Raw genomic sequence first — 55690 nt, forward strand, 5'->3', positions numbered from 1 at the left:
GGCAGTACTTCCAGGGCAAGCGCCAGATGGAAGCCTTGTTCGAGCGCGAGAAAGCGCAGCAGGCGTCGGCCAAATGAAACCCCTGAGTCTTCGCTGCGTGCCTTCACCTAAGCCTGGGGACAGCGGATGCAGGGCGTTCCCGGCCCGGCAGGTGAGGGCGGGAATGCATCCGTTTGATGGGCCGCTGGCCTGGAGAAATCAATGACAGGCGATATGAACGATCAACATGCGCTGGTGACGGGCGCGGGCCAGGGCATTGGCGAGGCGATTGCACGCCGGCTGCTGGCCCAGGGCGCCCGCGTCACGGTGCTTGGGCGTCGCGCCGAGCCGCTGCAAAAGCTGGTGGAGCAGCACCCTGGTCAATGCCAGATGGTGCTGGCCGATGTGGCCGATGAAAAACAGGTGGCGGCTGCGTTTGCGCAGGCGGCAGCCTTTCATGGTGACATCAGCATTCTGGTCAACAACGCCGGCCAGGCCAGCAGCGTGCCCTTCATGAAGATGGATGCCGCGCACTGGCAGCAGATGCTGGCGGTCAACCTGACCGGTACCATGCACTGCATTCAGCAGGTGCTGCCAGCCATGTCCGCTTCGGGCTGGGGGCGCATTGTCAATGTGGCCAGCACGGCTGGCCTGGTGGGCTATGCCTATGTCGCTGGCTATGTGGCTGCCAAGCATGGCGTGGTGGGCCTGACACGCGCCCTGGCGCTGGAGTACGCCAGAACCGGGATCACCGTCAACGCCGTCTGCCCTGGCTATACCGAAACCGAGATTGTCAAAACCAGCATAGACCGCGTGGTGGCCAAGACCGGCCGCACACCGCAGCAGGCCATGGCCGAGTTCGTCAAATCCAACCCCCAAGGCCGTCTGGTGCAGCCGCAGGAGGTGGCGGACGCCGTCCAGTGGCTGTGTGGGCGAGGCGCATCAAGCATTACCGGGCAAGCCATCGCCGTCGCCGGTGGCGAAGTCATGTGACCCAGAGTTTTTGGAGGCAGACATGAGCGAATACGCAATCGACCCAGCGCTGCAAGCTGGCAACCACAAGCCGCTGGCCGGCTATCAGGCCACGCATTTCCTGTGGCAGGTGGCAGATGGTGTGGCCACCATCACCCTCAATCGCCCCGAGCGCAAGAATCCGCTGACGTTTGATTCCTATGCGGAGCTGCGCGACCTGTTTCACCAGCTCAAGTGGGCGCAGGATGTGAAGGCGGTGGTGCTGGTCGGCGCCGGCGGCAATTTCTGCTCGGGTGGCGATGTGCATGAAATCATCGGTCCGCTGGTCGCACTCAAGGCCCCCGAGCTTTTGATGTTCACCCGCATGACGGGCGAGCTGGTCAAGGCCATGCGTGCCTGCCCCCAGCCCATCATTGCTGCAATCGATGGCGTATGTGCGGGGGCTGGGGCCATCATGGCCATGGCCTCGGACATGCGCCTGGGCACCGCGCGCAGCAAGACTGCCTTCCTGTTCAACCGCGTGGGGCTGGCGGGCTGCGACATGGGGGCCTGCGCCATGCTGCCGCGCATCATTGGCCAGGGGCGTGCCAGCGAGCTGCTCTATACGGGGCGCAGCCTGGGTGGCGAGGAGGGCGAGCGCTGGGGCTTCCTCAACCGTCTGTGCGAACCCGAGAGCGTGCTGGCCGAGGCGCAGAAGCTGGCTGCCGACCTGGCTGCCGGCCCCAGCTTTGCCAACGGCATTACCAAGACCATGCTGCACCAGGAATGGGCCATGACCCTAGAGCAGGCCATCGAAGCCGAAGCCCAGGCCCAGGCCCTGTGCATGCTGACCGAGGACTTCTCGCGTGCCTATCACGCGTTCGTGGCCAAGCAAAAGCCCGTTTTTCAAGGAAACTGATATGGCAGACACCAGCTATCTGAAGTGGCCTTTTTTTGCAGCCCATCACGCTCGTCTGGCCCAGTCGCTGGATGCCTGGGCCAGGCAGAACATTGCGCATTCCCATGGCCCCGATGTGGATGCCGAATGCCGGCAACTGGTCAAGGCCCTGGGCGAAGCCGGCTGGCTGCGGCATGCGGTGGCGGGCGAGGCCCATGGCGGTGCCGGCGAGCAGATCGACACCAGAGCCATCTGCCTGATCCGGGAGACGCTGGCGCGCCACAGCGGTCTGGCCGACTTTGCGTTCGCCATGCAGGGCCTGGGCTCGGGGGCGATCTCTCTGGCGGGGAGCGAAGAGCAGAAAAAGCGCTACCTGAGCCGGGTGGCCAGGGGCGAGGCGATCTCGGCCTTTGCACTGTCCGAGCCCGATGCCGGCTCGGACGTGGCTGCCATGGCCTGTGAGGCCAGACTCGAAGGTGATCACTATGTGATCAACGGCGAGAAGACCTGGATCTCCAACGGCGGCATCGCCGACTTCTATGTCGTTTTTGTGCGCACCGGCGAGGCACCGGGCTCGCGTGGCCTGTCGGCGCTGATCGTGGATGCCGACACACCGGGCTTCGAAGTGGCCGAGCGCATCGAGGTCATCGCACCGCACCCGCTGGCGCGTTTGAAGTTCTCCAGCTGCCGCGTGCCTGCAGCGCAGCGTGTGGGCGAGGCCGGTGAGGGCTTCAAGGTGGCCATGCGCACGCTCGATGTGTTCCGCACCTCGGTGGCTGCCGCATCGCTGGGCTTTGCGCGGCGCGCCATGGATGAGGCCTTGCAGCGTGCCACCAGTCGCAAGATGTTCGGCGGGGTGCTGGCCGACTTCCAGCTCACCCAGGCCAAGCTGGCGCAGATGGCCACGCAGATCGACAGCGCAGCGCTGCTGACCTACCGTGCGGCCTGGCTGCGCGATCAGGGCGAGAGCGTGACACGCGAAGCTGCCATGGCCAAGATGACGGCGACGGAAAACGCCCAGCAGGTGATCGATGCGGCCGTGCAGATCTGGGGCGGTCTGGGCGTGGTCAGTGAGCAGCCCGTGGAGCGGCTTTACCGGGAGATTCGGGCCCTGCGCATCTACGAAGGCGCGACCGAGGTGCAGCAGCTCATCATCGGGCGTGACCTCATCAAGAACCATGGCTGAAAGCGCTCGCGAATAAAGAACATCCGCCTGTTTTGGCCAAAAGGAGTGTGAGTCATGTCGTACACCGCGCATATCGATACCTTTGCCGCAGACAATCTGCCGCCCGCCGAGCTGCAGCCCGAGTTCCGTTTCGAGCTGCCCGAGCTGCAGTTCCCGGAGCGCCTGAACTGCGCCGTGGAGCTGCTCGACAGACATGTAGCGCAAGGTCGGGGCGATCGCCTGTGCATTCAGGCCGAGGGAGTGCGCTGGACCTATGCCGAGCTGCAGGAGCAAGCCAACCGCGTTGCCAACGTGCTGACCGGGCCGCTTGGCCTGGTGACCGGCAACCGCGTGCTGCTGTGCGCGCCCAACAATCCGATGATGGTGGCCTGCTGGTTTGGCGTCATCAAGGCTGGCGGGATAGCGGTGGCTGCCATGCCGCTGCTGCGAGCCAAGGAGCTGTCCGCGATTGTCGACATCGCGCAGATCGGCCATGCGCTGTGCGACGAGGCCTTGCGCAGCGAGATGCAGGGCGCCCAAGGAAAATCCGCCCGGCTGCAGAAGGTTCTGTTCTTCAACGGCCAAGGCGCTGCCGCAGACGCGCTTGAGCCGCTGATGCAGGCTGCGTCTGCGAGCTTCACGGCCGTGGATACTGCCGCCACAGACACCTGCCTGCTGGGTTTCACCTCGGGCACCACGGGCGTGCCCAAGGCCACCATGCATTTCCATCGCGACGTGATGGCGGTCTGCGCCTGCTGGCCTGCGCATGTGCTGCGCGCCAATGCCGACGATGTGTTCATAGGCAGCCCGCCGCTGGCCTTCACTTTCGGTCTGGGCGGACAGGTTCTGTTCCCCATGTCCATAGCGGCCAGCATGGCCTTGCTGGAGAAGGCCGGCCCCGCGCAACTGGTGGACGGCATTGAGAAATTTGGCGCCACCGTGGTGTTCACGGCCCCTACCTCCTATCGCGTGATGGCCCAGCAGGGCGAACGCATTCGGCGCACCCGGCTGCGCAAATGCGTGTCGGCGGGCGAGGCATTGACTGCCTCCACGCGGGCGCTGTGGAAGGATGCGACCGGCATTGAAATCATCGATGGCATCGGCTCCACCGAGATGCTGCACATCTTCATCTCGCACCGCGAAGAGGATGCGCGCCCTGGCGCCACCGGCAAGGCCGTTCCCGGCTACCGTGCCAAGGTGGTGGACGAGGAGGGGCGTGAGGTCTCTCCGGGCACCGTGGGCAAGCTGGCCGTGCAAGGCCCGACGGGTTGCCGCTATCTCAACGACAGCCGTCAGACCAAGTATGTGAGTCAGGGCTGGAATCTGACGGGCGATGCCTATCTGATGGATGGCGACGGCTATTTTGTCTATCAGGCGCGTACCGACGACATGATCATCTCGTCCGGCTACAACATTGCCTCTCCCGAAGTCGAGGAGGCCTTGCTGCTGCACGCGGCCGTGGCCGAATGTGCGGTGATCGGCGTGGCCGACAGCGAGCGCGGCCAGATCGTCAAGGCCTTTGTGGTGCTGCGTGCCGGCCATATGGCCAGCGATGCCCTGGTCATGGAGCTGCAGGACTTTGTGAAGAGTCAGGTCGCGCCCTACAAATACCCACGGGCCGTGCAGTTCGTCGACCAGTTGCCGCGCACGGCCACGGGCAAGTTGCAGCGCTTTCGCCTGCATGAAACCTGATGGCCATGTTTTTCAAGCGACCTGCGCCTGATGGGCAGGTGTTGCACGTAATTTTTGTTGAAAGAACAGTCTGGCTATGAGTGAGGTAGCAATGGCTTCAGAACGCTTTGTGACGCAGATGCCGATTCGCTTTGCGCATTGCGACCCGGCGGGCATCATCTTCTTTCCGCAGTATCTGGTGCTGTTCAACGGACTGGTGGAAGACTGGTTCAACAACGCGCTGGGCCTGAGCTATGCGGACATGGTGCAAAAGGACAGGGTGGGTCTTCCCATCGTGCACCTGGAGTGCGATTTTCGCGCCATCACCCGCATGGGGGAAACCGTGGCGCTGGGCCTGTCGGTCGCCAAGCTGGGCAATCGTTCGCTGACACTCGATGTGGACTGCACGGGCCCGGAGGGACAGCTGCGCGTGACGGCGCAGAAAGTGCTGGTCTTCACCAGTCTTCAAACCCATCAGGCGATCAGTGCGCCACCCGCAATTCGCCGCGCCATCGAACGCTGGCTGAGTTCATCCAATCCAACAGAAAACAGGAGTTGAACATGCAAGTACTGCTGCCGCCGGGCTGGCCCCGGCCCAAGGGATATGCGAATGGAGTTTCCGTGAGTGGCCGCCAGATCTATGTAGCCGGCATGATTGGCTGGGACGCCGAGGGCCGGTTTCATACCGACGATCTCGCGGCGCAGGCCAGACAGGCTCTGCACAATATCGTCGAGGTGCTGCAGGCCGGTGGAGCCAGGCCTGAACACATCGTGCGCATGACCTGGTACATCACCGACAAGAAGGAATATCTGGCGCAGCAGGCCGAGATCGGCAGGGCCTATCGCGAGCTGATTGGTTCATTCAGCGTGGCCATGACAGCTGTGCAGGTGGCGGCCCTGATCGAGGACCGAGCCAAGGTGGAGATCGAAGTGACGGCCGTGGTGCCGGAGTGACTCTGATTTGATAGCTGTTAGCGCTTGTCTCTATTGAATTTCAAGGCCTTTTAATCTTGAAATTAATGGTGAAAGGGTGCTATATGCTATGAAATATGAGTGCGACGAAGCTGGCGGGCGCAATCTGTAGAAGCGGTACTTCCCGAGCCTCAAGCCCTCAGCCGGAGGCAGCGAGCCTGGGCTGCCCGTTGCATCTCGCCCCTGGGGGTGGGCGCGGGGCCGCCCGGGCGCAGCGCCTCGGTCGGCGCTTAGAAGTCCAGCAGGCTCAGACCCACGCTGAGCACCGTGCGCTTGTTGTTGTAGTCGATCAGGCTGTCGCCATAGCCGCTGAACAGCTGTACATGCAGGCGCAGATTGCTCTTGCCACCGTTCCAGCCTTCGCCCAGGGTGCGCAGCCATTCGATGCGTCCGGAACCTTTGCCCTGGCCCAGTGAGCCGCGAGCGGTCAGGCCCAGGTAGTTCTGGTCGTTGACGTTCCAGCCCAGCTTGACTTCACCGCGGCCGATGTAGTCCTGGATGTGGGGGTTGTCGTCCTCGAGCGCGCTCTCCTTCATGCGCTGCCAGGCTTTCAGATGCAGCTGCCAGCGGTTGCCCAGCTCGGCGCCGGTCATCAGATACCAGCGGTTCCAGCTGCGCGACAGCGGATTGCTCTGACCGTTCGACTGGTGCGCGATGCCAATGCCCGAGTAGCGCCAGCGCCAGCCCAGCGGCAGCTGGGCGTCCGTCGGGTAGACGTAGAAGACCTCGGGCTCGTGGTCGGTGGTGCGGAAGGGCCTCGAGATATCGCCGTTGAACAGCTGCCAGTAGGACTGCTGGGTATAGCCGAACCACAGCGAATCCTTGCCCTTCGAGGTGGGGCCGGTCAGCAGGCCGGAGGCAATCTTGGTACGGGCCGAGAGCTGCAGGCGCATCTCGTGCTTCTGGTAGGGCTGCTCGGTCGCCAGGCCGCGGCTGGGCGAATAGGGCTGCTGGTTGACCTCGTCGCCCATGACCACGGAGACCGACATGGGGCGGTAGCCACGGAAGTTGAAGGTGCCGCAGTCCGTGCCGGGCTCCAGCTCGAAGTAGCGCGAAACCTCGGTGTAGCGCGGATCGCGGCAGCCGCCGTTGGTGGGCGAGAGACCCAGGCCGCTGTCGGCGCTGGCGACAGTCGCCCCAGCCGTGCTGGCGGGCGCTGCGTCGTTCGCCGAGGCGGTAGCGGCAGTGAGAGCAGGCGCAGCTTGTGCGCTAGCCGCAGGCACACTCCAACCGGCGGCCTGGGTTGCAACCGCCGGGCCTTGCTTGTGTGCCCATGCATCGAAGCAGGCCAGGCGGTCGGTGTTGCTGGTGGTGGCTGCGCATTGCTGCCAGCTTTCGGGTGGCGGCAGTTCCGCGCTGCTGGCGGTGGCCGGGTTCAGGCCGCCGACCAGTGTCAAGCCTATGCTCAGGGTCAGGGGGGGCGGGGTGAAGAAGCGAATACTCATGGGATCAATCAATGCACAGGCAGGACAAGGCCCGACCCTGCTCAGGGTTGGGCCTTGCGCATGATGAACGCGCGGGGTGGATCATTTTCTCCCTCCTGGTAACTGCCGTGAATTTCTGTACCGCAGCTGCCGTCGACCACTTCTCCCAGCCAGGTGCCGGTGATGCGTGAGCCGTCAGCGCTTTCTTCGAGCGTGACCGTGCCATCGTTCACATCGCCGACCATGGGGTGGCTGCCGCCCGGGCGGCTGACGCTGCCCTTGACGTTGCCTGCCCATTCGGGATGCGGGCCCAGCACCATGCGGGCGGTTTCTTCGCTGCCGGTGACGGAGGCTGTCCATTCACCTTGCAACTGCTTGTCGCCCATCTGCCAGTCTTGCGGGCAAGTGTTGGCTGATTTGGAGTCAAACTGGGCGCAGGCGCTTAGGGAGAAAGCGCTGGCAGCTATGAAAATCAGAGTTCTCAAAGTCATCTCGGGTCTTCAGTTGGCGGCGCCTGGCGCCGCCTGGTTCTTGCGTGCGGCAAATTCCTCGCGCAGCTTGCGCAGCTTCTCGCGCGGGTCTTCCTTGGCCGTGGCCGCATCGAGGCCCATTTCCTTGATGAAACGGCTGGGCTGGCAGGCCACCATCTCGCGGCCTTTTTTGCGGCGCTTGGTCCAGCTCACGGCCAGCGTGCGCTGGGCGCGGGTGATGCCCACATACATCAGGCGGCGTTCTTCCTGCAGCCGCGCTGCCGTTTCATCGCTGAGCTTCTGCTGCTTGCCGTCGTCGTCGTCGAGCTTGAACGGCAGCATGCCCTCGGTTACGCCGACCTGCATGACATGGGGCCATTCCAGGCCCTTGGAGGCATGGAGGGTGGAGAGCACGACCATGTCCTGCTCCTTCTCGCGCTCGCTGATGGTGGACAGCAGGGCAATGTTCTGCGAGACCTCCAGCAGGCTCTTGACCTCGGTCTGGGTGCCGGCGCCTGCGGCATCCTCGATCTGGCCGCCGGCGCGCTGGGCCATCCAGTCGCAGAACTCCAGCACATTGCTCCAGCGCGCGGCAGCGACAGACTCGCTGTCTTCGCTGTCATACAGATACTGTTCGTAGCCAATTTCCTTGAGCCAGTCGATCAGAAAGCTGCGCGAGGCTTCAAAGCCCAGGGTGTGGCGGGCGCGGTATTCCAGGTCGTTGATATAGCGGCCGAATTCCAGCAGGCTTTCGAAGGCCTTGCGCGGCAGCGCCTCCTCCAGCATGGCATTGAACAGCGAGCCGAACATGCTGAGCTTGTGCGCAGCGGAGAATTCCCCGAGCTTGCCCAGCGTGGTGTGACCGATGCCGCGCTTGGGCGTGCCGATGGAGCGCAGAAAGGCCGGGTCGTCGTCGTTGTTGATCCAGAGGCGGAACCAGGCGCACAGGTCCTTGATCTCGGCGCGGTCGAAAAAGCTGGTGCCGCCCGAGACCTTGTAGGGGATGTTGGCCTTGCGCAGCGCCTTCTCGAAGGGCTTGGCCTGGTGGTTGGCGCGATAGAGGATGGCGAAGTCCTTCCACGCGGGCTGCGGGTTCATATTGGCACGCAGGCTCTGGATGCGGGCCACGGCACGCTCGGCCTCGTGCTCTTCGGTGTCGCAGTCGACGATGCGCACGGGTTCGCCCTCGCCGAGTTCCGAAAACAGGGTCTTGGGAAACAGCTTGGGGTTGGGGCCGATCACATTGTTGGCGGCGCGCAAGATGGCGCTGGTGGAGCGGTAGTTCTGCTCCAGCTTGATGACCTTGAGCTGCGGAAAGTCCACGGGCAGCTTCCTGAGATTGTCCAGCGTGGCGCCGCGCCAGCCGTAGATCGACTGATCGTCGTCTCCCACGGCCGTGAAGTGGGCGCGCTCGCCCACCAGGAATTTCAGCAGCTCGTACTGCGTGGCATTGGTGTCCTGGTACTCGTCCACCAGCACATGGCCCAGCAGGCGCTGCCATTTCTCGCGCACCTCGGGGTGGCCGCGCAGCAGTCGCATGGGCATGCCGATCAGGTCGTCGAAGTCCACGCTCTGGTAGGCGGTCAGGCGCTCTTCATAGCGCTGCATGATGAGAGCGGTGCTGCGCTCGTTGTCGTCCTGCGCCATGGCCAGGGCCTTGCGGCTGTCCCAGCCCTGGTTCTTCCAGCCGCTGATGGTCCACTGCCACTGGCGTGCCGTCGCCACATCGGTGGTGCCGCCCGAGCAGTCCTTGAGGATGCCGGTGACGTCGTCGGTGTCCAGAATGCTGAACTGGGGCTTGAGGCCGAGAATGTGGCCGTCCTCGCGCACCATGCGCACGCCCAGCGAGTGGAAGGTGCAGATCAGCACCTCCTTGGCCTGGCGGCCGATCAGGCCTGCGGCGCGCTCGCGCATTTCGGCGGCGGCCTTGTTGGTAAAGGTGATGGCGGCAATGCGGCGTGGCGCCAGACCGGTTTCGATCAGGCGGCCTATCTTGTGTGTAATCACCCGGGTCTTGCCTGACCCGGCGCCTGCCAGAACAAGGCATGGACCGTCGGTGTAATGCACGGCCTGGAGCTGAGCGAGGTTGAGACCAGCAGACATGAAGCAGAGTGACCCATCATCAAAAACAAGGACTGGGAGCATACCGCTTCACCGGGAAGAGCCCTGATGACAGCGCCCACAACTGACAAAAATCAGGGACTCAGCGAGCATTTCACCTACACGTGCGCTCTGCCGTTACTTGAATAATTGTTGTAATAAGGTGTTAGTTGTGTAGCGTGAAGATTGCATCGTGTCCGGCCTTGATCCCGACAGCGCCAGCGAATTGGCGATGGTTGAGGGATTCATCGTCTTTTCCTCAACAGTCAGGGTGCTGTGCATGGCGAGAACCATCGGTGAAGTGAGCTTGGCCGCAGAACTTTGGACGCCTGCCGTGCAGCAGCGCTTTGAAGCGCTGTTCGCCGTGGCCGCGCGCAAGTCGCTTTCTGCCTGGCGTCAGGTTCCGCGCCAGGCGGCCGAAGTGCTGGTGATCGAAGGGCTGGACAGCCTGCTGGCCAGGGCAGAGGCGAGAGCCCCTTGCGTGGTCTATCTTGGTGGCGAGCCGGCCATGCAGCCGCTGGGGCGCTCCTCCCAGGGCTGGGCCGCACATCTGGATGCGGACTTTACGCTGTCCGACCTGATCGACATGCTTGATCGCGCAGCGGTTTTCCTCATGGACTGGAGAGCCCGGCACAGGACCGACGCACCCCTGTCGCTGCAGCGTGCCCTGCAGGAGCTTCAGCAGCAGGGTGCCGACTGTCCGCACCGCTTTCAGATCAAGTCCTGGGTCGCCCTGCCTGGCAGCGCCAACAGTGCGCTGCACATGCGCGTGCTGGCGCTGCTCGCGCGCGGGCCCATCGATGCCCGATCGCTGGCCGAGCACGCCGGCATCGAAATGCCGCAGCTATCGACCCTGCTGTCCCTGCCTCAGCTTCAGGCCGTCCTGCACTGCAGTCTGCGCGGCCCCGAGCAGCCTGCGGATGCACGCAAATCAAGCACCCCAAGGCAGGCCGCCACTTCGGTGACGCTCCAATGGGTCAGCAAACTGACGGGCTGGATTAGCCGTGGAGGACGCACATGACATCTTTCATGCCCATGCAGCCCGGCCAGGGCCTGCTGCGGGTGAGTCTGCTTGGGCCCATGGGCATAGGCAAGACCACGGCGCTGCGCAGCCTGTGCGGGGAATTCATGGCAGGCAGCGATGTGCGCAACCTGGACAGGGCGGCACACAGCAAGGAGTTCACCACGGTAGGGGCGGAGTTTGGCGAGATCGATCTGGGCTCGGGCGAGCGACTGCAGCTGGTGGGAAGTCCCGGCCAGGACCGTTTCGATTTCGTGCGTCGCTGGGTGCTCTCGGCATCGGTGGGGGCGCTGCTGATGCTGGACGTCAACGATGCGGGCGCGGTGGATTACGCCAGCGAGATGCTGACGGGGATCGCAGAGCTGGAGCAGGCTCCCCTGATGCTCATTCTCAGCTGCCGCAGCGCCAGCGGAGCAAGGCTGGAGGCGTTCAGCTCGGCCCTGGTGGCCAGAGGCCATGAGATCACCCCGCTGATTGAAGCCGACCCGCGTGATCGCCAGCAGATGCTGGATGCGCTGAGCGTGCTGGCATCGCTGCTGTCCCTGCAAAGTCAGACCCTATGAATACCCATACCTCTCTCGTGATTCCGGCCGATGCGGTGCAGGCCGGCCAGGAAATCCTGGCGCGCGTGGTCGCCCCGGTTGCAGGCGTCCATATCGCCTTGCTCTGCACCCCTGACGGCTTCGAGATTGCTGCGCTGCGCATTCGCAGCGAGTTGCCGACCGAGCGGCTGTCGGCCATGGCGGGCTCGCTGATGGCCATGGCCAGGGCCGTGGCCAATGAAATCGGTCACAAGGATTGCAAGCGCCTGACCTTCGAGACGGAGTCGGGCACCGTGGTCTTCCAGGCGGTGAACGGCTCTTTCCCGGCCGTTCTCTGTCTGGTGGTCGATCAGAACGCCTTGCTGGGGCGCGCGCTTTGGGCGGCCGGCGAGGTTGCCACAGGGTACCTGCCTTCCTGATCACAGGTTCACTGGAGTTCTGAGTCCGAGTGGGTGCGCATACTGCGCACGGGTTCCTTGTCTTGCTTTTTCAAAAAGGTGGATTTATGGCCTCTATCCAGGATTCTCTGAACGCTTTGATGACCACAGACGGCGCCGTCTGTGGCGCTCTCGTGGACAGCGCCAGCGGCATGCTGATGGGCAGCGTCGGCGGCGGCGTGGACATGGAGCTGGCTGCGGCCGGCAACACCGAGGTGGTGCGCGCCAAGCTCAAGACCATGCGCATGCTCAATCTCAACGATCAGATCGACGACATCCTGATCACTCTGGGCAAGCAATATCACATCATCCGTCCCGTGGCCGCCAATGACGGTGTGTTCTTCTATCTGGTGCTGGACAAGGCTCGCGCCAATCTGGCGCTGGCGCGCCGCAAGACTGCCGACGTGGAAAAGGAGCTCAAGCTCTGACGCGCAGTCCTTGCATCCGTCACAGCGGCCTGCCTTGCGCAGGCTTTGTTTTGTGAACCGGGGCGGCACTGAAAAATTTTCATCGAAGGCTCCGAGAGGTCTGCCGCAGCGCGCTGTCACAATTTGCCGGTGCTGTCCGTTCTACTCATCACCTTTCCCTTCTTTGCGCTGGTGGCTTGCGGCTTTGCCGCCACATGGCGCTGCATCCTGCCCCAGGCAGCGATCCCCGGCCTCAATGCCTTTGTGCTGTACTTCGCGCTGCCCTGCATGCTGTACCGCTTTGGCGCGCAGACACCGATTCATCAGCTGCTCGACATCAACGTCACCCTGGTCTATCTGCTCTGTGCGGTGCTGATGGTGGGCGCGACCGTGCTGCTGACACGCAGACGCCTGGGCTGGAACGATGCCGCATTCGGTGCTCTGGTGGCAGCGTTTCCCAACACCGGCTTCATGGGCGTTCCCATGCTGGCGGCGCTGCTGGGCGCGCAGAGCGCGGGGCCGGTGATCGTGACCATGGCCATCGACATGGTCGTCACCACCTCGGCCTGCATTGCGCTGTCGCGGCTCGATCTGGCGGGAGGGCAAGGAATCTGGCTGGCGGTGCGCAATTCGCTCAAGGGCATGGCGTCCAATCCCATGCCCTGGTCGATTCTGCTGGGCGGTCTGGCGTCGGCCATGGGCTGGGTATTGCCCGGCCCGGTGGACAAGACCGTGGCCATGCTGGCCGCAGCGGCTTCGCCGGTGGCCTTGTTCACCATAGGCGCCGTGCTGGCGCGCTCGCAGATGAACAGCCACGAACGCGTGGCAGCGCGGGACTATGTGCCGGTTGCGCTGGCCAAGCTGGTCGTCCATCCGTTGCTGGTCTGGGCCGTCGGACTGGCCGCGATCTCCATGGGCCTGGGGCTCCAGCACGAAACCCTGGTGGTGCTGGTGCTGCTGGCGGCTCTTCCCTCGGCCAGCAATGTGTCGCTGCTGACCGAGCGCTACGGCGCCCACAGCGGCCGAGTGGCGCGCATCATCCTGGTGTCGACCAGCCTGGCCTTCCTCAGCTTCTCCGCTGCCGTGGCGCTGATGACCTGATCAAAAACAAGAGCGGCTTGCGCAAGACCAGCCTGTGCAAACCGCTTTTCATGCTTTTAACCCCCTTGCTTATGCAGATCCCTTTCGAAAGAGACAGCGAGCAAGGGTCTAGGCGGCCCCGCCGCCCCGCAGCGAGGCTGTCGTCCCCCTCCCGCATTGCGTAGCAAGGCGAGAGAGGGGGAAGGCGCGTCAGCGCCTCAGGGGGAGTGCTCAATACTCCCAGAACATCCGCTGCAGTTCCTTGGTGTTGGCGCCCTTGGTCAGCGCCAGCATGGTCAGCAGGCGTGCCTTTTCGGGGCGCATATCGTGGGCGACCACCCAGTCGTACTTGTCGTCGGGCTGCTCGGCATTGCGCAGCACAAAGCCGTAAGGCACGCGTGACGAGCGCACGACGAGCACGCCCTTGCCGCGGGCATCCTGCAGCGGCTTGACCATGCGGTCGGCCACCGAGCCATTGCCGGTGCCGGCATGGACGATGGCCTTGGCGCCGGCATCGACCAGGGCATTCACGGCCGTGGGCTGGACGCTGCCATAGGCATAGACGATGTCCACCTGGGGCAGCTTGTCGATGTTGTCGATATTGAACTCGGAGTTCATGGTGTGGCGCTTGACGGGTGCGCGGAACCAGTAGTTCTTGCCCTCGACCACCATGCCCAGCGGGCCCCACTGGCTCTTGAAGGCACCGGTCTGGATGTTGATGTCCTTGTTCACATCGCGGGCGATGTTGATCTCGTCATTCATGGTGACGAAGACGCCCTTGCCCTTGGCGTCCTTGGAGCCGGCCACGCTGACGGCATTGACCAGGTTCAGCGCACCATCGGCGGACAGGGCCGTGCCCGGGCGCATGCTGCCGACCACGGCAATGGGCTTGTCGGTGTGCACGGTCAGGCTCAGGAAGTAGGCCGTCTCGGCCAGCGTGTCCGTGCCGTGGGTGATGACGATGCCGTCCACATCAGGCTGCTTGGCCAGCTGCGAGACGCGCTTGGCCAGTGTCAGCAGATTGTCGTTGGTGAAGCTCTCGGAAGCGATCTGGAACACCTGCTCGCCGCGCACATTGGCGATCTGGGCCAGCTCGGGCAGGCCGGCCAGCAGCTTGTCCACAGGGACCTTGGCGGCCGTGTAGGTGGCGCTGTTGACGGTCGAGGCACCGGCACCCGCAATCGTGCCGCCCGTGGCCAGTACCACTACATTGGGCTTGGCTGCCTGCGCCTTGGCCGCCTGCGCGGCCGCAGGCGATGCATCCTGCGCCAGGGCTGCGCTGGGGGCGGACAGAACGCCCAGAACGGCAATGGTGGCAGCCAGCAAGGACTGGCGGAAGACTTGTTTTTGCATGAAGTAGTGCTCCGTGATTGAATGAAACGGCCTCTTGTGGAGCCGAGCCTCACACCATGCAATAGCCATGCCGGCTTGCCCATTCGCGCAAATCCCGATGGATTTGCCAGGCGCCTGTGGTTTATATAAATTGATAGCTGTCAGCGCTTATGGGTAAAGGGTTGAAGACTTAAAACCCTTAAATTTTCAGCGGCTTTAGATGCTGAGCGGATCCACATCCACCAGCCAGCGCACCAGCGGCCTGTGCTCGGGCAGAGTGCGCAGCCAGTGCAGATACTGCTGCCAGGCATTCAGAAAGCGCAGCAGGGCGCTGCGGTTTGCGGCTTCCAGCAGCATCTGGGCACGCTCCACATTGGCCACGCGCTGCACCGCCATGGGGATGGGCGGGTAGATGAACACCTCGTCCAGATAGGGCAGCTTGGCCTCTCTGGCGACCTGGGTGGCGGAATTCAGGAAAGCCTGGGCAGCTTCCTGGGTGCGCGCATCGGCTCGGACTATGGCCTGAAAGGCATAGGGCGGCATGCCGGCATCCAGCCTTTCCTTGAGTTGCTGCCTGGCAAACGCCGGGTAGTCATGCTTGCGCAGTGCGGTGTAGACGGCGTTCTGAGGGTCGTGGCTTTGAATCCACATCTCCGGATGGCTGCCCTGGTCCTTCACATATTGCGCATCGCGCCCGGCGCGCCCGGCGGCCTGCATCAGCAGGCAGAACAGCCGCTCCGGGGCGCGATAGTCGCTGGAGTAGAGCGCGCTGTCGGGTTGCACGGCAGCCACCAGCGTGATGCGCCGGAAGTCATGGCCCTTGGCCACCATCTGGGTGCCGACCAGCACGTCCACATCGCCAGCATGCACCTGGGCGAGCTGCTCCTGCAGACTGCCCTTGGCCTTGGTGGTGTCGGCGTCGATGCGCGCCACACGGGCCGGATTGCCGTCGGGACGCTGCACATTGCGCAGCAGCCGCTCCAGCTCTTCCTGCAACTGCTCCGTGCCCTTGCCCAGCGGCAGGATGTCGGGGTTGCCGCAACTGGGGCAGGCAAACGGCACACGCTGGGTAAAGCCGCAGTGGTGGCAGCGCAGCGTGCGGTCGCCCTTGTGAAAGACCTGGTGAGCGCTGCAATGGGGGCAGTCGCTCTTCCAGTTGCAGTCGGCGCAGAACAGCACGGGGGCAAAGCCGCGGCGGTTGAGCAGAATCAGGCTTTGCTCGCCGCGCTTGACGCGCTCGGTAATGGCCTCGATCAGCGGTGGCGAGAACACGGCGCGCCTGGGTTGCTGGCCCATGTCCACCATTCTCACCCTGGGCAGACCGGCCACGCCTGAGCCGGCCGCGCCTGAGCCGGCCGCGCCTAAGCCGGCCGCGCCGATACGGCTGGGCATATGCAGGCGCAGGTAGCGGCCGACTGCGGGGTCCGAGGCATGCCAGCTCTCCAGGGATGGCGTGGCGCTGCCTAGAATGACCTTGGCCCCGGTATCACGACCGCGCCAGATGGCCAGATCGCGCGCCGAGTAGCGCGCGCCTTCCTGCTGCTTGTAGCTGGCATCGTGCTCTTCATCGACCACGATCAGCGCCAGCTGCGGCACGCTGGCAAAAATGGCCATGCGCGTTCCGAGCACGATGCGGGCGCGGCCCGTGTGCGCGGCCAGCCAGCTTTTGAGGCGCTGCGGGTTGGTCATGCCGCTGTGCATGCTGACCACGGCCTCCCTGCCATACCGGGGCACGAAGCGGGCGATGAAGCGCTCTTCCAGCTGCGGCGTGAGATTGATCTCGGGCACCATCACCAGAGCCTGTGCCTCGGGGCTGGCATCCAGCATGGCTTGGACGGCGCGCAGATAAACCTCTGTCTTGCCGCTGCCGGTGCTGCCATAGAGCAGAAAGGGGCCGGGGTTTTGCGCAATCTGCTCGAAAACCGAGGACTGCTCGGCGCTGAGCGCGATCAAAGGCATTGCGCTGCTGGCGTCAGGCGTATGAGCCACCGTCTCGGCGCTCGCCAGTGCTGTTTCGGCGGCCTGTGCCTTCCTGCGCTTGCCGGCTGGCGTCTTGGCTGTCTTGGGCGAAGCCAGCCGCCGGGCCAGTTGCTCGGGCGACATCTCGCGCAATTGTGGTGGCAGGGCGGCGACGGCGATTTCGCCGAGGCTGCGCTGGTAATAGTAGGCGGCAAAGGCCACCAGCCGTCGCCAGGCCTGGTCCAGTGGCGCTATGCCCTGCAGCTGGGCGGCAATGCTGCGCAGCTCCACCCCATCGGGAATCGCTTCCGGGGCGGCCGGCGTATCCCAGACCACGCCCAGCAACTCCCTTTTTCCCAGGGGAACGCGTACCAGCGTGCCGGGCTCCAGCGGCGCGTCGCTACCGTAGCTCAACAGATCACCTACGGCGCTATGGGCAGGGGTCTGGACGGCAACGTGAACAGTATGGGACATGGGCTGGGATAAGGGGAAAGTGCTGCCAGGGCCGCAGCTTCTCAGAGCTATAGCAGATTTTGAGGCCTGCCAAGGCTTTGCGCTCTGTGGATAACTTTGTGAGAAAAAATACGCGCCAAAGCTCCAGTCAAGTCTGGTTCGCATCTGGAAGCCAGCGGGAGAACTGGGTGCATCAGTAATTAATAGATTAAAAACAAATACTTATATGTATTTCTGGTGATTTTCCGAGATGGGGCAGACGGGGCGCATGCAGGGACTCTGCCTTGCCAGATCTGTGCATAAATCAGGTGGTGAGGCACTGTCAACCGAGAACCTCCCTAAACTTAACTGCGCGCAAACCATGGTGCAAAGTCCTTAACTTCCCAAAAAAATAGCAGGAATGCAAGCAGCCGCGAGACCTGATGCCTCCTCGGAACATCCACATGTGGATAACTTCCTTCAATCGAGGCGGGAAGAAGTGAAAAAATAAAAAAGCGCCAAACACTGCTGGCGCCGAATTTCGAGAGTTCTGAGATTTAGTGGTTTGAAATCAATAACTTACCGCTTTTGTTCTGCGTCGCAGGCCAGGGATTGTCGTCCAATAACCACTTGATCTGCTTGGGTGATACGACCTTGTGATGCTGCAACAATCGCCCGGCAAGGCCTTTGTTGCAGCGGGAATCAGCCCTGAGCGCGCTGCAGGCGCGAGTGCTTGTGCACAGCTTCGACCAGCGCGGCCACATGTTCGGGCGGGGTGAACTGGCTGATGCCATGACCCAGATTGAAGATGTGGGTGGGGCCGGTGGTGCGTTTGTCGGTATGGGGCTTGCCAAAGCTGTCCAGCACGGCGCGCGCCTGGGCGGCGACCTGCTCGGGCGCGGCAAACAGCACATTGGGGTCGATATTGCCCTGCAGCGCCTTGCCGGGGCCGCCGATCTCGCCGCCCACGATGGCGCGAGCCTTGCCCAGATTGGCGGTCCAGTCCAGACCCAGCACTTCGCAGTCGATGTCCTTCATGTCGGGCAGCCAGATGCCTCCGCCCTTGGTGAAGACGATACGGGGCACATCGCTGCCGTCCACGCCGATGCGCTTGAGCCCGGCCAGCACGCGCTTGGTATAGGTCAGGCTGAATTCCTGGAAAGCGCCGTCGGCCAGCACGCCGCCCCAGCTGTCAAAAATCATCACGGCCTGGGCGCCGGCATCGATCTGGGCGTTCAGGTAGGCGGCCACGCTGTCGGCGTTGACTTCCAGGATGCGGTGCATCAGGTCGGGGCGCGAGTACATCAGCGACTTGACGGTGCGGTAGTCATCGCTGCCCTTGCCCTCGGTCATGTAGCAGGCCAGAGTCCAGGGGCTGCCCGAGAAGCCGATCAGGGGCACACGGCCATTGAGCGCCTTGCGGATATTGGTGACGGCGTCAAACACATAGCGCAGCTTGTCCATGTCGGGCACGGCCAGCTCGGCCACGGCGGCCTCGTCGCGCACGACCTTGGCAAAGCGCGGACCTTCGCCTTCGGCGAACGACAGGCCCAGGCCCATGGCGTCGGGTACGGTCAGGATGTCGCTGAACAGAATGGCCGCGTCCAGAGGGAAGCGTTCCAGCGGCTGCAGGGTCACCTCGGTGGCGTAGTCCACATTGGTGGCCAGGCCCATGAAGCTGCCGGCCTTGGCGCGGGTGGCCTTGTATTCGGGCAGGTAGCGTCCCGCCTGGCGCATCAGCCACAGGGGCGTGTAGTCAGTAGCCTGGCGACGGCATGCGCGCAGGAAGGTGTCATTGGTCAGGGGGGCGAAACTCATATGTCGATTGTCGCCCACTCCGGCTTTCCCATTCACCACAATCCCGAGCAGCAATTCAGCTCTCTGTGCAGGGATGGCGGCTGCCATGGTTTGTCATGCAACCGTCATCCAAGTGTCGCGCGGGCTTCATCTGCGTTTTCCACAATGACGCCACGCAGACACACCGTGTGGCACAGGCAGGCCGCCAACTGCGTCCAACACCGGAGGAAAGCAGACATGAGGCATCCCGAGATTCTTGATGCGCTGAATGGCCAGAGCATCGCGACGACACCGTCATCGGCTCCCTCGCTTTCCCATCGCCCCGCCAGTCCCGCACACGCTGCAGCGCCCGCTTTGCGCCTGCAAGTGCGCTGGGCCCGTCATCTGGACGAGGTCCGGCAGGCCCAGCGCCTGCGCTATCAGATCTTTGCCGAAGAAATGGGTGCCGTGCTGCAGACACCCGTGGCAGGTCACGACATCGATGTCTTCGACGATTTCTGCGAGCATCTGATGGTCTGTGATGAAGAGCAGAACAAGGTGATCGGCACCTACCGTCTCCTGACCCCCGCTCAGGCCCAGCGCGCCGGCGGTCTGTACAGCGATCAGGAGTTCGACCTCTCGCCCATCCACGCCTGGCGTGCGCAGATGGTGGAGCTGGGACGCAGCTGCGTGCATGCGGAGCATCGCCAGGGCGGCGTGATTCTGGCGCTCTGGGGCGCGCTGGCCGAGTTCATGCAGCGCAACCAGCTGGAGGCCATGGTGGGCTGCGCCAGCATTCCCATGCAGTACCCCGGTCTGGCCCATGGCGAAGGCCCGGCACGCATCTGGCAGCAGCTGCGCCAGAGCCATCTGGCCGAGCCCGAGTTGCAGGTGCGCCCGCGGGTGGCGCTGCCCGAGGAGCTGGCATGTGTCAGCAATGTCTCGGTGGATGCGCTGAAGGTCGAGCCGCCAGCGCTGATCCAGGGTTATCTGCGCGCCGGTGCCAAGGTGCTGGGGGCACCGGCCTGGGATAGCGACTTCAATACCGCCGATCTGCCCATCATGATGCGCATGCAGGATCTGCCTTCTCGCTATCGCCGACTGTTCGGACGCATGAAGTCTTGAGGTGGGAGCAGAAATCAAAAAGCCTGCGGCCGATGTCGCAGGCTTTTTGCATGGCAGGGCGTGCTATGCGGCGTGGCTGGGCTCATCTTCCAGGCCTTCGGCAAACAGGCCCAGCGCGGTAACCATCAGGCCCAGCATGAGGAAGGCATAGGCCGCAATGGACAGCACCAGGCTCATGCTGTAGCCCCACTGGAGAACCGAGCAGGCCCATTCCCAGGAAGCATAGAGCGCGGTGCACTGATTGCTGGCCGGCATGTGCACATACCAGGTGACGGCGACCCACATCAGGACCAGCATCACCACCGTGGTGCGCAGCTTGTGCGAGGGGGTCTGGTCCATGTTCTTGAGCAAGACCAGTGGTATGGCTCCGCCCCAGACAAACATCATCAGCCAGCTGAAGGCCGGCGCCTGTGCCAGTATCTGCTGCAGCCAATGCATCTTGGGCATGCTGTTGATGCTGGCCAGGATGTCCCAGGCAAAGGGCAGGGCCAGTCCGGCAATGGCCAGGCTGGCTAGCGCCAGTGCACGCAACAGGCAAAGACGTTTGTGAGACGGCTGATGGATAAGGTTGGCATGCATGGCTTACCTCCTGTGCAGTTCAGGCGGTCCGCAGCAGTCAACGCGTGCAAGGCTGGCAAAGGCCGAAAACTGCGGTTGCACCTGGCTTGTGGGCAATTCCAGTCTAGAGCTTTTGTCCGGTTTGTGCCATAGGTGCTGCCCTCCTGCGTAGAGTCGCGTTCCAGCGCGAATCGAAGCCAGACCGGAACCCGCCGGTTTGACAGGAGCGAGGCTGGTGTGCCGAGTCGTAAAGTTGATTGCGCCAGGTTCATGAACCCCGCCGACTCTGGCTTCTGCCGGCCCACGGGACTAAGCTTTGTCTGCTCGACTCGGGGCGCCGGGCAAAGGAGTTCTTATGCTGAGCCAATCTGCTGTGACGACGATGCTGCCGGTAATGGATCTGGCGCGGGCCCGTGCTTTCTACGAGGAATGCCTGGGTCTGCAGCCCGGGGAGCTGCGACCCGACGGGAAATTTGTCTATCGGGTGGGCGGCAGCGCCCTGGCCCTGTTTCCCAGACCTGGCGGCACCAAGGCCGAGCACACGGCCATCAGCTTCCAGGTGTCCGATATCGCCGCGAGCATTCGGGAGCTGAAAGGCCGGGGCGTGGTGTTTGAAGACTATGACTTTCCCGATTTCAAGACCGTCGACCATGTCTGCGTGCTGGCGGCCGAGAAAGCCGCCTGGTTCAAGGACACGGAAGGCAATTACCTCTGCCTGCACGAGGAGCTGGAGCAGGCATGAGGGGGCGCAGCGCCCGGCACGCAGGGGCGACCTAGATCTGCTGGAGCGCGTCCAGCACTTCGCTATTGGAGAGCAGCTCGCTCATCACCACCGGCGGCTTGCCGGGCAGGTACAGCACATAGACGGGGACGCCGCTGCGTCCCAGTGATTGCAGTGCCTGGGTGATGGCCGGGTCCTGGCGCGTCCAGTCGGCGCGTAGCAGCTGCACCTTGTGCTGCTCGAAAGCTGCCAGCACCTCGGCATTGCTCAGCGTGGTGCGCTTGTTGACCTGGCAGGTCACGCACCAGGCGGCCGTGAAGTCCACAAACACCGGCCGGCCCGAGGTCTGGGCAGACTGAACCTTGTCTGCCGACCAGGGTTGCCAGAGTTCACCGGCCTGTGCCCTGACCTGATCCGCAGGCTCGGCCTTGATCAGCGGCAGTGCGTAGTAGGCCACACCAATGGCCAGCAGCAAGGCGACAGCGCCGAGGCTCATGCGGCTCTTGCCGCGCAGGCCCAGGGCCCAGATCAGCGCGGCCAGCACCAGCAGCAGGGCCAGCAGGGCCGCGGCGGCATCCATGCCGCCCTGGTGGCCCAGCACCCAGACCAGCCAGACCACGGTGGCAAACATGGGGAAGGCCATGGCGTGGCGGAAGGTCTGCATCCAGGGACCGGGGCGGGGCAGCCAGCTCACGACGGCGGGCACGAAGCTGGCCAGCAGATAGGGCAGGGCCATGCCCATGCCCAGTGCGGCAAACACCGTCAGCGCCTGCGCCGCAGGCATATCGATGGCAAAGCCCAGAGAGGCACCCATGAAGGGTGCCGTGCAGGGCGAGGCAATGGCCACGGCCAGCACGCCGGACAGAAAGGAGTCCAGTATCGGGTTGCGTGCCTGGGCGCTGGCAATGCTGCTGGGCAGCAGACTGCCGAACTCGAACCAGCCGGCCAGATTCAGTCCCAGCACGGTGAACAGCGCTGCCAGCAGCGAGACCACCACGGGCGACTGCAGCTGGAAGCCCCAGCCCAGTTGTTGACCGGCCGCGCGCAGGCCCAGCAGCAGTGCGCCGAGTGCCACAAAGGACAGCACCACGCCGGCAGCATAGGCCAGGCCGCCCAGTTTCTGGGCCTGGCGGTTCTGGCCATGCACCGCAAACCCCAGTACCTTGATGGCCAGCACGGGAAACACGCAGGGCATGAGGTTGAGGATCAGACCGCCGATCAGGCCGCCCAGCAGGGCCGCCCAGAGGCTGCCTGCACTGGCCGTATTGCCCGCCGGTACGGCCTGAGAAGCGGTCTTGTTGGCCTCCAGAGCTGCGGCCAGGGCCGGAGAAACGCCTGCGAGCGCGGGGGCGCTCCAGCGGCCCTGCACGGCCAGCTCGCTGCGCCAGCCAGCGCTTTCGCCCCGCTCCAGCGCGGCAGCGCGCTCAGCGGGCGGCAGGGCCAGCACCACGGCCAGTTGCGCCGCGGTTTCGCCGCGCATATCGGACAGGGGCATGTTCTCGCCCACCCAGACGTTACCGTCCCAGTGCTGCTTCCAGTCCTTGCCCGACTCTGCGGCATGCTTGAAGGTGTCGGCGTTCTCGGGATAGAACTCCAGTGTCTTGCCCTTCAGGCTGGGGGGCAGTCCGGGTATGCGCAGTGTCACGCGGTCGTCGGGCAGTTTCGTGCCTTCGGCCTTGCCGGACTCGACAAGGGCCTGGCCGCCCTGGCTCAGCGCCTGCGGCTGGTCGGCCTGGGCCTGCACAAAGGCCTGGCTTTGCGGAGCGCTGCTGCCCTGAACGGGGATCTGCAGTTGGAAGTTGCCGGACTCGGGAATGCATTCCACGCGGCAGACCAGCCATTCGGCGGCCAGGCCCAGGTCCACCATGCCGGAGGCCGGTGCCTTGAAATCGGCCGCGACCTTGATGGGTACGGGCAGCAGCACCGTGTCCTCATAGCCATAGTTGACCAGGGGCCCTACGCGTAGCGCATGAGGCAGCGGCCATGCGATGGGGCCAGCCTCCAGGCCCGGGGGCAGCTGCCACTGCAGCACCGTGGGTAGGCCCGAATCGCCGGCATTCTTCCAATAGGTATGCCATTCGGGCTGATGGGTGATCTTCAGCCCCAGCCAGAAGACCTGGCCGGCGGTGATGCCCTCGGGGGCCTGGGCCACCAGCTCGGCCTGCACGCGCGGCGTCTGCACGGTGGCTCCACCCGAAGCCGAATTCTTCAGCAGGATCTGCGCGCCGGCACCGGTGGAGAAGGCACAGACCCAGACGGCCAGCGCCAGCATCAGCCAGAGTGAAAGGCGCTGCGAGAGGCTGCGGGGTCCGGTGGTCAGGGAAAGGGCTTGAGAAGACATGGCGGACGGTGGGAGTCTGTGGCGGTGTTTTTGGTTCCCTGCACGGGGCGGCCGATTGGCAAAACCAATGCTTGCATAGGCGCATGGTATTGGACAGAGGGCGCGGGCGGACTCCATCATGGCCCGGCCAACAAGGCTCAAACAGCCCGCAGCCGGAGCCGGTCGCAGGAGTCCGTTGCCGGGCAATTACAGGAGACAAGCATTATGGTGAATACCTCACGCCGCCGCTTTCTTGCCACCTCGGCAGCCTGTGCTGCCACCGCGCTGCCCTGGCCGGCGGCCGCTGCGTCAGCCTATCCGGACAGGTCGGTACGGGTCATCGTGCCGTTTCCGGCCGGAGGCACCACGGACGTGGTGGCGAGGCTGGCCATGCAAAAGCTCGGCGAAATCACGGGCCAGTCCTTTGTGGTCGACAACAAGGGCGGCGCCAACGGCGTCATCGGCTCCGAACTGGCAGCCCGCGCCGCACCCGATGGTTACACGCTGCTGATGAACACGGCAGGAGCGCAGACCCTGAGTCCCGTGCTCTACAAGACCGGCTACGAGGCGCTGGCCAGCTTCGAGCCCATCAGTCATCTATGCGATGTCGGTTTTGTGGTGATTGCGCGCAAGGACCTGCCCGTCAACAGCATGCAGGAGCTGATCGCCATGGCGAAGCAGGGTCGGCCGCTGAGCGCCTCCTCGGGCAGCAGCATGATCTCGCTGATCACCGAGCAGTTCAAGAAGGTGGTCGAGGGGCCCGGCATCGTCAATGCCCAGTACAAGGGCACGGGCGCGCAGATGCAGGCCGTGGTGGCGGGCGAGGTGGACTTCTCGTTCGATTCCTTCACCTCGGTGGAAATGATTCGCGCGGGCAAGGTCAAGGCCCTGGCCGTGCTGCTGCCCCAGCGTGCACCGGCCTTTGCCCAGGTGCCAACGTTGCGCGAGCTGGGCGTCAGTGGCATGGATTTCAGTTCCTGGTCGGGCCTGCTGGCGCCCAAGGGCACACCGCAGGAGATCGTGGGCTATCTGGCCCAGCAGATGGACAGGATCATGCAGATGCACGATGTGATGGCCAGGCTCGCCGGCTACAACTACCTGCCGCGGCGCAGCACGCCCCAGGAGTTCGGACGGCTCATCGCCGCCGACCACGAGCGCTGGAAGCGCGTCGTCAAGGAAACGGGCATCACCCTGGGTTAGCGTCGCGCGGTGGCCCCCCCGCATCCGCGGCCAGGGTGGCCACGGTGCTGGGCGGCTGGCCACCCACCTCGGCAGGGATGGCGATGCGCTCGCAGGGGGCGGCCCGGGCTATCAGTGCATCGCTGTCCACGGGGGCTTCTGCTTGCTCTGCGGCCGGCGTCTGTTCCCGGGCCGGCTCTGCAGCCGGGATGGCGGCCTGGGCCGGCAGCATGTGCGCCTTGCGCCAGTTGCCCCAGCGGTAATAGGCCAGCATCATCAGCATGGAGCAGACGGAGCTGATGGGAAAGCTCCACCAGATGGCATCCACGCCCATCACGGGTTGCAGCCAGCGTGCCACGGGAACGCGTATGCCCCACATGGCGATCGCCAGAATCAGCACCGGCGCCATGACGGCTCCCGTGGAGCGCACCACGCCGGCCAGCACAAAGGTCACGCCGAAGAAGAGGAAGGAGCCAATGGCAATGTGGTTGAGGTGGCGGGCCACCTCCAGCGAGGGGCTGCCGCCGGGCAGAAACCAGCCCAGCACATGACGGTCCAGCAGCACGATGAGGACGATCAGGCTGCCGGTCAGCAGAAGATTGCCCAGCATGCCGGCATTGGCCGTGGCGCTGACACGCTTCCAGAGGCCCGCGCCCACGTTCTGCGCCGCCATGGACGAACAGGCGGCGCCTATGGCCATGGCTGGCATCTGCACATAGGTCCATAGCTGCAGCGCGGCGCTATAGGCGGATGCCGTCTGCACGCCATGCTCGTTGACCATGGAGATCATGGCGATCATGGCCAGCGAGATCATCACGATCTGCACGCCCATGGGCAGGCCCTTGACCACCAGAGTGCGTACGATCGTCAGATCGGGCTTGAACAGCCCCAGCTGCCGGCGACCTATCCACAAGGGGTGGCGGCGCAGACGCAACCAGCCCAGCAGAGCCGCAAAGCTCGCGGCATTGGCAATCAGCGTGGCGACTGCCGAGCCCTGGATGCCCATGCGCGGCACGGGGCCCCAGCCAAAGATCAGCAGAGGGTTGAGGGCCATGTCCAGCGCCACGACGACGAGCAGAAACCAGAACGGCGTTCGGGTGTCTCCCGCGCCGCGCAGGGCGGCCGTCACAAAGCTGAACATGAACAGCAGCGGAATGGCCAGAAAGATGATCTGGAGATAGGCCTCGGCCAGCGGCAAAGCCGCCTCGGGCGTGCTCATCCATTGCATGAGATGGCGCGACAGCGGCCAGCCCAGCACGGCAATCAGCAGTGAGACAACACCAAAAAACGTCGCACTGGTGCCAAGCACACGTTTGGCCTGCGCGATGTTTTTCGACCCCATGCTCTGGGCGATCAGGATATTGGTTGCCATGCTGATGCCGAACACCGCGCCGATCAGTGCAAACATCACGTTGTTGGCATTGGCGGTGGCCGTCAGTGCGGCCTCGCCCAGGTGACCGCCGACCCAGATGGCATTGACCGAGCCGTTGAGCGACTGCAGCACATTGCCGGCCAGGATCGGCAGGGCAAAGACCAGCAAGGTGCTGGCGATCGGGCCCTGGGTCAGGTCGCGGGTCTGGGGCTTGGAGTTGGCGGTGCGCGCACTCTGGCGCGAGGCGCTGGCGGAGGCTTCAGGCATCGGCCCATTGTGGGGCATGTCGACTGGTTGCGGTTGACGGGCGGTGGGCCCGGAATCCGGGGCATGTGGTGGTTTCGGGGCGCTGGCGCAGCTACGATGATGGCCATGAGCAATACCCCGACCACTCCCGCAAGCGCGCTTCCCCGCTGGCCCTCGCGCTTCTGGGCCCAGGCCTCGGCCCATGACTTTGCCCTGGCCCAGAGCAATGGCCTGGCCGCAGACACCGTGGCTGTGCTGCCCGTGGCGGCGGTGGAGCAGCATGGTCCGCACCTGCCGCTGTCGGTGGATGCCCGCCTGATAGAGGGCGTCATCGATGCCGCTCTGGCGCAGCTGCCAGCCGAGCTGCCGGTGCTGTTTCTGCCGCCGCAGAACATCGGTTTTTCGGTCGAGCATACGCACTATGCGGGCACCTTGAGCCTGCAGCCGGCCACGCTGATTGCGCTGTGGACGGAGCTGGGCGCCTGCGTGGCGCGCGCCGGCATCAGGAAGCTGCTGCTGCTCAACGGTCATGGCGGCCAGGTCAGCGTGATGGACATCGTTGCGCGCGAGCTGCGCATCCGGCATGGCCTGCTGGTCTACAGCGCCAGCTGGTTCGGGCTGGTGGACGATGCGGCCAACCAGCAGTTCTGCGCGCATGAGCATCGCTTCGGCATTCACGGCGGCGAAGTGGAGACCTCGATGCTGCTGCACCTGGCGCCCGAGACCGTGCATATGGAACGTGCGCAGAACTTCGCTTCGAGCTCTGAGCAGCGGGCCGGCAAATACCACTTCATCGGCAATGGCCGCAGCGCCAAGCTGGGCTGGGCCATCGAGGACTACAACCCGGCCGGAGCCGTGGGCAACTCCGCCGCCGCGACGGCCGAGCGCGGCGCGGCCATGGTGCGTTCATCGGCGCAGGGCCTGGTGAGGTTGCTCGGCGAAATTCATGACCTGCCCCTGAGCACGGTCGGAAACCAGCCGCAGCCGCTTTGAATTCAGGAGCTTATTGCACAATAACAGTATGTATTTCCGATACATTTTGTATTGAAAATAAATGCTATCAGTCGATAAAAGCTACTTAAAAGATAGCAAAAAAACAGAAAGGCCCTGAAAGGCCACTGCAGCAATCTGTTTCATCGCGGGCCTCGTTCAACGCAAGCCGCCAAAAACTGGCGCGGTCCCGCAAAGAAACACCGAGCAAGGGCCGCCCCGCAGCGAAGGTGTTGTCCCCCTCCCATAGCGCGAAGCGCGTAGAGAGAGGGGGAAGGCGCGCCAGCGCCACAGGGGGAGCTTACTGTTTCGCAATCTTGGCCGTGGTGATGACATCGCCCCAGCGCTTGATTTCCGACTGCAGCAGCTTGGCGGTCTGCTCGGGGGTGCTGGCCTGGGCCTGCACATTGAGCTCGCGCAGCTTCTTGGCGACCTCGGGGTTGTTGACGGCGGTGTTGATTTCCTTGTTCAGGCGCGCGATCACGGGGGCGGGCGTCTTGGAGGGGGCGGCCAGCGCATTCCAGGACGAGGCCACAAAGCCCTTGACGCCGGATTCCTGGGCTGTGGGCACATTGGGCAGCAGCGGCGAGCGCTTCTCGCCCGTCACCGCGAGCAGGTTCACGGCCTTGGAATTGATCTGTCCCATGATGGGCGTGAGAATTTCCACGGCCGCATCGATCTGCTTGCCGCGCAGCGCGGTCACCACGGCGGGCGTGCCGTTGAAGGGCACGATCTGCGCGTCGATGCCGGCCGTGGTCTTGAACAGCTCTGCCGCCAGGTGCTGGGTGCTGCCCACGTTGATGCTGCCCAGGTTCAGCTTGCCGGGATTGGCCTTGGCATAGCTCACGAGTTCGCCCAAATTCTTGAAGGGCGATTTGGCATCGGTGATGACGCCGATGTCAAAGTAGCCCAGCGTGGAGATGGGCGTCAGATCCTTGACCATGTCGAAGGGCAGATTGTTGAACAGATTCACCGTGACGGCGCTGCCGTTGGACATGAGAAACAGCGTATGGCCATCGGGCGCCGCCTTGGCCACGGTGTCGGCCGCGACGATACCGCCCGCGCTGGGCTTGTTGTCGATGACCACGGGCTGGCCGAGCTGGGTGGACAGTTGCTGGGCCACCACACGGGCCGTCACATCGGCCACGCCGCCGGCCCCGAAGGGAACGACGATGCGGATGGGTCGGTTGGACAGGCCTTCGGCCTGGGCGGTAGCGGCAAATCCGCTCAGCAGGGCAGCCCCCGCTGCGGCACTGATCAGGGATTGGGTAAAACTGCGGCGTTTCATGCTTGTCCTTCTGTCTGAAACTTTTATCCCGAGAGTGTGCCGCCGAAAGATGCCCGCAGGCAGCCGCAAAGCGTTCTGTCTGCTATGCCGCACAGGTATGGCTAGTTACCGCTTGCTTGCAGGGTATCCATTTCCCAGTGATGCATGACCTCGCGCACTATCAGCAGGGCGGCTGCATGCTCGGGGGTCTGCGGCAGCTGCGGATCGGCATGGCCAGGCTGCTGGGCCTGGCGCGCCAGCAGCTCGAACAGGTTCTCGATGGCCTCGCGTGACGCCTGGGGGGCTTGTGGATCGGCCGTGGCGCCATGGATCAGTTGCCGCAGCAGCGGGTCTGTCGTCTGCAGCAGACTGGCGCCTGCAGGCAGCCAGCGCCCGGCCGGCATGACGGCATCCTCGACATCGGCAATCGCGTTTTCCAGCATCAGCGCATTGGGCATGCGCTGGGCAAAGGCCTTGACCAGGGTGGCGATGCCGATGGGCAGCCGGTGCTGCTGCGCGCCTATGTCAAGCGTCAGCGTCGTATCGCCAAGACTGAGAAAGATGGAGTCCATTGCGGCTTTGTAGCACTTTGCGTTGGCCGGCTCCGGGCCTGAGGGGAGTCAGGCGCTGGTGATCCAGCTTCTGTATTCGGCGCTATCGAGATGGTTGAGCGTGTTGAAGCTTTGCAGCATCAAGCGCTTGGGACTGATGCTGAACTCCGTCACGGCAATATTGCGCAGTCGCATATTGAGGGCGATGGTCACCTCGGGCGCGGTGCCAAGCACCTGGCCCACGGCAGTGGAGATGGGGCCGCCGCTGCTGACCAGCAGCACGTTGCGGCCGCTGTGCTGGTGGCGTATCTCCTCGAGCACCTGGTGCACGCCGTCCGCAAAGCCGTTCCAGTCGGGCATGCCCTGCGGGCTGATGGTGCCTCCCATCCATTGCGCCAGTGCGTCGCACAGCAGGCGGAAATGATGGCGGTACAGCTCGGGCGTATCGGGCCTGGGCAGGGGGGCCGGGTGGATGGCGCGCAGCAGGGCTTCGCTGTCGTACTCGTTGAGTCCGGGGCGGTTTTGTGCCTCGGGGCTGGACGCGCTGTCCAGGCCCTGGACGATGCCGGCCAGCGTCTGCTGATGGCGCTTGAGCGTACCCGCATAGACGGCGTCGAACTTCAGACCTCGCTCACGCCAGTATTCGCCCAGACGCACGGCCTGTTCCTGGCCGCGTGGGCTGAGCTGGTCGTAATCATCCGCGCCAAACGAGGCCTGGCCATGGCGCACAAGGTAGAGGTTTCCCATGGCGCGGATGTTGGGCCTTGCCCGCTTGCGGCGCTGTCATGCCTGCGACCTGCTGGCGCTTGGGCGACAGCGCCGGGATGCCTATTTCCGCAACCGACGTCCGGATTGGAGTGCGAGCAGGGCATGCCTCTCGGTTAAGATAGTTGAGAGCTATTCTCAAAAACATAAAAACACGCTCCGCTTTCGATACTGGTTCACGGATCTCCTGCACTTGGCTGGCAGGAGACTTGCCGGTTTCGAGGCGGGGCGTGTTTTTTTATGCCTGTCCACCTCCTGGAGCCCTTCATGTTTCGACGACCCCTGTTTGCACTGGCCGCCGTTGCCAGCCTGTGCGCCCCTGCGCTGTCCGCCCACGCCGAGGACATCACGCTCTACACCACCCGTGAACCGGCACTGATCCAGCCCTTGCTGGCGGCCTTCACGGCGCAGACCAAGATCGGTGTGAAGACGGTCTTCGTCAAGGACGGCCTGCTGGAGCGCGTCAAGGCCGAAGGCCCGCGCTCGCCTGCCGATGTGCTGATGACGGTGGACATCGGCAATCTGGTGGATCTGGTGGACGGCGGCGTGACCCAGCCCGTCAAGTCCAGCGTGCTGGAGGCGGCCATTCCGGCCCAGTTGCGCGCCGCAGACGACCAGTGGTTTGCGCTGTCCATGCGGGCCCGCGTGCTGTATGCCGAAAAGGACATGAAGATCGGCGCCTTCCGCTATGAAGACCTGGCCAAGCCCCAGTTCAAGGGCAAGGTCTGCAGCCGTGCCGGCCAGCACCCCTACAACACGGCACTGATCGCCGCCATGATTGCCCATGACGGCGAAGCCAAGACCGAGCAGTGGCTCAAGGGCGTCAAGGCCAATCTGGCGCGCAAGGCCACGGGCGGCGACCGCGACGTGGCGCGTGACATTCTGGGCGGCATCTGCGATGTGGGCCTGGCCAACACCTATTACGTGGGCCATATGAAGGCGGCCAAGGAAGGTACGGACGCACGCAAGTGGGGCGATGCCATCAAGGTCGTCAAGCCTACTTTCAACGATCCCAAGAGCGGCACGCATATCAATATCAGCGGCGCCTCGGTGGCCAAGCACGCACCCAACCGCGATCAGGCCGTGAAACTGCTGGAGTTCCTGGTTTCCGAGCCGGCCCAGAATATGTACGCCCAGGCCAACTACGAGCACCCTGTGCGCAAGGGCGTGGCGCTGGACCCCGTGGTGGCCCAGAGCATTGGCGAGATCAAGATCGATCCGCTGCCGCTGACCGAGATCGCCAAGCACCGCAAGGCTGCCAGCGTGCTGGTCGACAAGGTGGGATTCGACAAGTAAACACCCCTGAGCGGCCCCGCCGCTTCCCCTCTCTCTACGCACTGCGCGCCAGGGGAGGGGACGACAGCATCGCAGCGGGGTGGCGGGGCCGCCGAGGCCCTTGCTCGCTGTCCCTTGCTTAGGAGCATGCTTGTTTTAGCATTGCGCTCCTGTTTGAGCCCCTTTGCTGGGGCATGTCTGTTTCTGGGCGTTGGTCTTGTCGTGATCGTTTTGTCTTGATGTTTTCTTTTCTTCGTTCAGGGCTCAGGCCCGTCGGGCCGGTGTGGCAGGGCGCAAGCTGGTTGATTGCGCTGGGGGTGTTTGCGCCCATTGCCTCGCTGGCCTGGCTGGCGCTGGGCTCGGACTGGGCGCACTGGCAGGATCTACTGCGCTATGTGCTGCCCGATGCCGCCGCCAATACGGCCTGGCTGCTGGGCGGGGTGGGCCTGGTGGTGCTGGTGGTGGGCACGGGCTGCGCCTGGCTGGTGACGGCCTGTGATTTCCCGGGACGGCGCTGGCTGCACTGGGCGCTGCTGCTGCCGCTGGCCATGCCGGCCTATATCGTGGCCTTTGCCTATCTGGATCTGCTGCACCCCATAGGCCCGGTGCAGGGCGCGCTGCGCTGGTTGCTGGGTTACGACAGCCCGCGTCAGTGGCGCCTGCCCGATCTGCGCTCCATGGGCGGTGCGATCTTCGTGCTGGGGTTCACGCTCTACCCCTATGTGTATATGACGGCACGGGCCATGTTCATGACCCAGCCGGCGCATCTGATGGAGGCCGCCCGCTCGCTGGGTGAGACCCGCTGGGGTGCTTTTTGGCGCGTGGCCCTGCCCATGGCGCGACCGGCGCTGGTCGTGGGCCTGAGCCTGGCGTTGCTGGAGACGCTGGGCGATATCGGTGCGTCCGAGTTTCTGGGCGTGCACACGCTCACGGTATCGATTTACACCACCTGGGTCACGCGCTCCGATCTGGCCGGTGCCGCGCAGATTGCCTGCTCCATGCTGCTGGCCGTGGTGGCCCTGGTCTGGCTGGAGCGTCAGGGCCGCAGTCGCCAGCGCTTTGGCTCGGCCCAGCGCATGAGGGCCATAGCGCCGCACCGTCTGCCTGCAGGCAGGGCCTGGCTGGCCACGCTGGCCTGCAGCCTGCCGGTGCTGATCGGCTTTGCCGCACCGGCGGCCTATCTGGCCTGGGAAAGCGGCAAGCGTCTGCTGCAGGGCTCGGGCGTCTCCGAGGGCCTGGTCTCCAGCCTGCTCAACACACTGGGGCTGGCGCTGGGCGTGACCCTGATCGCGGTGGCTGCGGGTCTTGTCGTGGCCTGGGCCACGCGCACCGGCATCAGCACGCGAGCGCCATCGCGCTGGCCTGCACAGCTGGCGGCGCTGGGCTACGCCGTGCCGGGCACGGTGCTGGCCATCGGCCTGTTGACGCCGGCGCTGGCATTCGACGCAGGGCTGGCCCAGCTGTTCGGCATGGACGGCCTGCCGCTGATGGGGCAGGGGATTGTGCTGGTGGCCGCCTGCGTGATTCGCTTCCTTGTCATGCCCGTGGGCGGGATCGAGGCCGGTCTGGCGCGTATCCCGCCGACGCTGGAGCAGGCCTCGCGCCTGCTGGGCGAAAGCCGCCTGGGCACGCTGCGTCGCGTACACCTGCCGCTGCTGCGGCCTGCCATGGCCACCAGTGCCATGCTGGTGTTTGTCGATGCCATGAAGGAACTGCCCGCCACCTTGCTGCTGCGCCCGGCCGATTTCGATACCCTGGCCACCTGGCTCTATGCCGAAGCCGCGCGCGGCACCTATGAGGAGGGCGCGATCGCCGCGCTGTGCATTGTGGTCGCGGGGCTGGTTCCCGTCATGCTGCTGGCGCGTGCCCAGCTGTCGGGTACTCAGCGATGAATATGCACGAAAATCGGCTCAAGCGCTTATGGATATTGCGCAAGCAGCTATTGAATATGAATAGGATGAGCAGGACTTGTGCAAACAAGAATGCAGCAACAGCCGGCCTCCCGAGGCAGTCGCTCTGCCAGAACCTGTTTGCCCAAGTCTTGATGAAGTGACTGCATGACCGCCTCTCTACAAATTGCGCAGCTGCAACTGGGCTATGAAACGCCTACGGGTCTGCACACCGTGCTACAGGGCTTTGATCTGCAGGTGCCTGCAGGCCATATCGCCAGCCTGCTGGGTCCCTCGGGTTGCGGCAAGACCTCCGTGCTGCGTGCGATCGCGGGCTTCGAGCCGGTGCATGCGGGCAGCATTCATCTGGGCAAGGTGCTGCTCTCCGGACCCGGCACGCATCTGCCTCCCGAGCAGCGCCATGTGGGCATGATGTTCCAGGAGTACGGGCTGTTCCCGCACCTTTCGGCCACACAGAACGTGGGTTTCGGCCTGCGCCGCATGGGCAAGCCAGAGCGCGACAAACGTGTGCAGGAGCTGCTTGCCGTGGTGGGGCTGGCGAATTCAGGTAGCAAGTTCCCGCACGAGCTGTCCGGCGGCCAGCAGCAGCGTGTGGCGCTGGCCCGCGCCCTGGCGCCGTCCCCGGCCTTGCTGCTGCTCGATGAGCCATTTTCGAACCTCGACGCTGCCACGCGAGAGCGCCTGACGCTGGAGGTGCGCGACATTCTGCGGTCTGCCGGGCAGACGGCGATTCTGGTCACGCACAACGCGCAGGAAGCCGAAACCATGGCCGACCAGATCTGCAGGATGACGCCGGCTCAGCTCTGAGTCGGCCCTGAGGTTTAAAGCAGGACGCGGCCTGAGGTCACGGTCACGGTGTGGCCGCCCACCCAGAGCTTGCCGTTGGCGGCGGTCTGCACATGAACCTGGCCGTCACGACCTACGCAAACGCCTTGCGCGGCGCTATAGGGCGTCTGCAGCAGACCTTCGCCCGTCAGCCATTGGGCCAGCGCTGCATTCAGGCTGCCGGTGACTGGGTCTTCGCTCGCTGTCTCACCCACCAGGGCGCGCACTTCCAGACGCGGCGGAGCTGAAGTCACTTTTTCTTGAGCGGCTTCTTCAGCCTGCTTGGCAAAAGCGCGGGCCTCGCGGCTGGAACGGCCAATCAGCGGGGCATCCTCTTCCACCTCATAAATGGCCGCCAGACCGGCTTTGGCTCCCAGCTTCTTGAGCGCTCCAAAGTCTGGCTCCACACTCAGCACCGTATCGGGGTGTTCGAGCAGCAGGCCCAGCCAGGGCGAGCCGTTATGGAGGCTGCGCGCCATCAGCAGTTGCTCACGCTGCAGGCCCAGCGCCTGCAGCACGGGGGCCAGCTCCTCTTCGGGAATTTCCTGGGAGTCGAGTGAAGGGGCTTCGAAAAACAGAGCGCCTTGCGCATCGCAGCCAATGGCTACCAGGCCTTTTCTGCACTCCTGCAGTACCTGTTCGGGGTTGCGCGGCTGGCCGCCCTGGGCCAGCCAGGCATGGCAGCTGCCCAGCGTGGGGTGGCCGGCAAAAGCCAGCTCGCCCGCGGGCGTGAAGATACGCAGCTGGTAGTCGGCGCCCGCAGCCAGCCCCTCGGGCGTGGGCTGCAGCACAAAAGTGGTTTCCGACAGATTGGTCCAGCGCGCGAAGGCCTGCATCTGGGCCTCGCTCAAGCCATCGGCACCCAGCACCACCGCCACGGGGTTGCCGAGCAGCGCGGTGCGCGTGAACACGTCCACGGTCATATAGGGGCGAGAGAGAGGGCTGGTATGTGCGGAGGCAGACATGGGCAGCGATTGTCGGCAAAAAGAAAAACCGGCGCTGCACGGAGGTTCGTGGCAGGCCGGTTGATGGGGCATTGCACATGCCATGGGGTATCAGAGACAGCGAGGAAGCGCCGCCGCGCACCGAGGCTGTCGTCCCCCTCCGGCGCAAAGCGCCAGAGAGGGGGAGGCGGCAAAGCCGCTCAGGGGGCCTTCAGATCACAGGCTGGCCTTGATGGCCTCGGCCAGAGACTTGATGCCGACGTTGATCTGCTCGGCAGACACCGTCACATACGACAGACGCAGCGTGTTGTTCTGTGCATCGCCGGCGTAGAAGGGCGCGCCGGGCACAAAAGCCATATTGCGCTCCACGGCCTTGGCCAGCAGGGCCTGGGCGTCCATGCCCGCAGGCAGCTTGACCCAGAGGAACATGCCGCCCACAGGACGTGTCCATTGCACGTCGAGGCCGGCCATCTCGCGCTCCAGGGCCATCAGCATCACATCGCGCTGCACCTTGTACATGGCGCGGATGGTGGGCACATGGCGGTCCAGGAAGCCGTCCTTGATGACTTCGGCTACCACGCGCTGGTTGAAGCTGGGGGTGTGCAGGTCGGCCGCCTGCTTGGCCTGGGTCAGCTTGCCGTACACGGACTTGGGCGCGACGATGAAGCCGATGCGCAGGCCCGGGGCCAGCACCTTGGAGAACGAGCCCATATAGATCACGCCCTCGGGGTTGCGTGCAGCCAGGGGCAGGGGAGGTTCCTGCTCGTACCAGAGGTCGCCGTAGGGGTTGTCCTCGATGAGGGGAATGTCCAGTTCCCTGGCCTTGTCGACCAAAGCCTGGCGGCGCGCATCGCTCATGGTGCGGCCAGTGGGGTTCTGGAAGTTGGGCAGCACATAGGCCAGGCGGGCCTTGCCGGCACCGCTGCCGATCTGCTTGGCAAAGTCGTCGATCAGCATGCCTTCGTCATCGCTGTCCACGCCCACGGCCACGGGCTCCATGGGAGTGAAGGCCTGCAGGGCGCCCAGGTAGGTGGGCTTTTCGACCAGCAGACGGCTGCCCTTGTCCAGGAACACCTTGCCGATCAGATCCAGCGCCTGCTGGCTGCCGGTGGTGATCAGGATCTGCTCGGGATCGACGTTCCAGGGCAGGAAGTCGGCGATCGCCTGACGCAGCGGGGCAAAGCCTTCGGTGGTCGAGTACTGCAGGGCCGCGGCACCGTCACGCTGCATCACGGTCTGGCAGGCTTCGGTGAACGCGTCCAGGGGGAAGGCCTTGGGGGAAGGCAGGCCGCCAGCCATGCTGATGATGCCGGGGCGGTCGGTCAGCTTGAGGATCTCGCGGATGGCGGAGGAATTCATCTTGGCAGCACGTTCTGCCAGCGTCCAGGTTGTCATAAACAGTACTCGATCTCTACGTTGCCAGCCCGGTCAGGGCTGGCCGGTGTGCATTCTCACGCCATTGTCGGGCATGTGCCGGCCCGAGCTTGGGGCTCGGGATGCAATCGCTGCGGCGCACAAGGCGCTGCAACTATGCACCAGCAGGTGGGGCTTATTGTGTCGCGGCCGGTTTGCCTGTGTGGGCTGGCGGGCAATTGCGACGGTGTGGTCTGCAGTCGGTGAGGCCGCAGACCGTGACCATAGCCCTGTGTGGAGGGCGGCCAAGAGAGGTTGATGGACTCAATATACGCCTGAGACCATTACAGTACCTATACAGACAGTCTCACAATTATGGCTTCTGTATTGGTACTCGCTTCAATACAGTTCGCGGCACATCACCATGTCCATCTCCCTGTCCCGCCAGGCGGCCCTGACCCTGACCCAGCAACTGGCCGAGCGTCTGGCCGAACGCATACGCACCAGGCTGCTGCCCGCAGGCGCGCGCCTGCCTTCGGTGCGTGAATGTGCGCGCCAGCAGGGCGTGAGTCCGTACACGGTGGTGGCCGCCTACGACCTGCTGCAGGCCCAGGGGCTGGTCGAGGCCAGGCCGCAACGCGGCTTCTTTGTGCGAGATATTGTGCAAAATCCGCTTCAAACGCAGGAGGGTAAAGCGCAGATAGCTATCAATGAGGGGGCGGTCAATACCCCGGTAGGCATCCCGCCGGGCACGCGCATCAACGCCACCATGCTGATCCGCGGCATGTTTGTGGAGAGCGTGGCCGGCAAACCCCAGCCCGGTGCCGGTGTGCTGCCCGCCGAGTGGCTCGATGCCGGCTTTCTGGTGGCGGCCATGCGCAAGGTCACCAGCGGGCAGGCGCTGCGCGAATCGCTGGTGCGCTACGGCGAACCCATGGGCGACAGCCGGCTGCGCGAGGCGCTGGCACGTCGCATGCAGCGCATAGGCATCGCGGCGGGGCCGGGCCAGATCATCACCACCCTGGGCGCGACCCAGGCGCTGGACATCGTGAGCCGGGCCCTGTTGCAGCCCGGCGATCCGGTGATGGTGGAAGAGCCGGGCTGGGCCGTGGAATATGCGCGCCTGGCCGCCATGGGCATGCGCGTGCTGCCGGTGCCGCGCGGGCCCGAGGGGCCGGACATGGCGGTGATGCAGCGCTATTGCGAGACCATGGCCCCCAAGCTCTATGTGAGTGTCAGCGTGCTGCACAACCCCACGGGTTACAGCCTGAGTGCAGCCAGCGCCCATGAGGTGCTGCAGATGGCGCAGCGTCATGGCTTTTATGTGGTGGAGGACGATAGCTACTGCCATATCGCACCCGATCATGCGCCGCGCGTGTCGGTGCTGGACCGGCTGCAGCGCAGCATCTACATCAGCGGCTTTGCCAAGGTGCTGGTGCCCAACTGGCGCCTGGGCTATCTGGCAGCGCCGCCCGAGCTGGTCGAGAGACTGCTGGACACCAAGCTGCTGTCCACCCTGTCCACGCCGACCCCCATGGAGCAGGCGCTGGCCCTGTGCATGGAGCAAGGCCAGCTGCGCCGCCATGCCGAGCGGCTGCGCCAGCATCTGGCCCAGGCGCGCACGCGCAGCGTGGCGCTGGCTCAGGCTGCCGGTTGCCGTTTTGTGGCCGAGCCTGCGGGCATGTTCGGCTGGGTGGATACCGGTGTGGATACCGAGGTGCTGACCCAGCTGCTGCTGGATCAGGGCTACATGATTGCCCCTGGTGCCATGTTCCATGCCAGCCGGGGCTCCAGCACCTGCATGCGCATCAATTTCGCGACCACGCAGGACGCCGCCTTCTGGCGGGTCTTCGAGCGGGCGGTGGCCCAGATGCGGGCCCAGGCACAGAAGTTGTAGAACGTGTTGACGATCTCCTCGCGCCGCGACAGAGTAGAGATCGTCAACACGTTCTTAGCCCAGCTGGATGGGGCCCTGATGGATATGGCAGCCGGTGCGCTGCAGCAGCTCGCCAAAGGCGTCGGACATGAGATAGTCGAACTCCACGGGGCGCTGCCTGCCTATGGCATCGCCCTCCACCACGCCGCTGGCCGGGTGGCACATCAGCAGGCCGCCAGCCGCCATATGCGGCAGCCAGCCGGCCATCTGCCTGCCATAGCTGGCGGTGTCGGGGGCATCAAAGCCATAGACGCCGCCAAAGCCATGGTTCATGGGGATGTCTGCATGGCGTAGCCGTCTGGTGGTGGCCCAGCCACCCAGCAAGGCAATGATGGCGGCCTTGGGGCTGCGCCACAGACCTGCGGCCGGTGCCGTGGAGCGCACCCAGGGCATCTCGTGCGCGGCGTAGCGGGCCTGGAGTTCCTGCTGCATGGCCGCTCGCAGACCCGGCAACTGATGCACATGCTGGTGGCCGTCTATGAAGTCCGGGGCCGTGCCCATGACCTGCTCGAAAGCATCGAGCTGTTCGCGCCAGGCCTGGCGCATCAGACCCTGCGGCATCTGCCGTGCATAGGCCAGGCGCAGTACCGTGCCCAGCGCCTGGGCTCCATGCTGTCCGCCATGGTCTTCGGTCAGATTGAAATGCAGACCCACCGAGAGCCGGGGACGCAACGCCCTTAATGCCGGCGCGGCTTGCAGCCAGAGTGGCGAGGTGGTCATGCAGCTGGTGGCCGACAGACGACCGGCAAGCGTCAACTGCTGCACGGCGTCGTCCACCAGCGGATGCAGGGCGTAATCGTCGGCACACAGCAGGATGGCGCGGGGGGCTTTCATGTGATTCATGCGGTGCTGCTTGCCTTGAAGGCCCAGAACTTGCTCATGACAAAAGTGCCTGTGGCCACCAGCACCAGCACGGCGGCCAGACTCCAGAAGTAATGCCAGTGCAGCCAGTTCAGGGCGATGTAGTACAGCGCCTCGTTGGCGATAAAGGAAAGACAGGCCACGGCAAAGAATTTCGCCACCACCGGCCAGCCCCTGGCCTGCGCTGCTGAAAAAGTGAGCAGGGTATGACCGTTGTAGCTGACCACAAAGGCCACGAGAAACGCCAGCACATTGGCACCGAGCGGTGGCAGGCCCAGCAGTGACACCAGCAGGCCGACCACCGCCAGATGCGTGGCTGCTGCCGAGCCGCCCACCAGCACGAACTGCAGCAGCTGCGGCAGGCGGCGCAGTCTTTGCAGCGCGCCCACGATCACGATGGCTCGCGCAGCGGGCTGCGGTCTTCATCATGGGCCACCAGGTAGATGGGGCGGCGCTTGACCTCTTCGTAGATGCGACCGATGTACTCGCCCAGAATGCCGATGGACAGCAACTGCACGCCTGAGAACAGCATGATGCTGGCGGCCAGTGTGGGCCAGCCGCGCAAAGGGTTGCCAAAGAACAGGGCTTCGGCCGCAATCCACAGGCCATAGGCCAGAGCCAGCAGGGAAATGCCGGCTCCCACCATGCTCCAGACGCGCAGGGGCAGGGTGGTGAAGGAGGTCAGTCCCAGGAGGGCCAGAGACCCCAGGCGGCGCAGATTGAAGCTGGAGCTGCCCGCCGCACGGTCCCGGGGAACAAAGGGCAGGGCGACGGTCTTGAAGCCGACCCAGGCGTACAGACCCTTCATGAAGCGATTGTTCTCCGGCAAAGCCTTGAGGGCATCGACGACCTTGCGGTCCATCCAGCGGAAGTCGCCTGCGTTCGGCGGCATCTTGACCGAGCTGCCCGAGTTCATCACGCGGTAGAACAACTGGGTGCCCATGCGCTTGGCGCCGCTTTCTGCGCCGCGGTCGGCGATCACGCCATAGATCATCTCGTAGCCCGATTGCCACAGCTCATGCATTTCGGCCAGCATCTCCAGCGGATGCTGGAAGTCGGCGTCGATCAGCAGCACGGCATTGCCCCGGGCGTGGTCTATGCCGGCAGACAGCGCGGCTTCCTTGCCAAAGTTGCGCGACAAGGCGAGATAGCGCAGCGGCAGCTCCTGCGCCAGACGCAGGCTCAGCTCATGCGTGGCGTCACGGCTGCCGTCGTTGACCACCACGATCTCGAAATCGGGCGTCAAGGCCCGAACCGTCTCGGCCAGCGCACGCAGAAACCCCTCGATATTGGCTTGTTCGTTATAGGCCGGCACCACGCAGCTCAGCCTCAGCGGCTGGCGCGGCAACTGGGCTGGCGGGGCTGCGGGAGCATATTCGGCGTGAAAATCGGTCATGGGGCAGGATTTTCGCGCAAGTCTGTAACTGCTTGCTGGGCCGGCCATGGTTTGCACTGCTTCAAAAAGGCCGTCGTTATACTCACGCCCCTACTGCTCCTGCTTCTTTCCTGATCGTCTGATGACCGCTGCTCAACGCGAATCTCTTGTTCTTGGCGGCCGTGCCGTTGCCGCCTTGCTCGCCGTATACGGCGTGATCTGGCTGGCCATTCACTGGGTGACGGCCCTGGCCGCGCCCGGGGACAACGTGGAGCAGCTGATCTGGATTCACTCCCTGGAGCTGGGCTATTTCAAGCATCCGCCGATGCCGACCTGGATCATGGCCGCCTCCGCGGCTGTCTTTGGTCCGTCCATAGGGCTGACCTATGTGCTGGGCGGCGTGCTCACACTGGGCTCATTGGCGATTTTCTGGAAGCTGCTGTGCGATATGCGGGGCCGGGCCTATGCGAGCGTGGGTCTGCTGGCGGCGCTGAGCATCACCTTCTATTGCGGGCGGCTCTACTACTACAACCACAACGTCGTGATGATGCTGTGGATTTCGCTGGCCGTGGCGCTGACCTGGCATGTCACGCAGAAGCCATCCCTGGCGGGTTGGGCCTGGCTGGGCCTGGTTTCGGGCCTGGGCATGCTCAGCAAATATCAGTATGTGCTTGCGCTGGGCGTGATCGGCCTGTGGTGGCTGCGCATTGGCGCCTGGAAGAACCCGGTCCATGTCAAAGGAGCAGCACTGGCTGCTGCGGTCGGCCTGCTGGTGCTGTCTCCTCATCTGTACTGGCTGAAAACCCATGACTGGATGCCCATGCATTACGCAGAGCGCACGTCCCTGGGTCTGCACCTGGATACGGCCGCGCGCATCAAGATGTCCTGGACGTTTGCGGTGGACTGGATCTTCAACCGCTGCATGCCTGCCTGGATCGTGCTGGGTGTGGCTCTCTGGTGGGGACGCCGCAGGGCGGGCAAGACTGGAGCGCAGACTGCGCCTGCCAAGGAGGTGCCAGTCGACGCTGACAGGTTGCTGCGCGAGTTCTGGCTGCTCTGGGGCCTGGTGCCGCTGCTGGCCATGCTGGTGCTGTGCCTGTTTACGGGCTCCTATCTACACCTGCAATGGGGCACGGCCTTCATGTTCCTGTGCGTGCCGGCCGTCATGGAGTGGGCGCGCTCGCCACGGAGCTGGGGTGCAGCCGGGGACATGCGTGCCGCCTGGCTGACGTTTGGGGTTCTGCAGGCGCTGCTGTTGCTGCAGTTCTGGCTGGCTTCGCCCATGGGGCTGTCGGGCTACAAGAGCACCCATCAGAACCATATCCCCGTGGACAAGATCGTGGAAGGTCTGGCGCCGGCGGCGCATCAGGCACTGGGCGGCCCTGTGGACATCATCATCGGTCCGCAGGCGCTGGCCGGGCGTATTGCGATGGAGCTGCCCGAGCGTCCGCGCGTCTATGTGGAGCGCAATCTGCAATACAGCCCCTGGATTCGTGAGGAGGAGCTGCCGAGCGCCCGCATCATCGAGGTGGTAGTGGCCCCGGACCCATTGCCTGAAGGCTTCACCCGCGCCTATGGTGTCTGGGCCTGGCGGCCGGTGAAGATCGCCAAGGGCGAGCACTGAGACCTGCCACAACAAGAATAGGCGAGCCTCTGGCTCGCCTTTTTGCGGGAGTTGCCGATTCGAGCCTAGCTGGCTGCGTGATAGATGCGTGCGCGGCCGGTCTGCGATGCGCCGCGCAGGCTGCTTTCGTAGGTGCTGTCTTCGGCCGCAGGCACCAGTGCCTTGGTACGGCGCTGGTTGAGCACGGAAAGCCGTGCCAGCTGGTCACGGACCAGGGAGATTTCGCGGTCCAGATTCTGCGCTCGCTCGCGCAGTGCAGGCGTCCAGTCGTCGGCCGAAAAGCGCCTGGCGAGCTGGGAGAAGGCCACCATGGCGTCCCGCAGGCGGGTGCTGGACTGTTCCAGCGCGGATGCGTCCGGTGACTGCAGCGATGCCGAAACGGTCTGAATCACCGCATCCAGCGAATCGAGCATTTCCTGCAAGGTCATCGGGTCAGCCTCTGTTCGGGAGTTCAGCCGCGGGCGCTTCAGCCGCGGGCGTGAACCAGGAATTCTTCGGTATTGGCCAGCAGCTTGTCTGCCACGGCCTCGGCGTTGACGCGGAAGCTGCCATTGGCAATGGCTTCGCGCATGGCCTTGACGCGATCGGCATCAAAGTCGGTGTTGGTACGGCTTTGGCTGTCCAGGGCGCGGGCCGAGGACGAAAAGGACACGGGCACACCGGCGGTGCGCTCGGACAAGCCTTTGGTCGATTCTTCGGTGGCAACCGTGGTTGCGGATTTCGGGGCCTGCTTGGCGGCTGCAGCGGTCTGCTGCAGGTCCGGCTTATTGCCTATCTTCATGCTGGTTCTCCAATCGCCCTGTATCGGCGTAGGGCGCTGTAGCCTTGCTTTCGACAAGGGCGCGTAAAACTTGAGGAATATTTGGCACGGTCTTTAAAGTGAGTATGCACTCTCTTGTTATTGAACCAGAACCACGCCACTGGCATTGACCGTTCCTGTGACAAGGCGGCCATTATCCATGCGAACCCGTACCTGTTGCCCTTCTCCGGCTGCTGCCATCGCCTTGCCCGAGCCGGCAACGCTGAAACCGCCACCGTTGACCATCACCTGCACGGGCGATCCCGCCGTGAACAGGGCCGGCGGGCGCACCATGTTCTGGCGCAGAGCCTGCCCCGATGTCAGCGGACGCGCCGCGACCATGCCGATGAAATCCTCTGCATTGGCGAATACGGCAGCGCTGTCCTCGGCCCAGTCCACTTCTGCGGGGACGGCGTCCTCGGCGCTCAGCGTCTTGCCGGCGGGAATATTGCCCTGCGCTACCCAGGCCGGGCCATAGGCTCGCACGATGATGGGAAGGAACACGTTCCAGGGCACGCTGCCCTGCACGCAGCGCAGGCCCAGCCGGGTGCGACCCCAGAGGCGACTGCCCGCAGGCAGATAGGGCTCGACCTTGGCGCAGGCTGCCAGTCGCAGACGCGAGTCCAGCTGGCCCATCTGGACCTCCATGCGCAAAGCCATGCCGTTGCCGGCCTGCATGGTCTCAGCCGACGGCTGGTGCAAAGCCGCATCGACAAAGCGCTGTCCGATCTGGCTGAGCTGCGCCGCGCCATCCTGGGCCTGTGCGCCAGCCGTCAGCAGCAGCGCGCCCAGACCCCATGCCGCAGCCAGGCCTTGAGAGGGGCGCAGAGACAGGGAAAAGCGGCCAGACATGCATCAATCCTTTGAAGTATCCGCAGACACAGGGCTGCAGACGATGCTTGCAAATATAGGCGCGACCCGGCTTGCGCAATGGCTTGAAGTGCCAGCGCAATACCGCTTTCTTCGCGCTTTAGTTTGCGCTGCCGATTTTCATAATCCTCGCATGCCGCAGTCCGTGGGCTCCGGCATCCCCGAATTCTGAAAGCGAGGCCGCAATGCTGAACAAAATGACCGAACGACTGGACTTCCAAAGCGAGGCGTTGCTGCTGCGCGCCGAGCGCCAGCGTGCGATTGCCAGCAATATCGCCAATGCCGACACCCCTGGTTATGTGGCGCGCGACTTCAATTTCCGCGAAGCCCTGATGGCCGCGACCAGCGGGCCCAAGCCCCTGACCCAGGCCAGCGTCACGACGGCAGGTCATATCCCGCTGCAGGCGCAGATGTCGGACGAGGCACTCAAGGCCAAGCTCGGCTATGCGGTCAATTCCCAGCCCAGCCTGGACAACAACACCGTGGACCTGGATCGCGAGCGCGCCAACTTTGTCGACAACTCCGTGCGCTACGAAGCCACGCTGCGCTTCATCAACGGCCAGGCCAAGACCATGCTCAGCGCCATTCAAGGCCAGTAAGCCCAGGAGCTCAACCATGTCCATGTTTTCCATCTTCAATATCTCGGGCAGCGCGGTCAGCGCCCAGTCCCAGCGTCTGAACGTGGTGGCCTCCAATCTGGCCAACGTCGATGCCGTGGCCGGCCCCGATGGCAGCGTCTACAAGGCGCGCCAGGTCGTGTTCCAGACCGTGCCCATGGGCAATGACGGCAGCGCGGGCGTCAAGGTCAATGCCATCAGCGAGGACAACACGCCCGGCCGCCGCATCCACGACCCCAGCAATCCGCTGGCCGATGGCGAGGGCTATGTCACCCACTCCAACGTGAGCGCCGTGGACGAGATGGTCAACATGATCTCGGCGTCACGCTCCTATCAGAACAACGTGGAAGTCATGAACACGGCCAAGACGCTGCTGCTCAAGACTCTGCAAATGGGCCAGTAAGCCCGGGAACACACACATGATCTACGGCGCAAGCAGCGTGGACGGCACCACGACCAACACCACCAGCAATACCAAGAACTCGGTAACCGACCCCAACGAGGCGCAGGACCGCTTCCTCAAGCTGCTGGTGGCCCAGCTCAATAACCAGGACCCCATGAATCCCATGGACAACGCGGAAATGACCTCGCAGATGGCGCAGATCAACACCGTGACTGGCATTCAGCAGCTGAACCAGACCATGGCTTCCATGTCCAGCCAGTTCTCGGCCATGCAGGTGCTGCAAGGCACTTCCATGATCGGCCGCACGGTGCTGACGGAGGGCAACACCCTGGGCGTGGCGGCCGACGGCACGCATACCGCAGCCTTCGATCTGGAAAACCAGGCGGCCAGCGTCAAGATCCAGATCACCACGGCCAGCGGCGAGCTGGTGGACACCATCGATCTGGGGGGCGGCACGGCCGGTCGCAACTACTTCACCTGGGAAGGCAAGGACAAATACAGCGGCGACTCCTCGCAGCTGCGCTACAGCGTGGTTGCCACCAATGGCACGACCGCCGTGGCATCCACACCGCTGGCGCCCCATGCCGTGATCGCCGCCAGCTCGGCCAACGGCGCGCTGTCGCTGGAACTCGATAACGGCAGCAGCGTGGCTTATTCCGGCATCAAGGCCGTTTACTGATTGAGGAGCACATCATGGGTTTTCAACAAGGTCTCTCGGGCTTGAACGCCGCCAGCAAGAATCTGGACGTCATTGGCCACAACATCGCCAACTCCAGCACCACGGGCTTCAAGGCATCGCGCGCCGACTTTGCCGAAATGATCGCCAGCGCCATTGGCTCGGCCAGCGGTCAGAGCAGCGGCATCGGCGTCAACGTGGCCGCCGTGTCCCAGCAGTTCCGGCAGGGCTCCATCACCTCGACGGGCAACAACCTGGACCTTGCCATCAACGGCAACGGCTTTTTCGTCGTCAAGCAAAGCGACGGTAGCATCGCCTATACGCGCGCCGGCAACTTCGGTCTGGACAAGGAGGGCAACCTCAAGACCGTGGACAACGACAACGTCATGGGCTATGTGGTCGATCCCACGACCGGCAAGATCCAGTCGGGCGCCACTCCCGTGCCGATGAGCTTTCCCACAGGGCAGCCGATTCCCGCCAAGCAGACTTCCACGGTGAATGTGGAGCTGAATCTGGATGCGCGCGCCACGGCTGCCGCCGGCGACGCGACGGCCACGCCTCCCGTGGCTGCCACGCCGCGTGCCACCTATGGCACCTCGCTCAATGTGTATGACACCCAGGGCACGGCCATTCCCGTCAATCTGTATTTCGAGAAAGATGCCACAGGCAACACCTGGAACATCTTCAACTCGCTCGATGCCTCGGCCACTCCCATCGGCACGGCCGTGTTCGATGCCAGCGGCAAGCTCACCAGCGTTACCCCCAATGCACCGACCACAGGATCGGGCTCCACGCTGAATCTGAGCATCAGCGGCGGCACGGCCAATCCCAACGGCCTGCCCGCATTCGACGTGGCCTTCGATTTCGGCGGCCTGACCCAGTTCGGCACCAAGTTCGCCGTCAGCAGTCTCAAGCAGGACGGCTATACCTCGGGCGCGCTGACCGGCATCAATGTGGGCCGCGACGGCTCCATCGTGGCTTCCTACTCCAACGGCGTCACGCGTACCGAAGGCCAGATCGCCCTGGCGGCTTTCACCAATACCCAGGGTCTGGGCTCCATCGGCAACAACAAATGGGTGGCCACCTCCGATTCCGGCCCTGCGCTCAATGGTTCGGCCCAGACCGGCACCTTCGGCTCGCTGCAGTCGGGCGCGCTGGAAGAGTCCAACGTGGATCTGACGGCCGAGCTGGTCAACATGATGACGGCGCAGCGCTCCTATCAGGCCAACGCCCAGACCATCAAGACGCAGGATCAGGTGTTCTCCACCCTGGTGAATCTGCGGTAACGGGTAAGCCTCTGAGGCGCTTTGCGCCTCCTGACTGGATGCCCTGGCTGAGCGCCGGCATCCGGGGGAGGCGGAAAAAGCGAGTGATTTGACGCAAGAAAGGTCAGCATGGACAGAATAATTTATACATCGATGACTGGGGCCAATGCGGCTGCCCAGCGTCAGGCCGTGCTGGCCCACAATCTGGCCAATGCCGGCACCAACGGCTTTCGCGCCGAGATGTCCACCTTCCGCTCGGTGCCGCTGCAGGGCACGGGAGCCGGCACGCGCGTGTTTGCGCTGGAGGCCACCTCCGGCTATCAGGACACTCCCGGCCCGGCCCAGCGCACCGGCCGTGCGCTGGATGCCATGGCCATGGGGCGCGCCTGGTTTGCCGTGCAGGGGCTCGATGGCCAGGAAGCCTACACGCGCAACGGCGTGTTCGAGATCTCGCCCGAAGGGCAGCTGGTCAACAGCAACGGCCAGGCCGTGCTCTCCGACGGCGGTGCGCCCATCGATATCCCGCCCGAGTCCACGATTTCCCTGGGCTCGGATGGCACGCTGACCGCCAAGATGGGCAATCAGCTGCCCGTGGCGGTGGGGCGCGTCAAGCTGGTCACGCCGCCCGTCGACGAGCCGTTGGTGCGCGGCGATGACGGCTTTTTCCGCGCTGCCCAGGGCGATGCGCTGCCCAACGACGAAACGGCACGCCTGCTGTCGGGCTCGATCGAAGGATCGAACGTGAACTCCGTCGAAACCATGGTCGGCATGATCGCCGCCTCGCGCCAGTTCGAGCAGCAGATGAAGCTGCTGCAGACCGCAGAAACCAACGATAAATCCGCCAGCCAGCTGCTGAGCATGAACGGCTGATAGCCAAAGGAATACGTCATGATCAATTCGCTGTTCATTGCCAAGACCGGCATGGAAGCCCAGCAGACGCAGCTGGACGTGATCTCGCACAATCTGGCCAACGTCTCCACCACGGGCTACAAGCGCGCGAATGCGGTCTTCGAGGATCTGATCTATCAGAACCTGCGCCAGTCGGGTTCGCAGACCACCGAGCAGAACCAGCTGCCCACAGGCTTGCATCTGGGCCTGGGCGTGCGCACAGTGGCAACCAGCCGCAACTTTCTGCAGGGCAGCCTGCAGCAATCGAGCAATGCGCTGGATGTGGCGATCAACGGCAACGGCTTCTTCGAAGTCAATATGCCCGACGGCACGATTGCCTATACCCGCGACGGCTCGTTCGAGGTCGATTCCCAGGGCCAGCTGGTAACTTCCAGCGGCCTGCCCGTGGCCAATGGCATCACCATCCCGCAGGGCGCGACCAAGGTGTCCATTAGCCATGACGGCGTGGTCAGCGTCACCATGCCCGGCCAGGCCGCGCCGCAGCAGGTGGGCAATATCGCAATGAGCCAGTTCATCAATGCCGCAGGCCTGGAGCCGCGCGGCCAGAACCTCTACGTCGAGACGGCCTCCTCGGGCCAGCCCCAGCAGGGCACACCCGGTACCAACGGCCTGGGCACGATTCAGCAGGGCTATCTGGAAGCCTCGAATGTGAACGTGGTCCAGGAGCTGGTGACCATGATCCAGACCCAACGCGCCTACGAAATGAATTCCAAGGCGATCCAGACTTCCGACCAGATGCTGGCCAAGCTGGCACAGCTCTGATTGATCACCATGTATTGAGGAGCAGCTTGCGCTTGACACATATGGTTTTCAGATCAATTCGATGCTGATTTCCATTCTGAGAAAGCGTTAGAAGCTCTGATTTCAATAGCGTGCATTGCGCACGCAGGGCACAAGGGGCGAAGCGCCTGACTGCCAAGGACTTGCCGCCATGTTCAAAGCCATTGTTTCCCATTGCCCGCCGCTCTGTGCCCTCGCTGGGGCCCTGCTGGTTTCGGGCTGCGTCACGCTCAATCCACCGCCGCCCGTGGACATGCCCTCGACGGCGCCTCCCGTGCTGCAGCCGCGCGAGCAGACGGCCCAGAATCCCACCGGCAGCCTGTTCAATGCCAGCCGCTACCGCCCCATGTTCGAGGATCAGCGCGCCCGCATGGTGGGCGACTCGGTGACGGTGCAGATCGTCGAGCGCGTTTCGGCCAGCCAGAGCACGGACTCCAAGGTCGGGCGAGCCAACGAGCTGAGCACGGGCATCACCTCGCTGCCGCTGCTCAGGGGCGGCGCCGAGAAGACGGTGGCCGATGCGCTCACCCTGGGGGCCGAGAGCAAGAACGACTTCAAGGGCTCGGGAGCCACCAGCAGCAACAACACCTTCACGGGCTCGATTGCCACCACCGTGGTCGATGTGCTGCCCAACGGCCATCTGGTGATTGCCGGCGAGAAGCAGATCGGTGTCAACCACAACGTCGATGTGCTGCGTTTCACGGGCACGGTGGACCCGCGCTCGCTGCGTCCGGGCAGCACCGTGGCATCGACCCAGGTGGCCAATCTGCGCGTCGAATCGCGCAGCCGTGGCCAGGCCGGTGAAGCCCAGTCAATTGGCTGGTTGTCCCGGTTCTTTTTGAACGTTATGCCGTTCTGATTCTTCCGAGAATGGGCAGTATGAAAGTACTGTCCACGCTCCTGTCACTGCGCCCTGCGCACACCGCCTTGCTGGTGGTCGCAGCCCTCGGCGCCAGCGGGCTCACCCTGCCTGCGCATGCCACACGCATCAAGGAGGTTGCCGCCATCCAGGGCGTGCGCAGCAACCAGTTGACAGGCTACGGTCTGGTGGTCGGCCTCGATGGCACGGGCGACCAGACCACGCAGATGCCCTACACCAAGCAGGCGCTGGCCAATTATCTGGAGCAGATGGGCATCGCCCTGCCGGCCACGGGCAATGCGGCCCAGTTGCAGCTCAAGAACGTGGCGGCGGTGATCATCACGGCCGAGCTGCCGGCCTTCGCTCAGCCCGGCCAGGCCATAGACATCAATGTCTCCTCCATGGGCAACGCCAAGTCGCTCAAGGGCGGCACGCTGGTGGCGACACCGCTGCGCGGCGCGGACGGCGAGATCTATGCGCTGGCCCAGGGCAATGTGGTGGTCGGTGGAGCCGGGGCTGCGGCCGGCGGCTCCAAGGTGCAGGTCAACCACCTGAACGCGGGCCGCGTGCCGCAGGGCGCGCAGGTGGAGCGTGCAGTGCCCACCCCCGTCAACCAGGGCAGCACGATCACGCTGGGCCTGAATCAGACCGACTTCCAGACTGCCGACAAGATGGTGCGCGCCATCAACCAGCGCATGGGTGCCGGTACGGCCATGGCCTTGGACGGCCGCACGGTGCAGGTCAACGCACCCATCGACCCGGGCTCGCGCGTGCGCATGATCGCCGAGATTCAGGAGATGCCCATCGAGACCTCCAAGCCGGCGGCCAAGGTGGTCATCAATGCCCGCACCGGCTCCATCGTGCTCAATCAGGCGGTGACCCTGGGCCCCTGCGCGATTGCCCACGGCAACCTGTCCATCACCATCAGCACCACGCCGGTCATCAGCCAGCCCGCACCGTTCTCGCAGGGGCAGACCGTGGTGGCGCAGAAGTCCGATATTCAGGTCAAGCAGGAGCCCGGCAAGGTCATCAACATGCCCAATTCGCCCCAGCTCACCGATGTGGTGCGGGCACTGAATTCGCTGGGCGCCACGCCCCAGGACCTGTTGGCCATCCTGCAGGCCATCAAGGCCGCGGGCGCGATGGACGCCGAGCTGGAGGTGATATGAGCACGTCATTGCCCCATTCTTCATCGCTGGCGGCCAGCAATGCGCTGGCTGTCGATGCACGTTCGCTCAATGCGCTCAAGACGGCGGCCGGCGAGAACAGCCCCCAGGCCGCACGCGAGACCGCCAAGCAGCTCGAATCGCTGTTCATGCGCGAGATGATCAAGAGCATGCGCGAGGCGACCATGAAGTCCGGTCTGCTCGACAGCGCGCAGGGCAATCTCAGCACCGACCTGCTGGATCAGCAACTTTCGGTGGCCATGGCGGGACAGCCCGGCGGTCTCACCGATGCCATCAGCAAGCAGCTGGCGCGCAGCATGGGAGTCGACGCCGCCGAGGACGCCGAAATTGCCGTGCCTTCCACCCTGAGCCTGAGCCGCAATGCCTGGCGCAATGTGGGCAGCAACGGCGCCTGGAGCGGCAGCCGCAGCCAGGCTGCGCAAACGATCAATGCCTATGCACCGGCTCCCAAGGGCCGCGACAATTTCGTCACGGCACACACCGGCGCGGCCCAGCGCGTGGCCAGCGAGAGCGGTATCCCGGCCCATTACATGATCGGCCAGGCAGGGCATGAGACGGGCTGGGGCAGGAGCGAGATCCGCAACAAGGACGGCAGCAACTCGTTCAACCTGTTCGGCATCAAGGCCGGCGGCAGCTGGACGGGCAAGGTTGCCGAAGTCACGACCACCGAATACATCAATGGCGCGCCCAAGAAGGTGACGGCCAAATTCCGCGCCTATGACTCCTACGAGGAGTCATTCCGCGACTACGCACGCCTGATCGGCAGCAATCCGCGCTACGAAAAAGCCATGGCCCAGACCGGTTCTGCCCAGGCCTATGCCAGCGAGCTGCAAAAGGCCGGCTACGCCACCGATCCGGCCTATGCGCAAAAGCTCAGCCGCGCCATCCAGAGCGTGGCCCAGGTCGCAGTCGCCAACGCCGGCAGCACCAACGTCGCAAGCCGTCTGGGCGCCAGCGCCCGTGCCGCCCAGATCAACAAGATCACCGAGAACCAGTCATGAGTCTTCTGAACGTGGGCGCACGCGCCCTGATGGCCAACCAGATCGCCCTGCAGACCACAGGGCACAACATCGCCAACGTCAACACCGCGGGCTACTCGCGCCAGAGCGTGGCCTTCCAGACCTCGGCGGGTCAGAACATCGGCAACGGCTATATCGGCAACGGCGCCGATGTGGCCACCATCTTGCGCAACTTCAGCGAGCTGCTCAACCGCCAGGCCGCAGCGGCCAGCGCGGTCAGCGCATCGGACGCGGCGCGCTCGCAGTCGCTCAATCAGATGCAGGAAGTGTTTTCGGGCGGCAGCAATGGTTTGGGCGCTGCAGTCAACGACATGCTGAATTCCTTTGCCGATGTGAGCAGTGCCCCCACGGATCTGACTTCGCGCAACGTGGTGCTCACACGCATGAATGAGCTGGCTGCGCGCTTTCGCTCGGCTTCCGGTCAGCTCGATGAGCTGGACTACAACACCAAGCAGCAGATGACCAACGATGTGAACGTGGTCAACAGCCTGGCCAGCCAGGTCGCGTCGCTGAACTCGCAGATCAGCCGGGCTGTGGCGACTGGCGGTGTGCCCAACGACCTGCTGGATCAGCGCGATCAGCTGGTGCGTGACATCAACAAATATGTGCAGACCTCGCAGGTCGACGCCGGCGATGGCTCCATCACGCTGTTTGTAGGCGGCAGCCAGCCGCTGGTGATGGGGCAGACTGCCGCGCAACTCAGTCTCAAGGAGTCTGTGCAATACCCTGGCAGCGGCCAGATGAGCCTGTACTTCCAGCAAGGCAGCGGGCAGACGGTGGAGCTGACGGCCAATATGGTTGGTGGCGGTGAACTGGCGGGTCTGCTGCAATTTCAGAACTCCGACTTGACCGAGGGCCGCAATTTGCTGGGCCGCATGGCGGCCACGCTGGGCGCTGCCATGAATCAGCAGCAGCAAAGCGGCCTGACGCTGGATGGCAAGCCGGGCGCTGCCCTGTTCACCGTGCCCAGCACGGTTGTGGGGCATACCTCGATTGCCGGCATCACGGCGCAGGCGCAGTTTGTGGATACGGCTTCCACCAGCATTCCAAAGACGCCGCTGGATTACACGGGCTATCAAGCCTCCGATTACAAGGTGCTGTTCAAGGACAACGGCGCGTTGTCACTGATTCGTCTGTCGGACAACAAAGTCACGGATTTTGCCGATATCAATGAGCTGGCAACGACCACGGTTGACGGTTTGCGCTTCAATGTATCGGGTGCCGGAGCAAAAGGCGAGTCCGTCCTGTTTCAGCCCTATGCCAATGTTGCGCATGACTTCAAGGCCCTGGTGTCCTCGCCGCGCGATCTGGCTGCAGCCAATCCGATTACAGCGGGCATGTCGCAGAGCAACAAGGGCAATCTGCAGTTGGCGGGACTGAAAGTCAATTCGGGTGACTTCACGGTGCCGCCTACGACTACCGGTGTGCAACTGAGCTTTCAAACCGATGCGCAAGGCAATATCAGCTATACCGTTTCGGGCTCCAGCAATGCTGGCAGCAACGTCAGTGGCAAGCCCTATGTGTCTGGCCAACCGATTGAGGTCGATGGCTGGTCCATCACGCTGACGGGGACGCCTCACGACGGCGATTCGGTACTGGTGGGCGATGCGCTGGATCCTCAGTATGGTGACGCCTATACGCGCAATGCCGGCAATGCGGGGGCCTTTATGGATCTGCGCGACGCCAAGGTGTTTGATGGTGGTACCAGTCTCAGCGACGGTTACTCGGCACTGATCGCTCAGGTCGGCACACGCACGCAGAGTGCCAATTACGCCGCCAAGCTCTCCAGCACGATTGCCGACAATCTGGAGGCTGACCGCACGGCTGTGTCGGGAGTCAACCTCGACGAGGAAGCCGCCAAGCTGCTGCAGTTCCAGCAGGCCTACCAGGCCTCGGCCAAGATGCTGCAGGTGGCACAGGGAATTTTTGACAGCGTGGTTCAGGCCGTGGGCCGCTGATCCGCAACAAGGAGCCAATCATGACCAATATCGCCCGCGTTGGCACGGCCAGCATGTATGACAGCTCGGTTCGCAACATCAATTCGCGCCAGAGCAATCTGGTCGACCTGATGGACAAGATTACCGCTGGCAAGCGCGTGCTGCGCGCCAGCGACGACCCGGTGGCGGCCGCCCAGGCCGAGCGCGCCCGTACCAGGCTGACACGCACCGAGTCCGATCAGCGCTCTCTGGACGCGCAACGAAATATCATCTCCTACGGCGAAGCGACTCTGGGCGAGGCCAACAAGGCTTTGCAAGACTTCCGCGATCTGCTGGTGAATGCGGGCAATGGCACGTTCAACCAGACCTCGCGCGATGCATTGGTGGCGCAGATGACGAGCCTGCGCGACCAGCTCATGGGCTATGCCAACCGCAAGGACAGCAATGGCTTGCCGCTGTTTCGCGGCCTCGACAGCTCCGAGCAGCCCGTGCAGGGCTACACGTTTGCGGGCCAGCCCGGTCAGTCCGGCAGTGGCGACAACAGCATTCCCAACTCGCTCGATGGTGCAGCGGCATGGATGAATGTGCCGACCGGAAACGGCGTGCTGGAAGTCAATGCAAACCAGAGCAACAAGGGCAAGGCCTGGGCCGATGTGGGCGTGATCTCGGACCCGTCCGCCGCAACCGCGCTGACCACGCCCGTCAGCGTCGAGTTCTCCATGGATGCCGACGGCAAGCCTCAGTACAGCCTGGATGGCGGAGCGACCTTCAAGCCTTACAAATCGGGTGAGGCGATCGAGGTGGCTGGCATGAAGCTGACCATCACGGGCGAACCTGCCGCCGGCGACAGCTTTACCGTGTCACCCAGCCAGCGCTCGAACATTTTCAGCGTGCTGGACAAGGCGATTGATGCCGTGCGCAACGGCAGCAATACCGATGGCTCCACGGCGACGGGGGCATTGACCCATGCCATCGCCAAGGGCCTGGCGGAAATCGATACCGGCATGAGCCGTATGCAGACCGTGCAGAGCTTTGCGGGTGACTTGCTCAACCGTGCCGATCGCATTGAAACCGGACTGTCCGCACAGTCGTTGCAGCAAGAGGCTGACCGCTCAAGAGCCGAAGATCTGGATATGATTCCCGCGCTTTCTGAAAAAGAAACCCAGACCGTGGGTCTGCAGGCGGCTCTGCAGTCTTATGCTCAGATCCAGAAGCTGTCACTGTTCAACTACATCGGCTGATTCCTGCGGGCTCTGCCCGTCTTGATGTCTCGTCGTTCACCTGTCCAAATCCTCCATGACCCAGTCTGCCCTCAGCTCTTTGACTCTTGGTTATCGGCCGCTCTGGGGACGTACGCGACGCCTGGCAGGGATTCAGCTTTATGTGCACGAGGACTCTGGCAGCTCTGCCGACATGGCGCATTTTCTGCGCACCGTGGATGAGATCTGGAGCCGTCAGGCGCCGCCGCTGCTGATATCGCCACAGTCCCGCCAGGTTCTGTGCAATCTTCTCGAACATGCACCTCAGGGTAGCCCCTGGATCGAGGTGCGCGGTGACTGGTTGCAGCAGGATGAAGGTATTTACGAGCTGGTGCAGAAGGCCAAGGCGCGCGGGCTGATGCTGGTCTGGGGAGGATCGCTGGCCGATGTGCCCGATGCCGATGCGGCGCGCTGCTTTGCCAGCAGCCTGCTGAGCCTGCCGCCGCAAGGAGCCGCAGGACTGCCCAATGTGGTGCGCCCAAGCCAGCCGGCAAAGGATGCAGACAGGGAGGCCGCTTCGGGCTTTTTTGCCACCCAGCCCCTGAATCTGCTGGACGGCCAGATGTACCAGAGCCTGCAGAGCCTGGAGCTGGCGCGCTCCTGTCTCGACGAGCACGAAGCGGCCGCCGTGGCCGGCTGGCCTGTGGCAGACACCATGCAGGCTTTTCGGCTGCAGCAGCCCCAGCCCTCGCGCGATGCGCTCTTCAGGCTGATGAAGGCCATCGACAAGGAGCAGTCCCTGGATGTGATGGAAGAGATACTGGGTTCGGACCCGGTGCTGGCCTATCGCTTTCTGCTCTATACCAACTCGGCCGCGCTGGGCTTGCGCCGCGGCGTGGACTCGCTGCGCCGCGGGCTGGTGATGTTGGGGCTTGGCACGCTGGAGCGCTGGCTGGCCGACCAGCTGCCCCATGCCTGCACCGAACAGGATCTGGTGCCTCTGCGCACCCAGGTCGTGCTGCGCGCAAGGCTGGCCGAGCAGCTGATCGAGGCCGGGGTGAGCCTGGACCTGCAGCGCGAGATGTATTTGTGCAGCCTGTTTTCGCAGCTGGATCTGCTGCTGCATGAGCCGGTGGCCACCATCTTGCGACGCACACCGCTGAATGAGCGTATCTTCGATGCCATCGTCACGCGCACCGGTCCCTATGCGGCCGTGCTGCAGATGAGCCAGGCCCTGGAGAGCCGCGACCCGGCGCCCATCCGGCAGTTGCGCGAGCAGGAGGATTGGGAGGCCGAGGACCTCAACCGGATGCTGCTGCGCATGCTCGGTGAACTCAGGCTGGGCATGCCCCAGGCT

Annotated in this window: 54 protein-coding genes (2 of these 54 running past the window's edge); 34 read left to right on the top strand and 20 right to left on the bottom strand. The window is 64.1% G+C overall.

The genetic code is table 11. From position 1 onward, the window contains the following. From FSY59_RS11640 to FSY59_RS11670, 7 genes are all read left to right on the top strand, one after another. On the top strand, positions 1–77 hold the end of the coding sequence (locus FSY59_RS11640) for a bifunctional salicylyl-CoA 5-hydroxylase/oxidoreductase (RefSeq protein ID WP_003059284.1). The gene continues 2248 nt to the left of window position 1, outside the view; 77 of the gene's 2325 nt are visible here — the last part of the coding sequence; its start codon lies beyond the left edge, outside the window; it ends in the stop codon at positions 75–77. A 124-nt stretch (positions 78–201) separates the two neighbouring features. After that, complete coding sequence (locus FSY59_RS11645) at positions 202–972, top strand: SDR family NAD(P)-dependent oxidoreductase (RefSeq protein ID WP_050872879.1); 771 nt, start codon at positions 202–204, stop codon at positions 970–972. Between the two features lie 22 nt (positions 973–994). After that, a complete protein-coding gene (locus FSY59_RS11650) occupies positions 995–1849 on the top strand; it encodes an enoyl-CoA hydratase family protein (RefSeq protein ID WP_043370655.1) in 855 nt (284 codons plus the stop codon). Position 1850: 1 nt separating this feature from the next. Beyond that, the gene (locus FSY59_RS11655; RefSeq protein ID WP_050872877.1) at positions 1851–3014 is read left to right on the top strand and encodes an acyl-CoA dehydrogenase family protein; all 1164 of its coding nucleotides are present in this window, start codon (positions 1851–1853) and stop codon (positions 3012–3014) included. A gap of 54 nt (positions 3015–3068) precedes the next feature. Then, the gene (locus FSY59_RS11660; RefSeq protein WP_043370659.1) at positions 3069–4685 is read left to right on the top strand and encodes a benzoate-CoA ligase family protein; all 1617 of its coding nucleotides are present in this window, start codon (positions 3069–3071) and stop codon (positions 4683–4685) included. A gap of 76 nt (positions 4686–4761) precedes the next feature. Beyond that, positions 4762–5223 carry a thioesterase family protein gene (locus tag FSY59_RS11665; protein WP_019043362.1) on the top strand — a complete coding sequence of 154 codons (462 nt, stop codon included), beginning with the start codon at positions 4762–4764 and terminating at the stop codon, positions 5221–5223. Between the two features lie 2 nt (positions 5224–5225). Continuing rightward, complete coding sequence (locus tag FSY59_RS11670; protein ID WP_003059272.1) at positions 5226–5618, top strand: RidA family protein; 393 nt, start codon at positions 5226–5228, stop codon at positions 5616–5618. A gap of 248 nt (positions 5619–5866) precedes the next feature. Here the strand turns inward: FSY59_RS11670 and FSY59_RS11675 are convergent, their stop codons facing one another. From FSY59_RS11675 to FSY59_RS11685, 3 genes are read right to left on the bottom strand one after another with little or no spacing between them, the layout of a single operon-like run. After that, positions 5867–7081 carry a phospholipase A gene (locus FSY59_RS11675; RefSeq protein WP_003059271.1) on the bottom strand — a complete coding sequence of 405 codons (1215 nt, stop codon included), beginning with the start codon at positions 7079–7081 and terminating at the stop codon, positions 5867–5869. Positions 7082–7122: 41 nt separating this feature from the next. Further along, positions 7123–7551 carry a hypothetical protein gene (locus tag FSY59_RS11680; RefSeq protein WP_050872871.1) on the bottom strand — a complete coding sequence of 143 codons (429 nt, stop codon included), beginning with the start codon at positions 7549–7551 and terminating at the stop codon, positions 7123–7125. A gap of 9 nt (positions 7552–7560) precedes the next feature. After that, positions 7561–9633 (bottom strand): ATP-dependent helicase, encoded by a 2073-nt coding sequence (locus FSY59_RS11685; RefSeq protein WP_003059267.1) that lies wholly within the window; start codon positions 9631–9633, stop codon positions 7561–7563. A 229-nt stretch (positions 9634–9862) separates the two neighbouring features. On the opposite strand from FSY59_RS11685, the gene FSY59_RS11690 reads away from it, so the two are divergent. From FSY59_RS11690 to FSY59_RS11710, 5 genes are all read left to right on the top strand, one after another. Next, entirely contained in the window at positions 9863–10651 is a 789-nt protein-coding gene (locus FSY59_RS11690) for a hypothetical protein (protein WP_187427912.1), read from the top strand. After that, a complete protein-coding gene (locus FSY59_RS11695; protein WP_003059262.1) occupies positions 10648–11214 on the top strand; it encodes an ATP/GTP-binding protein in 567 nt (188 codons plus the stop codon). The genes FSY59_RS11690 and FSY59_RS11695 overlap by 4 nt, the downstream gene beginning before the upstream one ends. Continuing rightward, positions 11211–11612, top strand: a complete 402-nt coding sequence (locus FSY59_RS11700; RefSeq protein ID WP_003059259.1) for a roadblock/LC7 domain-containing protein — start codon at positions 11211–11213, stop codon at positions 11610–11612. Before FSY59_RS11695 ends, FSY59_RS11700 begins: the two co-directional genes overlap by 4 nt. A gap of 86 nt (positions 11613–11698) precedes the next feature. Further along, positions 11699–12058: a hypothetical protein gene (locus FSY59_RS11705; RefSeq protein ID WP_003059256.1), complete on the top strand. Its 360-nt coding sequence runs from the start codon at positions 11699–11701 to the stop codon at positions 12056–12058. 129 nt (positions 12059–12187) lie between these two features. Further along, positions 12188–13138: an AEC family transporter gene (locus tag FSY59_RS11710; protein WP_148728989.1), complete on the top strand. Its 951-nt coding sequence runs from the start codon at positions 12188–12190 to the stop codon at positions 13136–13138. A gap of 210 nt (positions 13139–13348) precedes the next feature. Here FSY59_RS11710 and FSY59_RS11715 read toward each other — a convergent pair whose 3' ends face one another. The 3 genes from FSY59_RS11715 to hemE all read right to left on the bottom strand — a co-directional run bounded on the left by FSY59_RS11715 (position 13349) and on the right by hemE (position 18658). Next, positions 13349–14470: an asparaginase gene (locus tag FSY59_RS11715; RefSeq protein ID WP_148728990.1), complete on the bottom strand. Its 1122-nt coding sequence runs from the start codon at positions 14468–14470 to the stop codon at positions 13349–13351. Between the two features lie 195 nt (positions 14471–14665). Then, a complete protein-coding gene (priA, locus tag FSY59_RS11720) occupies positions 14666–16882 on the bottom strand; it encodes a primosomal protein N' (protein ID WP_148728991.1) in 2217 nt (738 codons plus the stop codon). A 660-nt stretch (positions 16883–17542) separates the two neighbouring features. After that, the gene (hemE, locus tag FSY59_RS11725; RefSeq protein ID WP_003059247.1) at positions 17543–18658 is read right to left on the bottom strand and encodes a uroporphyrinogen decarboxylase; all 1116 of its coding nucleotides are present in this window, start codon (positions 18656–18658) and stop codon (positions 17543–17545) included. A 216-nt stretch (positions 18659–18874) separates the two neighbouring features. Here hemE and FSY59_RS11730 point away from each other — a divergent pair, with 216 nt between their 5' ends. After that, complete coding sequence (locus tag FSY59_RS11730) at positions 18875–19741, top strand: GNAT family N-acetyltransferase (protein WP_003059246.1); 867 nt, start codon at positions 18875–18877, stop codon at positions 19739–19741. 63 nt (positions 19742–19804) lie between these two features. On the opposite strand, the gene FSY59_RS11735 is transcribed toward FSY59_RS11730, so the two are convergent. Further along, complete coding sequence (locus FSY59_RS11735) at positions 19805–20320, bottom strand: hypothetical protein (RefSeq protein ID WP_050872861.1); 516 nt, start codon at positions 20318–20320, stop codon at positions 19805–19807. Positions 20321–20654: 334 nt separating this feature from the next. Here FSY59_RS11735 and FSY59_RS11740 point away from each other — a divergent pair, with 334 nt between their 5' ends. Continuing rightward, positions 20655–21041, top strand: coding sequence for a VOC family protein (locus FSY59_RS11740; RefSeq protein WP_148728992.1), 387 nt, complete (start codon positions 20655–20657; stop codon positions 21039–21041). Between the two features lie 31 nt (positions 21042–21072). Here FSY59_RS11740 and FSY59_RS11745 read toward each other — a convergent pair whose 3' ends face one another. Continuing rightward, positions 21073–23361, bottom strand: coding sequence for a protein-disulfide reductase DsbD (locus FSY59_RS11745; RefSeq protein WP_148728993.1), 2289 nt, complete (start codon positions 23359–23361; stop codon positions 21073–21075). Between the two features lie 204 nt (positions 23362–23565). Between FSY59_RS11745 and FSY59_RS11750 the strand changes: the two genes are divergently transcribed. Then, positions 23566–24540 carry a tripartite tricarboxylate transporter substrate binding protein gene (locus FSY59_RS11750; protein ID WP_148728994.1) on the top strand — a complete coding sequence of 325 codons (975 nt, stop codon included), beginning with the start codon at positions 23566–23568 and terminating at the stop codon, positions 24538–24540. Here the strand turns inward: FSY59_RS11750 and FSY59_RS11755 are convergent. Continuing rightward, the gene (locus FSY59_RS11755) at positions 24527–26158 is read right to left on the bottom strand and encodes an MATE family efflux transporter (protein ID WP_148728995.1); all 1632 of its coding nucleotides are present in this window, start codon (positions 26156–26158) and stop codon (positions 24527–24529) included. The genes FSY59_RS11750 and FSY59_RS11755 overlap by 14 nt on opposite strands. A gap of 96 nt (positions 26159–26254) precedes the next feature. Between FSY59_RS11755 and FSY59_RS11760 the strand changes: the two genes are divergently transcribed. Continuing rightward, positions 26255–27130 carry a creatininase family protein gene (locus FSY59_RS11760; RefSeq protein ID WP_050872857.1) on the top strand — a complete coding sequence of 292 codons (876 nt, stop codon included), beginning with the start codon at positions 26255–26257 and terminating at the stop codon, positions 27128–27130. 298 nt (positions 27131–27428) lie between these two features. On the opposite strand, the gene FSY59_RS11765 is transcribed toward FSY59_RS11760, so the two are convergent. The 3 genes from FSY59_RS11765 to FSY59_RS11775 form a co-directional block, all read right to left on the bottom strand. Beyond that, positions 27429–28415 (bottom strand): tripartite tricarboxylate transporter substrate binding protein, encoded by a 987-nt coding sequence (locus FSY59_RS11765; RefSeq protein ID WP_003059239.1) that lies wholly within the window; start codon positions 28413–28415, stop codon positions 27429–27431. Between the two features lie 101 nt (positions 28416–28516). Beyond that, positions 28517–28966: a hypothetical protein gene (locus FSY59_RS11770; RefSeq protein ID WP_003059236.1), complete on the bottom strand. Its 450-nt coding sequence runs from the start codon at positions 28964–28966 to the stop codon at positions 28517–28519. Between the two features lie 48 nt (positions 28967–29014). Next, complete coding sequence (locus FSY59_RS11775; protein WP_043370672.1) at positions 29015–29692, bottom strand: histidine phosphatase family protein; 678 nt, start codon at positions 29690–29692, stop codon at positions 29015–29017. 285 nt (positions 29693–29977) lie between these two features. Between FSY59_RS11775 and FSY59_RS11780 the strand changes: the two genes are divergently transcribed. The 3 genes from FSY59_RS11780 to FSY59_RS11790 all read left to right on the top strand — a co-directional run bounded on the left by FSY59_RS11780 (position 29978) and on the right by FSY59_RS11790 (position 33702). Beyond that, positions 29978–31006 carry an extracellular solute-binding protein gene (locus FSY59_RS11780; protein ID WP_148728996.1) on the top strand — a complete coding sequence of 343 codons (1029 nt, stop codon included), beginning with the start codon at positions 29978–29980 and terminating at the stop codon, positions 31004–31006. Between the two features lie 218 nt (positions 31007–31224). Further along, positions 31225–32877: an iron ABC transporter permease gene (locus FSY59_RS11785; protein ID WP_148728997.1), complete on the top strand. Its 1653-nt coding sequence runs from the start codon at positions 31225–31227 to the stop codon at positions 32875–32877. A gap of 165 nt (positions 32878–33042) precedes the next feature. Beyond that, a complete protein-coding gene (locus FSY59_RS11790; RefSeq protein ID WP_050874625.1) occupies positions 33043–33702 on the top strand; it encodes an ABC transporter ATP-binding protein in 660 nt (219 codons plus the stop codon). Between the two features lie 14 nt (positions 33703–33716). Here the strand turns inward: FSY59_RS11790 and FSY59_RS11795 are convergent, their stop codons facing one another. After that, positions 33717–34643, bottom strand: coding sequence for a PhzF family phenazine biosynthesis protein (locus FSY59_RS11795; protein WP_148729028.1), 927 nt, complete (start codon positions 34641–34643; stop codon positions 33717–33719). Between the two features lie 237 nt (positions 34644–34880). After that, on the bottom strand, positions 34881–36059 hold the full coding sequence (locus tag FSY59_RS11800) for a PLP-dependent aminotransferase family protein (protein ID WP_148728998.1): 1179 nt from the start codon (positions 36057–36059) through the stop codon (positions 34881–34883). Between the two features lie 382 nt (positions 36060–36441). Here FSY59_RS11800 and FSY59_RS11805 point away from each other — a divergent pair, with 382 nt between their 5' ends. Next, on the top strand, positions 36442–37914 hold the full coding sequence (locus FSY59_RS11805; protein WP_050874619.1) for a PLP-dependent aminotransferase family protein: 1473 nt from the start codon (positions 36442–36444) through the stop codon (positions 37912–37914). A 54-nt stretch (positions 37915–37968) separates the two neighbouring features. On the opposite strand, the gene FSY59_RS11810 is transcribed toward FSY59_RS11805, so the two are convergent. The 3 genes from FSY59_RS11810 to FSY59_RS11820 are packed head-to-tail and all read right to left on the bottom strand — an operon-like array spanning position 37969 to position 40210. Next, positions 37969–38796 (bottom strand): ChbG/HpnK family deacetylase, encoded by an 828-nt coding sequence (locus FSY59_RS11810; RefSeq protein ID WP_003059220.1) that lies wholly within the window; start codon positions 38794–38796, stop codon positions 37969–37971. After that, positions 38793–39209 carry a GtrA family protein gene (locus tag FSY59_RS11815; protein WP_370458232.1) on the bottom strand — a complete coding sequence of 139 codons (417 nt, stop codon included), beginning with the start codon at positions 39207–39209 and terminating at the stop codon, positions 38793–38795. Before FSY59_RS11815 ends, FSY59_RS11810 begins: the two co-directional genes overlap by 4 nt. Further along, positions 39206–40210: a glycosyltransferase family 2 protein gene (locus tag FSY59_RS11820; RefSeq protein ID WP_043370682.1), complete on the bottom strand. Its 1005-nt coding sequence runs from the start codon at positions 40208–40210 to the stop codon at positions 39206–39208. The genes FSY59_RS11815 and FSY59_RS11820 overlap by 4 nt, the downstream gene beginning before the upstream one ends. A gap of 121 nt (positions 40211–40331) precedes the next feature. On the opposite strand from FSY59_RS11820, the gene FSY59_RS11825 reads away from it, so the two are divergent. After that, entirely contained in the window at positions 40332–41813 is a 1482-nt protein-coding gene (locus FSY59_RS11825) for a glycosyltransferase family 39 protein (RefSeq protein ID WP_043370684.1), read from the top strand. Positions 41814–41878: 65 nt separating this feature from the next. Here the strand turns inward: FSY59_RS11825 and FSY59_RS11830 are convergent, their stop codons facing one another. From FSY59_RS11830 to flgA, 3 genes are all read right to left on the bottom strand, one after another. Then, complete coding sequence (locus FSY59_RS11830) at positions 41879–42241, bottom strand: hypothetical protein (RefSeq protein WP_003059212.1); 363 nt, start codon at positions 42239–42241, stop codon at positions 41879–41881. 38 nt (positions 42242–42279) lie between these two features. Next, positions 42280–42594 carry a flagellar biosynthesis anti-sigma factor FlgM gene (gene flgM, locus FSY59_RS11835; protein ID WP_003059210.1) on the bottom strand — a complete coding sequence of 105 codons (315 nt, stop codon included), beginning with the start codon at positions 42592–42594 and terminating at the stop codon, positions 42280–42282. Between the two features lie 117 nt (positions 42595–42711). After that, positions 42712–43464, bottom strand: coding sequence for a flagellar basal body P-ring formation chaperone FlgA (gene flgA / locus FSY59_RS11840; protein ID WP_148728999.1), 753 nt, complete (start codon positions 43462–43464; stop codon positions 42712–42714). Between flgA and FSY59_RS11845 the strand changes: the two genes are divergently transcribed. The 13 genes from FSY59_RS11845 to FSY59_RS11905 form a co-directional block, all read left to right on the top strand. After that, the gene (locus tag FSY59_RS11845; RefSeq protein WP_144244881.1) at positions 43463–43654 is read left to right on the top strand and encodes a hypothetical protein; all 192 of its coding nucleotides are present in this window, start codon (positions 43463–43465) and stop codon (positions 43652–43654) included. The genes flgA and FSY59_RS11845 overlap by 2 nt on opposite strands. A 13-nt stretch (positions 43655–43667) precedes the next feature. Continuing rightward, positions 43668–44081, top strand: coding sequence for a flagellar basal body rod protein FlgB (gene flgB, locus FSY59_RS11850; protein ID WP_003059206.1), 414 nt, complete (start codon positions 43668–43670; stop codon positions 44079–44081). Positions 44082–44097: 16 nt separating this feature from the next. Next, entirely contained in the window at positions 44098–44502 is a 405-nt protein-coding gene (gene flgC, locus FSY59_RS11855) for a flagellar basal body rod protein FlgC (protein WP_003059205.1), read from the top strand. A 16-nt stretch (positions 44503–44518) separates the two neighbouring features. Further along, positions 44519–45181 (top strand): flagellar hook assembly protein FlgD, encoded by a 663-nt coding sequence (locus tag FSY59_RS11860; protein WP_003059204.1) that lies wholly within the window; start codon positions 44519–44521, stop codon positions 45179–45181. A gap of 14 nt (positions 45182–45195) precedes the next feature. Further along, positions 45196–46464 (top strand): flagellar hook protein FlgE, encoded by a 1269-nt coding sequence (flgE, locus tag FSY59_RS11865; RefSeq protein ID WP_043006484.1) that lies wholly within the window; start codon positions 45196–45198, stop codon positions 46462–46464. Between the two features lie 108 nt (positions 46465–46572). Beyond that, positions 46573–47313 carry a flagellar basal body rod protein FlgF gene (locus FSY59_RS11870; RefSeq protein WP_003059202.1) on the top strand — a complete coding sequence of 247 codons (741 nt, stop codon included), beginning with the start codon at positions 46573–46575 and terminating at the stop codon, positions 47311–47313. Between the two features lie 18 nt (positions 47314–47331). Continuing rightward, positions 47332–48114: a flagellar basal-body rod protein FlgG gene (gene flgG / locus FSY59_RS11875; RefSeq protein ID WP_003059201.1), complete on the top strand. Its 783-nt coding sequence runs from the start codon at positions 47332–47334 to the stop codon at positions 48112–48114. A 169-nt stretch (positions 48115–48283) separates the two neighbouring features. Next, on the top strand, positions 48284–48991 hold the full coding sequence (locus tag FSY59_RS11880) for a flagellar basal body L-ring protein FlgH (RefSeq protein ID WP_051962279.1): 708 nt from the start codon (positions 48284–48286) through the stop codon (positions 48989–48991). 20 nt (positions 48992–49011) lie between these two features. Then, the gene (locus FSY59_RS11885) at positions 49012–50160 is read left to right on the top strand and encodes a flagellar basal body P-ring protein FlgI (protein WP_148729000.1); all 1149 of its coding nucleotides are present in this window, start codon (positions 49012–49014) and stop codon (positions 50158–50160) included. Next, positions 50157–51179 (top strand): flagellar assembly peptidoglycan hydrolase FlgJ, encoded by a 1023-nt coding sequence (gene flgJ / locus FSY59_RS11890; protein WP_003059196.1) that lies wholly within the window; start codon positions 50157–50159, stop codon positions 51177–51179. Before FSY59_RS11885 ends, flgJ begins: the two co-directional genes overlap by 4 nt. Continuing rightward, positions 51176–53155, top strand: a complete 1980-nt coding sequence (gene flgK, locus FSY59_RS11895) for a flagellar hook-associated protein FlgK (RefSeq protein ID WP_043370689.1) — start codon at positions 51176–51178, stop codon at positions 53153–53155. Before flgJ ends, flgK begins: the two co-directional genes overlap by 4 nt. A 20-nt stretch (positions 53156–53175) precedes the next feature. Next, positions 53176–54375, top strand: coding sequence for a flagellar hook-associated protein FlgL (gene flgL, locus FSY59_RS11900; RefSeq protein ID WP_043370691.1), 1200 nt, complete (start codon positions 53176–53178; stop codon positions 54373–54375). A gap of 172 nt (positions 54376–54547) precedes the next feature. Continuing rightward, a protein-coding gene (locus FSY59_RS11905; protein WP_080731428.1) for an HDOD domain-containing protein crosses the window boundary here: on the top strand, positions 54548–55690 show its 5' portion. Its footprint extends 9 nt past the window's final position; the window shows 1143 of its 1152 coding nt (coding positions 1–1143); the start codon lies at positions 54548–54550; its stop codon lies beyond the right edge, outside the window.

This window comes from Comamonas sp. Z3, from assembly GCF_008121565.1.
Lineage (GTDB): Bacteria > Pseudomonadota > Gammaproteobacteria > Burkholderiales > Burkholderiaceae_C > Comamonas > Comamonas brasiliensis.

What these genes read in the sequence shown, in the direction of transcription:
- FSY59_RS11685 (WP_003059267.1), bottom strand. Translation starts at nt 9,633, where the DNA reads ATGTCTGCTGGTCTCAACCTCGCTCAGCTCCAGGCCGTGCATTACACC.
- hemE (WP_003059247.1), bottom strand. Translation starts at nt 18,658, where the DNA reads ATGAGTTTCGCCCCCCTGACCAATGACACCTTCCTGCGCGCATGCCGT.
- FSY59_RS11750 (WP_148728994.1), top strand. Translation starts at nt 23,566, where the DNA reads ATGGTGAATACCTCACGCCGCCGCTTTCTTGCCACCTCGGCAGCCTGT.
- FSY59_RS11730 (WP_003059246.1), top strand. Translation starts at nt 18,875, where the DNA reads ATGAGGCATCCCGAGATTCTTGATGCGCTGAATGGCCAGAGCATCGCG.
- flgM (WP_003059210.1), bottom strand. Translation starts at nt 42,594, where the DNA reads ATGAAGATAGGCAATAAGCCGGACCTGCAGCAGACCGCTGCAGCCGCC.
- FSY59_RS11805 (WP_050874619.1), top strand. Translation starts at nt 36,442, where the DNA reads ATGTCCATCTCCCTGTCCCGCCAGGCGGCCCTGACCCTGACCCAGCAA.
- flgG (WP_003059201.1), top strand. Translation starts at nt 47,332, where the DNA reads ATGATCAATTCGCTGTTCATTGCCAAGACCGGCATGGAAGCCCAGCAG.
- FSY59_RS11800 (WP_148728998.1), bottom strand. Translation starts at nt 36,059, where the DNA reads ATGACAACCTGGACGCTGGCAGAACGTGCTGCCAAGATGAATTCCTCC.
- FSY59_RS11655 (WP_050872877.1), top strand. Translation starts at nt 1,851, where the DNA reads ATGGCAGACACCAGCTATCTGAAGTGGCCTTTTTTTGCAGCCCATCAC.
- FSY59_RS11715 (WP_148728990.1), bottom strand. Translation starts at nt 14,470, where the DNA reads ATGCAAAAACAAGTCTTCCGCCAGTCCTTGCTGGCTGCCACCATTGCC.
- FSY59_RS11670 (WP_003059272.1), top strand. Translation starts at nt 5,226, where the DNA reads ATGCAAGTACTGCTGCCGCCGGGCTGGCCCCGGCCCAAGGGATATGCG.
- FSY59_RS11820 (WP_043370682.1), bottom strand. Translation starts at nt 40,210, where the DNA reads ATGACCGATTTTCACGCCGAATATGCTCCCGCAGCCCCGCCAGCCCAG.
- flgK (WP_043370689.1), top strand. Translation starts at nt 51,176, where the DNA reads ATGAGTCTTCTGAACGTGGGCGCACGCGCCCTGATGGCCAACCAGATC.
- FSY59_RS11885 (WP_148729000.1), top strand. Translation starts at nt 49,012, where the DNA reads ATGAAAGTACTGTCCACGCTCCTGTCACTGCGCCCTGCGCACACCGCC.
- FSY59_RS11790 (WP_050874625.1), top strand. Translation starts at nt 33,043, where the DNA reads ATGACCGCCTCTCTACAAATTGCGCAGCTGCAACTGGGCTATGAAACG.
- FSY59_RS11830 (WP_003059212.1), bottom strand. Translation starts at nt 42,241, where the DNA reads ATGACCTTGCAGGAAATGCTCGATTCGCTGGATGCGGTGATTCAGACC.
- flgB (WP_003059206.1), top strand. Translation starts at nt 43,668, where the DNA reads ATGCTGAACAAAATGACCGAACGACTGGACTTCCAAAGCGAGGCGTTG.
- FSY59_RS11785 (WP_148728997.1), top strand. Translation starts at nt 31,225, where the DNA reads ATGTTTTCTTTTCTTCGTTCAGGGCTCAGGCCCGTCGGGCCGGTGTGG.
- FSY59_RS11775 (WP_043370672.1), bottom strand. Translation starts at nt 29,692, where the DNA reads ATGGGAAACCTCTACCTTGTGCGCCATGGCCAGGCCTCGTTTGGCGCG.
- priA (WP_148728991.1), bottom strand. Translation starts at nt 16,882, where the DNA reads ATGTCCCATACTGTTCACGTTGCCGTCCAGACCCCTGCCCATAGCGCC.
- FSY59_RS11755 (WP_148728995.1), bottom strand. Translation starts at nt 26,158, where the DNA reads ATGCCTGAAGCCTCCGCCAGCGCCTCGCGCCAGAGTGCGCGCACCGCC.
- FSY59_RS11810 (WP_003059220.1), bottom strand. Translation starts at nt 38,796, where the DNA reads ATGAATCACATGAAAGCCCCCCGCGCCATCCTGCTGTGTGCCGACGAT.
- FSY59_RS11705 (WP_003059256.1), top strand. Translation starts at nt 11,699, where the DNA reads ATGGCCTCTATCCAGGATTCTCTGAACGCTTTGATGACCACAGACGGC.
- FSY59_RS11765 (WP_003059239.1), bottom strand. Translation starts at nt 28,415, where the DNA reads ATGAAACGCCGCAGTTTTACCCAATCCCTGATCAGTGCCGCAGCGGGG.
- FSY59_RS11845 (WP_144244881.1), top strand. Translation starts at nt 43,463, where the DNA reads ATGCATCAATCCTTTGAAGTATCCGCAGACACAGGGCTGCAGACGATG.
- FSY59_RS11860 (WP_003059204.1), top strand. Translation starts at nt 44,519, where the DNA reads ATGATCTACGGCGCAAGCAGCGTGGACGGCACCACGACCAACACCACC.
- FSY59_RS11665 (WP_019043362.1), top strand. Translation starts at nt 4,762, where the DNA reads ATGAGTGAGGTAGCAATGGCTTCAGAACGCTTTGTGACGCAGATGCCG.
- FSY59_RS11745 (WP_148728993.1), bottom strand. Translation starts at nt 23,361, where the DNA reads ATGTCTTCTCAAGCCCTTTCCCTGACCACCGGACCCCGCAGCCTCTCG.
- flgA (WP_148728999.1), bottom strand. Translation starts at nt 43,464, where the DNA reads ATGTCTGGCCGCTTTTCCCTGTCTCTGCGCCCCTCTCAAGGCCTGGCT.
- FSY59_RS11650 (WP_043370655.1), top strand. Translation starts at nt 995, where the DNA reads ATGAGCGAATACGCAATCGACCCAGCGCTGCAAGCTGGCAACCACAAG.
- flgL (WP_043370691.1), top strand. Translation starts at nt 53,176, where the DNA reads ATGACCAATATCGCCCGCGTTGGCACGGCCAGCATGTATGACAGCTCG.
- FSY59_RS11700 (WP_003059259.1), top strand. Translation starts at nt 11,211, where the DNA reads ATGAATACCCATACCTCTCTCGTGATTCCGGCCGATGCGGTGCAGGCC.
- FSY59_RS11780 (WP_148728996.1), top strand. Translation starts at nt 29,978, where the DNA reads ATGTTTCGACGACCCCTGTTTGCACTGGCCGCCGTTGCCAGCCTGTGC.
- FSY59_RS11770 (WP_003059236.1), bottom strand. Translation starts at nt 28,966, where the DNA reads ATGGACTCCATCTTTCTCAGTCTTGGCGATACGACGCTGACGCTTGAC.
- flgE (WP_043006484.1), top strand. Translation starts at nt 45,196, where the DNA reads ATGGGTTTTCAACAAGGTCTCTCGGGCTTGAACGCCGCCAGCAAGAAT.
- FSY59_RS11660 (WP_043370659.1), top strand. Translation starts at nt 3,069, where the DNA reads ATGTCGTACACCGCGCATATCGATACCTTTGCCGCAGACAATCTGCCG.
- FSY59_RS11695 (WP_003059262.1), top strand. Translation starts at nt 10,648, where the DNA reads ATGACATCTTTCATGCCCATGCAGCCCGGCCAGGGCCTGCTGCGGGTG.
- FSY59_RS11825 (WP_043370684.1), top strand. Translation starts at nt 40,332, where the DNA reads ATGACCGCTGCTCAACGCGAATCTCTTGTTCTTGGCGGCCGTGCCGTT.
- FSY59_RS11795 (WP_148729028.1), bottom strand. Translation starts at nt 34,643, where the DNA reads ATGACCGTGGACGTGTTCACGCGCACCGCGCTGCTCGGCAACCCCGTG.
- FSY59_RS11675 (WP_003059271.1), bottom strand. Translation starts at nt 7,081, where the DNA reads ATGAGTATTCGCTTCTTCACCCCGCCCCCCCTGACCCTGAGCATAGGC.
- FSY59_RS11740 (WP_148728992.1), top strand. Translation starts at nt 20,655, where the DNA reads ATGCTGAGCCAATCTGCTGTGACGACGATGCTGCCGGTAATGGATCTG.
- FSY59_RS11680 (WP_050872871.1), bottom strand. Translation starts at nt 7,551, where the DNA reads ATGACTTTGAGAACTCTGATTTTCATAGCTGCCAGCGCTTTCTCCCTA.
- flgC (WP_003059205.1), top strand. Translation starts at nt 44,098, where the DNA reads ATGTCCATGTTTTCCATCTTCAATATCTCGGGCAGCGCGGTCAGCGCC.
- FSY59_RS11870 (WP_003059202.1), top strand. Translation starts at nt 46,573, where the DNA reads ATGGACAGAATAATTTATACATCGATGACTGGGGCCAATGCGGCTGCC.
- flgJ (WP_003059196.1), top strand. Translation starts at nt 50,157, where the DNA reads ATGAGCACGTCATTGCCCCATTCTTCATCGCTGGCGGCCAGCAATGCG.
- FSY59_RS11645 (WP_050872879.1), top strand. Translation starts at nt 202, where the DNA reads ATGACAGGCGATATGAACGATCAACATGCGCTGGTGACGGGCGCGGGC.
- FSY59_RS11690 (WP_187427912.1), top strand. Translation starts at nt 9,863, where the DNA reads ATGGTTGAGGGATTCATCGTCTTTTCCTCAACAGTCAGGGTGCTGTGC.
- FSY59_RS11880 (WP_051962279.1), top strand. Translation starts at nt 48,284, where the DNA reads ATGTTCAAAGCCATTGTTTCCCATTGCCCGCCGCTCTGTGCCCTCGCT.
- FSY59_RS11760 (WP_050872857.1), top strand. Translation starts at nt 26,255, where the DNA reads ATGATGGCCATGAGCAATACCCCGACCACTCCCGCAAGCGCGCTTCCC.
- FSY59_RS11735 (WP_050872861.1), bottom strand. Translation starts at nt 20,320, where the DNA reads ATGCATGCCAACCTTATCCATCAGCCGTCTCACAAACGTCTTTGCCTG.